The organism is Sphaerospermopsis sp. LEGE 08334 (genome assembly GCF_015207205.1).
GTDB lineage: Bacteria > Cyanobacteriota > Cyanobacteriia > Cyanobacteriales > Nostocaceae > Sphaerospermopsis.
In genome coordinates this window covers 1-57,671 of the sequence record NZ_JADEXH010000019.1, presented here as the reverse complement: position 1 = coordinate 57,671, position 57,671 = coordinate 1, and the positions used below count along the sequence as shown (strand labels likewise).

General features: G+C 37.2%; 51 protein-coding genes, 2 pseudogenes and 1 CRISPR repeat array (1 of these 54 running past the window's edge). Of the genes and pseudogenes, 31 read left to right on the top strand and 22 right to left on the bottom strand.

Annotated elements, in window-relative coordinates; all coding sequences use genetic code 11:
- A protein-coding gene (locus IQ237_RS12545; protein ID WP_194055570.1) for a DNA adenine methylase crosses the window boundary here: on the bottom strand, nucleotides 1–393 show its 5' end (the start). It extends 414 nt beyond the left edge of the window; the window shows 393 of its 807 coding nt (coding positions 1–393); the start codon lies at nucleotides 391–393; its stop codon lies beyond the left edge, outside the window.
- A 201-nt stretch (nucleotides 394–594) separates the two neighbouring features.
- On the opposite strand from IQ237_RS12545, the gene IQ237_RS12540 reads away from it, so the two are divergent.
- Together IQ237_RS12540 and IQ237_RS26290 are read left to right on the top strand one after the other, a co-directional pair.
- Nucleotides 595–1,320, top strand: coding sequence for a cytochrome b/b6 domain-containing protein (locus IQ237_RS12540; RefSeq protein ID WP_194055568.1), 726 nt, complete (start codon nucleotides 595–597; stop codon nucleotides 1,318–1,320).
- Between the two features lie 466 nt (nucleotides 1,321–1,786).
- Entirely contained in the window at nucleotides 1,787–1,990 is a 204-nt protein-coding gene (locus IQ237_RS26290; protein WP_228020161.1) for a hypothetical protein, read from the top strand.
- A 29-nt stretch (nucleotides 1,991–2,019) separates the two neighbouring features.
- Here the strand turns inward: IQ237_RS26290 and IQ237_RS12530 are convergent, their stop codons facing one another.
- From IQ237_RS12530 to IQ237_RS12500, 7 genes are all read right to left on the bottom strand, one after another.
- Complete coding sequence (locus IQ237_RS12530) at nucleotides 2,020–3,138, bottom strand: hypothetical protein (RefSeq protein WP_194055566.1); 1,119 nt, start codon at nucleotides 3,136–3,138, stop codon at nucleotides 2,020–2,022.
- Between the two features lie 184 nt (nucleotides 3,139–3,322).
- Nucleotides 3,323–6,739: a virulence factor SrfB gene (locus IQ237_RS12525; protein WP_194055564.1), complete on the bottom strand. Its 3,417-nt coding sequence runs from the start codon at nucleotides 6,737–6,739 to the stop codon at nucleotides 3,323–3,325.
- Between the two features lie 109 nt (nucleotides 6,740–6,848).
- On the bottom strand, nucleotides 6,849–9,407 hold the full coding sequence (locus tag IQ237_RS12520) for a dynamin family protein (protein WP_194055629.1): 2,559 nt from the start codon (nucleotides 9,405–9,407) through the stop codon (nucleotides 6,849–6,851).
- 924 nt (nucleotides 9,408–10,331) lie between these two features.
- Entirely contained in the window at nucleotides 10,332–10,775 is a 444-nt protein-coding gene (locus IQ237_RS12515) for a type II toxin-antitoxin system VapC family toxin (RefSeq protein WP_194055562.1), read from the bottom strand.
- Between the two features lie 9 nt (nucleotides 10,776–10,784).
- Nucleotides 10,785–11,189, bottom strand: coding sequence for a type II toxin-antitoxin system ParD family antitoxin (locus tag IQ237_RS12510; protein ID WP_228020159.1), 405 nt, complete (start codon nucleotides 11,187–11,189; stop codon nucleotides 10,785–10,787).
- The gene (locus IQ237_RS12505) at nucleotides 11,190–11,729 is read right to left on the bottom strand and encodes a hypothetical protein (RefSeq protein WP_194055561.1); all 540 of its coding nucleotides are present in this window, start codon (nucleotides 11,727–11,729) and stop codon (nucleotides 11,190–11,192) included.
- On the bottom strand, nucleotides 11,726–12,229 hold the full coding sequence (locus IQ237_RS12500; RefSeq protein WP_194055560.1) for a DUF4365 domain-containing protein: 504 nt from the start codon (nucleotides 12,227–12,229) through the stop codon (nucleotides 11,726–11,728). The genes IQ237_RS12505 and IQ237_RS12500 overlap by 4 nt, the downstream gene beginning before the upstream one ends.
- A 17-nt stretch (nucleotides 12,230–12,246) precedes the next feature.
- Nucleotides 12,247–12,726: a CRISPR direct-repeat array (repeat unit 36 nt; unit sequence GTTTCCATCCCCTTGCGGGGAAGTTGATTTGGAAAG).
- Nucleotides 12,727–13,331: 605 nt separating this feature from the next.
- On the opposite strand from IQ237_RS12500, the gene IQ237_RS12495 reads away from it, so the two are divergent.
- Both IQ237_RS12495 and IQ237_RS12490 read left to right on the top strand, forming a co-directional pair.
- Nucleotides 13,332–14,078 (top strand): cyclase family protein, encoded by a 747-nt coding sequence (locus IQ237_RS12495; RefSeq protein ID WP_309225755.1) that lies wholly within the window; start codon nucleotides 13,332–13,334, stop codon nucleotides 14,076–14,078.
- 66 nt (nucleotides 14,079–14,144) lie between these two features.
- Nucleotides 14,145–15,647: an aldehyde dehydrogenase family protein gene (locus IQ237_RS12490; RefSeq protein WP_194055559.1), complete on the top strand. Its 1,503-nt coding sequence runs from the start codon at nucleotides 14,145–14,147 to the stop codon at nucleotides 15,645–15,647.
- Nucleotides 15,648–15,702: 55 nt separating this feature from the next.
- On the opposite strand, the gene IQ237_RS12485 is transcribed toward IQ237_RS12490, so the two are convergent.
- The gene (locus IQ237_RS12485) at nucleotides 15,703–16,134 is read right to left on the bottom strand and encodes a hypothetical protein (protein ID WP_194055558.1); all 432 of its coding nucleotides are present in this window, start codon (nucleotides 16,132–16,134) and stop codon (nucleotides 15,703–15,705) included.
- Nucleotides 16,135–16,394: 260 nt separating this feature from the next.
- On the opposite strand from IQ237_RS12485, the gene IQ237_RS12480 reads away from it, so the two are divergent.
- The 5 genes from IQ237_RS12480 (at nucleotide 16,395) to IQ237_RS12460 (ending at nucleotide 20,363) form a co-directional block, all read left to right on the top strand.
- Nucleotides 16,395–16,577 (top strand): MerR family DNA-binding transcriptional regulator, encoded by a 183-nt coding sequence (locus IQ237_RS12480; RefSeq protein WP_375539906.1) that lies wholly within the window; start codon nucleotides 16,395–16,397, stop codon nucleotides 16,575–16,577.
- Nucleotides 16,578–16,693: 116 nt separating this feature from the next.
- Nucleotides 16,694–16,963 (top strand): transposase, encoded by a 270-nt coding sequence (locus IQ237_RS12475; RefSeq protein WP_228020157.1) that lies wholly within the window; start codon nucleotides 16,694–16,696, stop codon nucleotides 16,961–16,963.
- A 232-nt stretch (nucleotides 16,964–17,195) separates the two neighbouring features.
- Entirely contained in the window at nucleotides 17,196–17,540 is a 345-nt protein-coding gene (locus IQ237_RS12470) for a hypothetical protein (protein WP_194055557.1), read from the top strand.
- A 75-nt stretch (nucleotides 17,541–17,615) separates the two neighbouring features.
- On the top strand, nucleotides 17,616–19,736 hold the full coding sequence (locus tag IQ237_RS12465; protein WP_194055556.1) for a pentapeptide repeat-containing protein: 2,121 nt from the start codon (nucleotides 17,616–17,618) through the stop codon (nucleotides 19,734–19,736).
- Nucleotides 19,737–19,868: 132 nt separating this feature from the next.
- Nucleotides 19,869–20,363, top strand: coding sequence for a hypothetical protein (locus IQ237_RS12460; RefSeq protein ID WP_194055555.1), 495 nt, complete (start codon nucleotides 19,869–19,871; stop codon nucleotides 20,361–20,363).
- Nucleotides 20,364–20,766: 403 nt separating this feature from the next.
- Here IQ237_RS12460 and IQ237_RS12455 read toward each other — a convergent pair whose 3' ends face one another.
- Both IQ237_RS12455 and IQ237_RS12450 read right to left on the bottom strand, forming a co-directional pair.
- Complete coding sequence (locus IQ237_RS12455) at nucleotides 20,767–21,342, bottom strand: phycobiliprotein lyase (protein WP_194055553.1); 576 nt, start codon at nucleotides 21,340–21,342, stop codon at nucleotides 20,767–20,769.
- 192 nt (nucleotides 21,343–21,534) lie between these two features.
- Nucleotides 21,535–22,215: a HEAT repeat domain-containing protein gene (locus IQ237_RS12450; RefSeq protein WP_194055551.1), complete on the bottom strand. Its 681-nt coding sequence runs from the start codon at nucleotides 22,213–22,215 to the stop codon at nucleotides 21,535–21,537.
- Between the two features lie 202 nt (nucleotides 22,216–22,417).
- Between IQ237_RS12450 and IQ237_RS12445 the strand changes: the two genes are divergently transcribed.
- Nucleotides 22,418–22,969 (top strand): ferritin-like domain-containing protein, encoded by a 552-nt coding sequence (locus tag IQ237_RS12445; protein WP_194055549.1) that lies wholly within the window; start codon nucleotides 22,418–22,420, stop codon nucleotides 22,967–22,969.
- 414 nt (nucleotides 22,970–23,383) lie between these two features.
- On the opposite strand, the gene IQ237_RS12440 is transcribed toward IQ237_RS12445, so the two are convergent.
- Nucleotides 23,384–24,118 carry a fasciclin domain-containing protein gene (locus IQ237_RS12440; protein ID WP_194055547.1) on the bottom strand — a complete coding sequence of 245 codons (735 nt, stop codon included), beginning with the start codon at nucleotides 24,116–24,118 and terminating at the stop codon, nucleotides 23,384–23,386.
- A gap of 975 nt (nucleotides 24,119–25,093) precedes the next feature.
- Between IQ237_RS12440 and IQ237_RS12435 the strand changes: the two genes are divergently transcribed.
- The 4 genes from IQ237_RS12435 to IQ237_RS12420 all read left to right on the top strand — a co-directional run bounded on the left by IQ237_RS12435 (nucleotide 25,094) and on the right by IQ237_RS12420 (nucleotide 30,921).
- A complete protein-coding gene (locus tag IQ237_RS12435; RefSeq protein WP_194055545.1) occupies nucleotides 25,094–25,888 on the top strand; it encodes a glutathione S-transferase family protein in 795 nt (264 codons plus the stop codon).
- Between the two features lie 107 nt (nucleotides 25,889–25,995).
- Complete coding sequence (locus IQ237_RS12430; protein ID WP_194055625.1) at nucleotides 25,996–27,726, top strand: ATP-binding protein; 1,731 nt, start codon at nucleotides 25,996–25,998, stop codon at nucleotides 27,724–27,726.
- Between the two features lie 924 nt (nucleotides 27,727–28,650).
- Complete coding sequence (locus IQ237_RS12425; protein WP_194055544.1) at nucleotides 28,651–29,634, top strand: RNA polymerase sigma factor, RpoD/SigA family; 984 nt, start codon at nucleotides 28,651–28,653, stop codon at nucleotides 29,632–29,634.
- A gap of 576 nt (nucleotides 29,635–30,210) precedes the next feature.
- Nucleotides 30,211–30,921, top strand: coding sequence for a hypothetical protein (locus IQ237_RS12420; RefSeq protein WP_194055542.1), 711 nt, complete (start codon nucleotides 30,211–30,213; stop codon nucleotides 30,919–30,921).
- Nucleotides 30,922–31,041: 120 nt separating this feature from the next.
- Here IQ237_RS12420 and cobO read toward each other — a convergent pair whose 3' ends face one another.
- From cobO to IQ237_RS12400, 4 genes are all read right to left on the bottom strand, one after another.
- Nucleotides 31,042–31,728: a cob(I)yrinic acid a,c-diamide adenosyltransferase gene (cobO, locus tag IQ237_RS12415; protein ID WP_194055540.1), complete on the bottom strand. Its 687-nt coding sequence runs from the start codon at nucleotides 31,726–31,728 to the stop codon at nucleotides 31,042–31,044.
- Nucleotides 31,729–31,897: 169 nt separating this feature from the next.
- Nucleotides 31,898–32,260: a DUF5615 family PIN-like protein gene (locus IQ237_RS12410; RefSeq protein WP_194055538.1), complete on the bottom strand. Its 363-nt coding sequence runs from the start codon at nucleotides 32,258–32,260 to the stop codon at nucleotides 31,898–31,900.
- The gene (locus IQ237_RS12405; RefSeq protein WP_194055537.1) at nucleotides 32,257–32,550 is read right to left on the bottom strand and encodes a DUF433 domain-containing protein; all 294 of its coding nucleotides are present in this window, start codon (nucleotides 32,548–32,550) and stop codon (nucleotides 32,257–32,259) included. The genes IQ237_RS12410 and IQ237_RS12405 overlap by 4 nt, the downstream gene beginning before the upstream one ends.
- Before the next feature lie 91 nt (nucleotides 32,551–32,641).
- Entirely contained in the window at nucleotides 32,642–32,971 is a 330-nt protein-coding gene (locus IQ237_RS12400; RefSeq protein WP_194055535.1) for a hypothetical protein, read from the bottom strand.
- 130 nt (nucleotides 32,972–33,101) lie between these two features.
- On the opposite strand from IQ237_RS12400, the gene speY reads away from it, so the two are divergent.
- Nucleotides 33,102–34,250: a deoxyhypusine synthase gene (speY, locus tag IQ237_RS12395; RefSeq protein WP_194055533.1), complete on the top strand. Its 1,149-nt coding sequence runs from the start codon at nucleotides 33,102–33,104 to the stop codon at nucleotides 34,248–34,250.
- A gap of 137 nt (nucleotides 34,251–34,387) precedes the next feature.
- Here the strand turns inward: speY and IQ237_RS12390 are convergent, their stop codons facing one another.
- Nucleotides 34,388–34,621, bottom strand: coding sequence for a hypothetical protein (locus IQ237_RS12390; protein WP_194055531.1), 234 nt, complete (start codon nucleotides 34,619–34,621; stop codon nucleotides 34,388–34,390).
- Between the two features lie 21 nt (nucleotides 34,622–34,642).
- Between IQ237_RS12390 and IQ237_RS12385 the strand changes: the two genes are divergently transcribed.
- Both IQ237_RS12385 and IQ237_RS12380 read left to right on the top strand, forming a co-directional pair.
- The gene (locus tag IQ237_RS12385; RefSeq protein WP_228020154.1) at nucleotides 34,643–36,400 is read left to right on the top strand and encodes a reverse transcriptase domain-containing protein; all 1,758 of its coding nucleotides are present in this window, start codon (nucleotides 34,643–34,645) and stop codon (nucleotides 36,398–36,400) included.
- A 594-nt stretch (nucleotides 36,401–36,994) separates the two neighbouring features.
- Nucleotides 36,995–37,225, top strand: coding sequence for a type II toxin-antitoxin system HicB family antitoxin (locus tag IQ237_RS12380; protein WP_194055529.1), 231 nt, complete (start codon nucleotides 36,995–36,997; stop codon nucleotides 37,223–37,225).
- A 401-nt stretch (nucleotides 37,226–37,626) separates the two neighbouring features.
- On the opposite strand, the gene fabG is transcribed toward IQ237_RS12380, so the two are convergent.
- A complete protein-coding gene (fabG, locus tag IQ237_RS12375; protein WP_194055527.1) occupies nucleotides 37,627–38,322 on the bottom strand; it encodes a 3-oxoacyl-ACP reductase FabG in 696 nt (231 codons plus the stop codon).
- A gap of 89 nt (nucleotides 38,323–38,411) precedes the next feature.
- Nucleotides 38,412–38,954 carry a DUF2231 domain-containing protein gene (locus tag IQ237_RS12370; protein ID WP_194055525.1) on the bottom strand — a complete coding sequence of 181 codons (543 nt, stop codon included), beginning with the start codon at nucleotides 38,952–38,954 and terminating at the stop codon, nucleotides 38,412–38,414.
- A 637-nt stretch (nucleotides 38,955–39,591) separates the two neighbouring features.
- On the opposite strand from IQ237_RS12370, the gene IQ237_RS12365 reads away from it, so the two are divergent.
- Complete coding sequence (locus IQ237_RS12365; RefSeq protein ID WP_194055523.1) at nucleotides 39,592–40,650, top strand: hemerythrin domain-containing protein; 1,059 nt, start codon at nucleotides 39,592–39,594, stop codon at nucleotides 40,648–40,650.
- A gap of 69 nt (nucleotides 40,651–40,719) precedes the next feature.
- Here the strand turns inward: IQ237_RS12365 and IQ237_RS12360 are convergent, their stop codons facing one another.
- Nucleotides 40,720–41,034, bottom strand: coding sequence for a chromosome segregation ATPase (locus tag IQ237_RS12360; protein WP_187038976.1), 315 nt, complete (start codon nucleotides 41,032–41,034; stop codon nucleotides 40,720–40,722).
- A 367-nt stretch (nucleotides 41,035–41,401) separates the two neighbouring features.
- On the bottom strand, nucleotides 41,402–42,583 hold the full coding sequence (locus IQ237_RS12355) for a M20 family metallopeptidase (protein ID WP_194055515.1): 1,182 nt from the start codon (nucleotides 42,581–42,583) through the stop codon (nucleotides 41,402–41,404).
- A 473-nt stretch (nucleotides 42,584–43,056) separates the two neighbouring features.
- Here IQ237_RS12355 and IQ237_RS12350 point away from each other — a divergent pair, with 473 nt between their 5' ends.
- The 9 genes and pseudogenes from IQ237_RS12350 (at nucleotide 43,057) to IQ237_RS12315 (ending at nucleotide 50,926) form a co-directional block, all read left to right on the top strand.
- Nucleotides 43,057–43,887 carry a ParB/RepB/Spo0J family partition protein gene (locus IQ237_RS12350; RefSeq protein ID WP_228020141.1) on the top strand — a complete coding sequence of 277 codons (831 nt, stop codon included), beginning with the start codon at nucleotides 43,057–43,059 and terminating at the stop codon, nucleotides 43,885–43,887.
- Nucleotides 43,888–44,168: 281 nt separating this feature from the next.
- Nucleotides 44,169–46,634, top strand: a complete 2,466-nt coding sequence (locus IQ237_RS12345) for an ATP-binding protein (protein ID WP_194055513.1) — start codon at nucleotides 44,169–44,171, stop codon at nucleotides 46,632–46,634.
- A gap of 81 nt (nucleotides 46,635–46,715) precedes the next feature.
- On the top strand, nucleotides 46,716–47,261 hold the full coding sequence (locus tag IQ237_RS12340) for a TIR domain-containing protein (RefSeq protein ID WP_194055511.1): 546 nt from the start codon (nucleotides 46,716–46,718) through the stop codon (nucleotides 47,259–47,261).
- Nucleotides 47,262–47,270: 9 nt separating this feature from the next.
- Nucleotides 47,271–47,765, top strand: coding sequence for a hypothetical protein (locus IQ237_RS12335; RefSeq protein WP_194055509.1), 495 nt, complete (start codon nucleotides 47,271–47,273; stop codon nucleotides 47,763–47,765).
- A 75-nt stretch (nucleotides 47,766–47,840) separates the two neighbouring features.
- Complete coding sequence (locus IQ237_RS26695; RefSeq protein WP_255512656.1) at nucleotides 47,841–47,963, top strand: hypothetical protein; 123 nt, start codon at nucleotides 47,841–47,843, stop codon at nucleotides 47,961–47,963.
- Nucleotides 47,964–48,020: 57 nt separating this feature from the next.
- A pseudogene (locus IQ237_RS12330) lies at nucleotides 48,021–48,626 on the top strand (hypothetical protein); the annotation flags it as partial.
- Between the two features lie 464 nt (nucleotides 48,627–49,090).
- Nucleotides 49,091–49,672, top strand: a pseudogene (locus IQ237_RS12325) (hypothetical protein); the annotation flags it as partial.
- Nucleotides 49,673–49,799: 127 nt separating this feature from the next.
- Complete coding sequence (locus IQ237_RS12320) at nucleotides 49,800–50,348, top strand: helix-turn-helix domain-containing protein (RefSeq protein ID WP_228020138.1); 549 nt, start codon at nucleotides 49,800–49,802, stop codon at nucleotides 50,346–50,348.
- Complete coding sequence (locus tag IQ237_RS12315; protein ID WP_194055507.1) at nucleotides 50,345–50,926, top strand: Uma2 family endonuclease; 582 nt, start codon at nucleotides 50,345–50,347, stop codon at nucleotides 50,924–50,926. Before IQ237_RS12320 ends, IQ237_RS12315 begins: the two co-directional genes overlap by 4 nt.
- A 761-nt stretch (nucleotides 50,927–51,687) precedes the next feature.
- Here the strand turns inward: IQ237_RS12315 and IQ237_RS12310 are convergent.
- The gene (locus IQ237_RS12310) at nucleotides 51,688–53,403 is read right to left on the bottom strand and encodes a protein kinase (protein ID WP_194055505.1); all 1,716 of its coding nucleotides are present in this window, start codon (nucleotides 53,401–53,403) and stop codon (nucleotides 51,688–51,690) included.
- 322 nt (nucleotides 53,404–53,725) lie between these two features.
- Here IQ237_RS12310 and ffh point away from each other — a divergent pair, with 322 nt between their 5' ends.
- From ffh to IQ237_RS12290, 4 genes are all read left to right on the top strand, one after another.
- Nucleotides 53,726–55,180: a signal recognition particle protein gene (ffh, locus tag IQ237_RS12305; RefSeq protein ID WP_194055503.1), complete on the top strand. Its 1,455-nt coding sequence runs from the start codon at nucleotides 53,726–53,728 to the stop codon at nucleotides 55,178–55,180.
- A gap of 183 nt (nucleotides 55,181–55,363) precedes the next feature.
- Complete coding sequence (gene rpsP / locus IQ237_RS12300; RefSeq protein ID WP_096566147.1) at nucleotides 55,364–55,624, top strand: 30S ribosomal protein S16; 261 nt, start codon at nucleotides 55,364–55,366, stop codon at nucleotides 55,622–55,624.
- Nucleotides 55,587–56,024: a KH domain-containing protein gene (locus tag IQ237_RS12295; protein WP_194055501.1), complete on the top strand. Its 438-nt coding sequence runs from the start codon at nucleotides 55,587–55,589 to the stop codon at nucleotides 56,022–56,024. Before rpsP ends, IQ237_RS12295 begins: the two co-directional genes overlap by 38 nt.
- Before the next feature lie 386 nt (nucleotides 56,025–56,410).
- The gene (locus tag IQ237_RS12290) at nucleotides 56,411–57,364 is read left to right on the top strand and encodes a PhoH family protein (RefSeq protein WP_194055500.1); all 954 of its coding nucleotides are present in this window, start codon (nucleotides 56,411–56,413) and stop codon (nucleotides 57,362–57,364) included.
- The last annotated feature ends 307 nt before the right edge of the window (nucleotides 57,365–57,671 follow it).

Genomic DNA, 57,671 nt, shown 5'->3' with positions numbered 1-57,671 from the left:
TCCACCTGATTCTATTGTACCTGAAAAGGTAATTCTGTTAAGTACGAAAAAACGGACTGATCTTTCTAAATCTGTTAATTTATTAATATCATCTATAGTGGTTAATTCTGTAAATAGCTTTTTTCCGTCTTTTTGGGTTTCTTTAATATAACGCACTTCAGCAACTAATTTAGATAAATCATTTTGGGCGATATGCCAAAATAAAAATACTTCTTTGTTTAAATCGTTGATCCAAATTTTTAAGTTAGGAAAGGTTTGTTTAAGATAAATAAAAACAGAACCACCACCAACTAATGGTTCTCTAAATTCGGTAAAGTTTGCTGGTAAATGTTGTGCTATTTGTTTAATTGCTCTTGATTTACCACCGGGATAACGGAGAGGACTTTTAATCATAAAATATATACAATTTGCTAACTGCTAACTTTTGAATTTTGATTTACTTGAAAATTTCTTATCTTCTTCTTTTTTTCTTCCTTTGTGTCCTTTGCGTTCTTTGCGGTTCGTTCATCAAAAAATATTCATCCATCAGATTAGATTGCGATTAGCACTAGAATATTTTAAAATTATACATTATGAAAATTAAAAATTGTTACCATGACTCGTTCAGCACCCTATCAACCTCTTTTGTTACGGATTTTACATAGTATTAATGGAATTTTAGTCATTGCAGCTATTATCACCGGATTCTTAGTTTACAACACTTTTGACAAAAGATTGGGTAGTATTCCTATTCCTAAAATCGACCCAATTCAGGGTATTCACGGAACTGCGGGTTTATTCTTTTTACTGTTATTACCTGCTTTCGCACTCTATAGTTTTCATGCTGGTGAAAGGCGGTTATTACAAGCAGATTCTATAGAGAAACTCTCACAATTTAATAAACCAATTTGGTGGGTGAGTCTGCAACGTTTAGCAAATACTTTGATGCTAATTGCCTCAGTTTGGGCGGTGGTATCTGGCAGAATGATGAAGGAAGAATGGCTACCAATAGGAGAACTTGATCATATTTGGTATTATTTCCATTTAATAGCTTGGGTAATAATGGTTTCTTGTTTAGCCATTCATCTTTTAATGTCTGCTAAGGTGGGTGGTGCGCCTTTGTTATTATCAATGTTTTCATGGAATTTAAGAACACAAGATAGTCCGAAAAATTGGGTGAGTCGGTTGCGTGGTTGGTGGGGTAATTTTCCTCATAATTTGAGTGAGAAATTTAATCAGTTAATGCAAAGTAATTTGATTTTGCGAATTATTGAGGTGTTTGTTTTCTTGGGAATTATTGCTGCTTTTGTGTTACCTTTGTTTTTCTCTGGTGGTGAATAAGCGTAGAAATTAGTAAGGAGTCAGGAGTCAGAATGTTTAAGAAATTTGTTAATCATCAAATAGATATTTCTGGCGTAAACCTCAAAAGCTGACTGCTGACGACTGATAGCTGAATGCTTACAGAAATTGAATAATCAATTTTATCTTTTCCAACTTTTGAAATTAGTATATTACAGCAGTTTCGAGGTAAATGAGGTACAAGGTTAACAGGCAGGATGCCTGTTCCACAAGGGTTTTATGATTTGAGTTTGTACCTCACTGGTATGAAATATGCTGTATCTTGTGGTTGCATAGATCCATAGATGTAAAATTATTTTTTACATCTTCCTGAAACAGCAAATTTAGAACTTTTTGAAAATGTGTTTTTCTACCTAAAGAAACATCAGTAAGGCTACCTATAGCAAGATATAGAGAAGTTGATAATTTTTCAAAATAGAATGGCATAAGTCTTTACAGGAATCACAATATGAGACACTTAGCACCCTTAGCTTTATTAGCATTTTTGGGAACTGCTGCGGTGATTGCAATACCCAAACAGTTTCAAGCTGCAAACACACAACAAACTCTATTAGCCCAACAAACCCCTTCTCCTTCCACTCCTAAACCTGATCGCACTCCTACAACTCCTACTCCTACTCCCTCACCCACTCCTACACCTGATATGCAGTAAACAGAAGTAATTATATGGTATTGCGGTTTTCATCGTAAGGATCGAAATAGCACCCGCCCCGGATGTTCTTCTTGATTGATTCGTGTGTATAATCGCAAACAAGTTAATACTTCTCCAGGTGTTCCACCATAGTCTAGTTGTACATCATCTTTGGAATACGCGCAAATATCAGCATAAAGTCCTGATAATTGTCTAATTTTCACATCATGACCGGCTTTTATGGCTTTATTAGCTACTTTTTTCAATATACGTCTTGATTCTTGTTGTAACTTTCCCCACCAGGAATAACGTTCTGCTGGGGGAACAAACACTAGGGAATGTATGGCTTCATCCATGTCAATCCAAGCACGTAGATTTAAGATGGAGTCAGTATTTCCCTCAGTTTTTTGGGTGCGTTGTAGGCGATCGCTTAATACTTCTAGATACAGTTGTTTTTGTTCATGTTGGGATTTTAAGGAAACAACATCAAAGCTAAACACACTCTTTAAAGCATGATGTAAATCAGGTTCTATTTCCATAAATTTAATATATAAACTTAAAAATCCTGATAATAATTGCAATTCTTCTGAATTATATAACGGGGCAATTTTTGATTTTAAAAACGCTTTTTTTGACAAACATAACCCTTTAGCTTGAACAGTACCATTTAAACCCGGATAAATAATTTCATCCCGCACAAAAGGTAAGTGTTCTAGATTGACATAATCTAAATTTGCACCATTTTTTTCTGCTATTTCTAAAGCACGTTTTTTCCAATTTGTTGCTAAATCTTCAGGAACTCGTAATAATTTACGGTGAATTTCATTCCATAAATCTGTGTCATTTTGACTTTGCAGTGGTGCATCTCCTAAATAAAAATTTAATTCTAAATCTGTATTAAAAATGTCTCTGAGTTCATTAAATAATTCTTCTGGGTGAGATTCATCAATAATTACAGTTTCTACATTTTCTGTATTTTCTGTAATTACTTCAGGTTGTAAAAGATTGTGAATTTCTAGAATGACATTTTCACATAAATCATCACCTGGATCATTTGGGTATTCGATCCTGGCTTGTTTTAATGTTGCTTCTAATCCGTATAAACTCAATTTTAACAATTGAGCTATTTGAGAATTTTCTGTTGCTAATAATTGTTGTAGATGTTGCATCATGGTAAGAAGATATTAGAGGATTCAGGAGGAAATTCAATAATTGACAATCGACAATTATATTTAATTCCAAGGCAGAAAATTGAAAAGTTTTTTCTTTCTTATTCCCATTAAAAGAAGAGTTTTCAACCTTAAATCAAACAATTATCAATTATCAATTATCAATTGTCAATTATCAATTGATTTAATGTATTCCACAGAAAGGATCGCGTTCTTTATCTATCTCATTAGGTTGTAATTCTAATTCTGCACGATAAACACATCCTTCTTCTTTTAAACATTCTTGATTATTTGATGTCCAATAAGGTACTTCTCCTGCGTGCATTCTTAATATACCTTGATGATCAAGTGTTACATGATATTGACAAGGGTAATCTGTGGTGATGTCTGGTTTACTCAATGAACCAATACGTATCCATTTTTTGGTGTTGGTTTCGCTATCTGTTTGATATATATAAAAGGTGTGTTGACCATTTTGGGGGAAGGGTGGTAAAGGATTACTAATTAACCCTTTTCCTGGTTCATTAACACCATCTTGCAAATAGTGAAATGTTTCCAGTTTGGGATTTTGATTGTTATCAACTGCAAATACTAAATGATAAGCATTGGGTTGATCTACGGTAGCTGATTCTAATACGTTTACCGCAATATCACCATCTTTTAAATCTTCATGGGGTTGTTCAATAGCGATATTCCATTTTAATTGTCCATTGGTAAATAAATCTGCTGTTTCTGATTCTTGGTAAATGACAGAATTGATATTTATTCCCTTCTCATCTATTAAATAATGGGGATTACCTTGACAGAGTAAAACGCTAAATTGCAAAGTTTGATCTATTTCAAATTGGACTTTAATTTTTTTGAGAAATTCTGGTTCTTCCATTTCTAATTTCTCCATTAAATTTTTACCGTCAAAGCTACCCCATAAACGCAATTCTCCATCTTCATAGTCTTGACGATAGATAATATTTGTTAATTGGATACCTTGCCAATTTGTCCGCACTTTAGCTACACTTTCCCCTGCTGCAAGTTGATATAATTCTTGTCCAGCGTTGAATATTCCTAAGAGTTCATTACTTTGGGTTTTGCGTTTAAAGTTGCAAGGTAGATAATAAAATAGATTTTTTACATCTATTTCTAGTTGGTTTGCACCTTTAGCTAGTAGGTGTTTTGATTCTTCGGGATCAAATCTTAATCTTCTTAATTTTTCCGCGTAACAAGCACCTGCGGAAGTTGCTAATTTGGTAAATTCTAAAACAAATGTAATCCGTTCTGGATTCCAAACAAAATAAGGAGATTTACTAAATTCTTGGTAAATTTGTCTTTGCACTAAATCTAAATTGCAAGTTTTACCAGAAAGAATTAACCAATCTACTTTTTGTTTATTGTCTGCATTTAAACGGCTTTCCATTAAACCTTTTGCAATACCTATTGCTTCTTTAATTGCAGAAATTGCTGCCCGTTCAAATTGTTGACTATCTATGTTTATAGAGATAGCATCAGGGATAATAATTTGAAATTTAACTGCACTTTGGGCGAGGAGTTCACTAATTTGTTGTTCGGAAAGAGTGAAGGTTAATAAAGAACCATCTCCTGGTAATTTTTGCCCTAATTTGAGTTTGGCAGCTTCGGCATAATCCCAAAGAGTGTAAAATGTTTGTAGACGTTGGGGTGCTTGTTGCCATCGGGTTGGTAGAACTTTTTCGGCTGTATCTAAAGCATCTTTGAAAGCAACGTCACCTTCGGGATTTTCTTTGTCTACACACTTTAATAAACTACCGCTTTTAAATTTGCCATCTTCTAAAAAGCGTTCGTTTAATTCTGAGTTGATTAAATCTTCTAGTTTGTCGCTTTCTATGTCTCCGTTAGTTATTGCTGTTAAGAGAAAATCAGCTATGGCAACTTTTAAAAGTCTAAAAATGCGTAAGGTAATTAATTCACCACCTAATTGTAAATGTCCTGAAGAACCTAATAATTTCGGGGTAAGTTTATAATAACGTCCACCTAAACCCCGATCTTCATGATCGGCAAAAAATGGGGTTTTATCTTCTAATGTGAGTTCAATTAATGCTAAGTCTGTTGTACCTCCACCAATATCTAAAACTAAAACATTTTGTGACCATTTATTTTTTTCTTGACGACAGCGAGTTTTAAAAGATTCAATACCAATATTTAAATTACCTCCAAATTCTCGCCATAGGAAAAAGATAGCTACAGAAACCGCTTCATCATAAGCAGTTTGCACATCATCTATTCCTAATTCTTCGACTAATGCTTTAATTTCTTTTCTCACTACTGGAGGTGCAACGGTGGGATAGGTGAAAACTCCTGTTAATAAATCTCCTTCAGAAAATCTCTTTCTCGCACGTTGACGATAATCTTCTGTTAACTCTATTAAATGCGCCCATGCTGCTTGAATTAATTGGTTAACTTGGATGTTATGTTCTGAGTCATTTAAAATAACTGGGAATGTTCTATTTTGTCCAAAGTAACGTTTGGGTGAATGATGAAATCTGCTGATTATATCGTGAACTGAAGTAATTGTACCTTGGGCAATGGCTTTTTTTCTGTTGTCTCTTGCTTCTCTCCCCATTTGCAATTTTAATGGTTCAACTTGGGATACTTCCATTTCACTGGGAATTTCTGTTTCCCGTCTGTCAATATCTAAAACTACAGGAATCAAATTTTGTGATTCTAAAGTGGGAACTCGGAAAACTTCATGATATATTTGATAAAGTTTTTTGCTAACAGCACGGCGAAATCTGTCACTATTTCCTAAACATAATTCAATTTGGCGAATAGCTTCTAAAAATTGTTCTTTGTTATCATTTTCAAAAACTTCACTTAGTTCTTCCGGTTCAATTTCTAAGTTTTTACTAATATTAGCAATGAACTTTTCCCACTCGTTCACACCGATATCTGGTAAAGCTAAATTAGCAGGAGAATTTAACCACTCTGCTAATCTTTGACGCAATCTTAATTCTTGTTCTCTGGGTAAAACTTCCGCAATGGGTACTTCAATGGGATCAAAAAGTGTAACTGTAGAATTAGAAGTCCCAAAATCTACCGCAAACCAACCAGGAAATCTTTTTTTGGGTTTTTCGTTGAGTTTTTCACTCAATTGTTGACTTAATTTATTGAGATAGGTATCTAATTCAAAAGGATTCATAGTTTTATGGTTAGTTATTGTTTCGTGTGTTATTGTTTGCAAATCAGGTGTAAACCAAAGATTACAGGAAACACCCATATTTTTCTTAATAGATAATATCGGTTTTCCGGTAGCATCAGAATCAAAATACTCAACAATCACCTGTAAATCACAGTTGACTGTTTCGGTTAAAGGTTTCTCTAACTGATAAGGATATTGTCCTAATTGACACAAGTTAGAGATTTTTTGAGGTGTAGCAGAGTTAAAGTGTTTATAAGTTTGTTGAATTTCCTCTGCTAATTCTGTGGGTGTTCCTTTGACGCTACAAGTAATGCGAGATATATGGGGAATATTACTATTTGTAGCAACAATTTGGATAGCAGGTAAATCCAAACTTTGATTTTCTTTAACTCGTAGTTGATGTTTGGGTGGAAGTATAATTTCCACAGGCATAATAGGTGACAGTGAACAGGTGACAGTGAACAGGTGATAGGTGACAGGGAAGAAACTCACCACTGACTAACCACTAATGACTAATGACCAATGACTAATGACTATTGTGTTAAAAATACTCATAAATATCACTCTCATTAATTGATGCAATATCCGCAAGAATTTCTAACCAATTGGGTATTGCTAATTCTGGGGTGGAATCTCCCGCAGCAATATATCTGAGAAGTTCATCTTTTTTAGATAGGTTTTGCAAACTGGGAATTATTTGATCTAAAATTCCTTCTAGTTCTGCGTTCACTTGTTGATTAACTTCGCTGACATATTGAACGAGATGTAAACTAGCACTAGCTGTAATTTCATCACGCAATCTTAATACAAAAAGTTGATGATTTGCATTGCGAGATGAGGTTTGATTTCTTTCTGGGGACCAATCAAAGATTTGTCCAATACTGTGTTTTTCATCCCGTCGCGCTAGGGGAAACATGATATCAGGAGAAATGGATTTATCTTGATTATTAATTTCTCCAATAATCGCTTCTTTCCATTGATTAGGATCACATCCTAAAAACAGTTTATAAAATAAATCTGCGGCTTCGACTCCAAAGTTATCTTCTATCAATTCTTCCATTTCTGGATTAAGAATTGTTTGAATTTTCTCCCGTTCTAATACTACTTGATGGGCTAATTTATTCAACAAGTCTACCACAGCTTGACGAATGCGATCGCGTGCAAATTCTTCCAGTTCTTTCACGCTTTTTTCAAACTCTGGATAAAAGTCATCACTTTTGCTAGGAATAGAATTATTAACTCTATTTCCCCGTTCAAATAATTTGCCCGCTGCACCTTTAGATTCTGCTAAAGCAATTGTCCCATTTTGACATTTATTAAATAATAATGTCCACTGATTCCAATTGAGAATCCTATAGGTTAATTCATCTTTGATCACATCACTAACCACAACTCCCCGTCTATCTTTGAGTGGTTCTTTACCCAAGTCTTTTTGAAAGTTTCTGTAGGTTTTATCTAAACTTTCAATTGCTAAACGTAACTCCATTAAAGCAGGACTATCTGCTGTAGGTATACCTTGTTCATGAATTTCTGCCAGGATATATTTCAGTTGTTCTTGTTGTTGATGAATCACATCCGCCGCCCTGCGAGTATCTTCATTTAATTGTTTTAAACCATGAGTATTCACATGATTTTGAATCAATTCCCGCAGTTTACTAACACCCCCATCTTGAGCAAAATAACCTAATTGTCTACCTAACGCATTACGCGGTTCACTTTCTAAAAGTTTATCACTGAGTTTACCCCATTTTTCTTGTAATTTCCTAGAACGTTCCAAATAATCAGGATAATCTAAATTAGCTAAAAATTCTTCTGAACCTGCTTTCACTTTTGTAGAACGTTTGGCTAATTCTGCTAAACCTAACAATGGGGATAATAAAACAATCCTATCTTTTTGGCTAGTAAAAGCCTCTGCACCATCAATAATAGTTTGCAGAACTTTCAATTTTTGAAAAACTACCTCTGTTTGTAAAGGTTGGGAATTAGGATGATCTTCAATTAAAAAATCTAAAATTCTTTCACCACCTTCATTTTCTAAAGGTAATTGATCAAAACGCCCCACACCTACAAGAATTAAATCTTTTAAATCCTGTCCTGGGCGTTGTTGCTGCATCATGGTAAATATTTTGTTAGCGCGATCGCTTCCCGGTGATTTACCATTTAATAAAACTAAAATTGTTTGCACCTGTGCCAATTCTCGCAATGATAAAAAAGTATCTCGCGCACCAGAATTAGCCGCACCTAAACCCGGAAAATCTAATAAAACAAATTCTTCCGCACCAGATAAATCCCAAATTTCCCTTGATATTTTGACCTCAATATCAACTCTACGAATCAGGTAAAAACTATTTTGTAATAATTGAGTTCGCAGAACTTGGGGCGCATTAGGTAAACGAATATGTGCAGGTGGTAGATCATCAAATTTTAAAGTTTGAATCGCCATCGGCAAATCAATTAATTGTAAACCGTCTTTTGCTGTTTCTGCATCAATATGATAATGCTTACCACATAAAGCTTCACCATAAGCTTGATAAGCCCGCAAAAATAACACCAACTCACGCAATAAATAGCGTAATTCTAAATTATTGGAACTCTTCCAAGCTTCCTCACACCAAAGAGAAATATCCTTACCAGTTTTAATTTTAGAAACTTGTAAAGGTGGTAAACCAGCAGCCACAGCGCGACGATTTGCTTCTGATAACATGAAGTGTAAACACTCATTTACCCCTTCATGAGATAAATACTCAACGGTGTAATTATCTATTTTTGTTGTAGCAAAACCTTCCTGTGGTTTAATATGAATTGCAGTCACATTTCCCGTAGTGGGATTTTCGCTGACAGGTAAAGCATCAGCAAAACCAATTAAACTTCCTAACAGCAAACTTTTACCACTGCTAAATTCACCCATCACACCAATTTTCACAGGTGAAGTTGCCATTTCCACAGTCTTCTGTGCAGCTTCTCGCAAGCGCATTAGACAGTCATCCAGGCTAGTAGGAACCCAATCTTCTTGCTGGGAGGGATGTTGCGGTACAGAGTCAATTTTGCGGAGAATAAACTCACCGTACTCTTTAAACCTGGTTAGTTTGTCTAGTTCCATATAGTCGTTACTTTTTAATTTCATTTTCTGTGTGGGTTATAGCACAAAAAATGAAAACCTCCACTTTTTATGCAACTAGGGGAGAGGTGACAGGTGACAGGTGACAGGTGACAGAGAGAGAAAGCAGGGGTAGGAGGTAACAGTAATGATTTTTATTTTAAATAAACACGCATTTTAGGGATAAAGCAAAAGCTTAATTATGTCAACTTAACGTAAAACCCATCACCCGACTGGGAATGAATTCCCAGTCTCATAGCAGAAGTCATCTAAAGATGACTAAAAATACCGAAAAATCTATAGTTTACTTGAGTAAACTTTGACTATTAGCCATGAAATATGGCTTACGCCACACTACGCTATCATTTCATGACGGGTGTGGAAGCGAACAGAGAAAACATTTTGCGGTTAAGTTGACACCATCAAGCTTTTGCTTTACCCCTACAAATTTTACCTTGATTTTAGTCATCTTTAGATGACTTTTGTTATTAGACTGGGAATTCATTCCCAGTCGGGTTATTGGTTTTACATTAATTCCCCTTGCGGGGAAGTTGATTTGGAAAGAAATATGTTCAACTCCTTCCGAGGAGAGAAGACAGAAGGTTTCCATCCCCTTGCGGGGAAGTTGGTTTGGAAAGAGTTCACCTCTAGAAGCCTTACAGAGCAAGGGTTTTAGAGCCTTATTTCCACACCACATTTTTTATTTTCAATAAGTGCCAAAATATTCTCAATAAATAAGGCATTGTGAAACCGGAAACGCTGATCCTGTAAGCTATCCACACCAGTCAACGAAATTATGCGGTTTTCAAGGTTCGGGCTTGTAGTGTGGAAAAATTTTTACCACTTCTATTAATGTAACATATCCGACCTAAATTTTCAACCTTATTCTTCTTTTTGTAAATTGATATCCATTATTATAGGAAACTTTTACACTGAATTTGGATTAACAGCTATAATTCCCTCAGAGTGATAACGGTTAAAATCACCTGTATTAACTGTTAAAATATACGTAATATTATTAGCCTTCATTGTCGCTGCAAGACGCGCATCATGTACTTGAACACCTGATACACCAAATTTCACAACTAATCTTCGCCACTCTGGGTAAACTGTAGGTATATCAGATAATAAGGGAAAAATCCGTTCAATTAATTTTAACTGTCTATCGGCATCTTTGGGTGTTAAACCAAATCCATTTTTTGTAGCTGGTCTTGTAGAAACATTCCAAAACTCAGCACAATTTTGAGGAGTAATTAACAATATATTCCCGTTATTTCTTAGTTTTCTGACTGCATTTCTTATCACGGGATTTAATGAATCATTTCGTTGCAAAAGACGTAATAAAATATTGGTATCTACTAAATATTCCATTTTCTATTTTTAATAATGGTCTTCATAAATACTTTCACGACTAACAGCATAATCAGATAAAATAGGCGCGTTTGCACCAACACACGCTGCAAAATCATCAGCTAATTCATCTAAAGCATTTTCCAATTCTTGATACTTTATTCCAAAATCTTCTAAACTTCCTTTACTTTTCCGTCTTGCTTCTTGAATAATTAATTGTTGTAAATATTCACTCGCTGAATTATAATTACCTGCGGCAATTTCTTGATCAATAAAACTTTTTAGTGATTCAGGTAGAGTGATATTAATATTAGTCATGGTGTTGAAGTTAGGTTGAACTAGGTTACTCTTAATCTTAGCATTTTCCGGTTGTAATAATAGGTAGTTTAGCAGTGTTTCCATCCACTTGCGGGGAAGTTGGTTGGGCAGGAGCATTCAAATATTATCAATTTGAAAATTGTGGGGATTTTGTAAAATAAACTGGTCATTTTCCTTAAACAAATCACCTGTACAACGAATTGGTAAACGTTCTTGATAGGCTTTGATAGCTAAAATATAATCATGATTTTCCAGTATAGTTTTTATTTGTCGCAGTTTATCAAATACCACGCCAAATAACTGAATTTCTCCTTTTAATTCTGTGGTGCTTGGTGTTTGAATTTGACTAACCACAGCTTGAATAGTTAAATTAGGTGCATCAGTAATAATTTCGCCTAAAATGTCGAATTGTGAACGTTTTTCGGCTTTTGATAAAGTTTCAATCACATCATATATACGCTGGGAATAATCATCAAAGTTTTGGTCTACAGGTAATTGAATTTTGAGTTTATTCTCTGGGTAGTTATCCTGTATCCAAATAGAAACTTTGTTAGGAATAACACTTTGTTCATGCCAACCTTTAGATTTTAAATATTTGTCTATTTGTTGAGGTTGTAAATGATTGAGAATTTCTACATCATTAATAATTGCTTTCATAATTTCCCACCTGTTTGAATTGTTTGCATTAAGTTTTTTAAAGCATCAACTGTAAATACATTTTTGCAAGGAATATAAACAGTAACGGTTTCGGTGTTTTGTGTTTGGGGTTGTCCACGTAATGAAACCCAGTAAGCACAGCGACGTAAACACAGTTCTGTTTCTGACTGTTTAATCCATTCTTGCAGATTTTCGGGGATGAGAACAACTACTAATATTCGAGGTGCAACGGTTCTTTCTTTTCTGAGTTCGTTGTAGTTTTTGATTTTTAAAGGATAGCGAATAGTTTCTCCACTGAGGATATCTAGTGAGGTAGATTTTACCTGTAAATCTAGTTGTGGTTCATAAAGGGTATCGTCTGTTACTGTACCTGTAATTGTGGCATCAATTCCGCCTACATCTAAAATTCTTGATGACTTTTGAAAGGAATATCCTGCTGCTGTGGTAATAGCATAAATGTAAGCATAGCTAAATTCTTCTTTTTGTAAATTAATATCCATTATTATTTAGATTTTTCCTTTCCATCCCCTTGCGGGGAAGTTGATTTGGAAAGACTCCACCGGCGGAACCGGTATCGGTGGTCAAGGAGGAAAGTTTCCATCCCCTTGCGGGGAAGTTGATTTGGAAAGTTTGTAAATTATTTCCAGCTCCCCAAAGGAGCGGAGGTAAGTTTCCATCCCCTTGCGGGGAAGTTGATTTGGAAAGAAGAAGGAGGCCTACTGTAAGCTCCGTCTGGAGCAATCGTTTCCATCCCCTTGCGGGGAAGTTGATTTGGAAAGCATGACTGAGGAGCTCCCTGAATCAGTTATAGATGGAGTTTCCATCCCCTTGCGGGGAAGTTGATTTGGAAAGGATGGAGTTTTCTTGGTTGGTGTAGAGGTTACAGAGGTTTCCATCCCCTTGCGGGGAAGTTGATTTGGAAAGTATCATCGTCGAGGTGACTCGCGACAGGGAAGTTATAGTTTCCATCCCCTTGCGGGGAAGTTGATTTGGAAAGAGTTTACCTCTGGAAGCCTTACACAGCAAGGGTTTCAGACACCCATTTCCACACCACATTTTTAATTCTCAATAAGTGCCAAAAAATTCTCAATAACTAAGACATTATAAAACCGGAAACACTGATCCTGTAAACAATCCACACCAGTCAAGGAAGTTATGCGGTTTTCAAGGTTCGGGCTTGTGGTGTCGAAAAATCTTTACCACTTCTATTAATGTAACCTATCTAACCTAGATTTTCAACCTTTAGTTATAATTTCTTAAACATTCACTGCTTAAACACCAAAAAATCCCACTTTCCATCCTGAATATAGCATTTCCTAGTCTAAAGAAGTACAAAATTATCTGCGTTTATCTGCGTCCATCTGCGTTTAATTATTACTGCTTGGGGGGGTTTTAAACCTGGAATGAAACAATTGTCAATTGTCAATTGTCAATTATCAATTCTGACAGTTTACCTAAACTTAATCTTATGTTTGCACAACATTAACCTTTTAGGTGTTCACTAAGGTTAAATTCACTTTTTGCTGCAACATTTTAAACTTGTAGTTAACCCCCAACCGACCTGGTATTTACAGGAATTGGGGGATTATTTTATGATGATAGATAATAGCCGAATCACAAAGGAATATTACTATACAACCCCAACAGCCAAAAAATATCACCTATTCCCGTGTTATCCACCTGAGTCATATAATTGACACAGGTATACCACAATGGCCTGGTGATCCTCCCGTAAAATTTACCACTATAGCAGAACTACAAGACGATGGTTATTATCTGCGACGGTTTGCTATGGGTGAACATAGTGCTACTCATATCAATGCCCCTAATAGTTTTCACGGTGGTGGTATCAGCATTGATGAATACTCAGCCCAGTCTCTTGTAGTACCTGCGGTGGTTATAGATATATGTCAACAAGCAACAGAAAACCCTGATTATCTTTTAACTGTAGCTGACATTTTGACATGGGAAGCGGAATTTGGCACTATTAAACCTGGTTGTGTAGTGTTACTTTATACGGGTTGGCAACATAAATGGCTAGATAAAAACGCCTTCTTCAACCAGGATGCAGATGGAAATATGCACTTTCCTGGCTTTAGCCGTGAAGCTACCGAGTTTTTAATTACTGAAAGAAAAATTGCCGGGGTGGGAATTGATACCCACGGTGTAGACTCAGGGCAAGATAATAATTTTACAACTAATAGTTTGATACTAGAAAAACCACGTATTGTCCTAGAAAACCTCACTAATTTAGATCAACTGCCACCCCAAGGCGCTACCTTAGTAATTGGTATTCTCAGGCTGCGTGGTGGTTCTGGTTCTCCGGCTGGGGTAATGGCTTTTTTTTGAGTGCTAATTTGTAGGTTAATCTACAAGATACCAACTTTATAAATTTTGAATTTGGACTGAAGCGACATGACAACTCCACTCATCTGCCAAAATTATATTAACGGTCAATGGTTGCATAAACCCAGTTTAGAAAGTCACAGTTTAGAAAGTCGCAACCCAGCTAATAAAAATGAAGTTATAGCTATTTTCCCTCGGTCACGAATTGAAGATATTAATGCAGCAGTAGCCGCAGCCTCTCAAGCTTATCATAGTTGGCGTAAAGTTCCCGCACCTGCCAGGGCAGAATATATTTTTCGAGTGGGAGAATTATTACTTGAAAATAAAGAAGAACTTGCCCAGTTAATGAGTCGAGAAATGGGTAAACCCCTGACAGAAGCTAGGGGAGATGTGCAGGAAGGTATTGACTGTGCTTTTTACAGTGCAGGAGAAGGAAGAAGATTATTTGGACAAACGACACCTTCAGAAATGTCTAATAAATTCGCTATGACGGTGAGAATGCCTATAGGAGTTTGTGCGTTAATTACTCCTTGGAATTTCCCCGTAGCTATTCCTTGTTGGAAAGCAATGCCGGCTTTAGTTTGCGGTAATACTGTCATTCTTAAACCAGCGGAAGATACCCCAGCTTGTGCAACTAAATTAATAGAAATTTTTGCATCTGCCGGTTTACCACCAGGGGTAATTAATTTGGTTCACGGTGTAGGAGAAGAAGCAGGAAAAGCTTTAGTTGAACATCCAAATATTGATTTAGTTTCCTTTACAGGTTCTTCCGAAACTGGGGCTTTTGTGGGTGCAACTTGTGGACGCACTCATAAAAGAGTTTGTTTAGAAATGGGTGGTAAAAATGCCCAAGTGGTGATGGAAGATGCAGATTTAGAATTAGCACTTGATGGGGCTGTTTGGGGTGCTTTTGGGACAACTGGCCAACGCTGTACAGCTACAAGTCGATTAATTTTGCATCGGGATATCAAAGAGAAATTTACTAATATGTTATTGGAACGTACCCAGAATTTACGCTTGGGTGCTGGTACTGATTCTAATATAGATATTGGTCCGATAATTAATGAAAAACAACTGCAAAGAGTTAAGCAATATATAGATATTGCCCGTGAGGAAGGTGCAAAAATTTTAATTGGTGGAGAAATTGCTACAGATGGAGAATTAGCAAATGGTTATTTCTTTGAACCAACAATTTTAGATCAAGTTACACCTAAGATGCGAGTAGCCCAAGAAGAGATATTTGGACCTGTGGTGGCATTAATTGAGGTTAGCAGTTTTGAAGAGGCGATCGCTATTCTCAATGACACTAATTATGGTCTTTCTTCTTCAGTTTACACCCGCGATATCAACCGGGCATTTACAGCCATGCGTGATATCGAAGCTGGTATCACCTATATTAATGGTCCTACCATTGGTGCAGAAGTACATTTACCTTTTGGGGGAGTAAAACAAACAGGTAACGGACACCGGGAAGCAGGAACTACTGCTTTAGATATATTCACAGAATGGAAAAGTGTTTATGTTGACTTTTCTGGTAGTTTGCAACGCGCCCAAATAGATAACCGGGGATAGGGTGTAGGGGAAGCAGGGGAAGAAAAATTAATTCTTGATCCTGCCTCCTGAATTTTTATTTCTTTTGCTGAGAAATAGAAAGAGTATAATTATACTTTCCTGCTGATAAATTGCCTATATATACCAAGTAGTTACCGGTTGCCCAAAAACCAGCCAGTTCGGGTTTATTTGCAGAGTAATTATCTGCCAAGACACAAAAGCGCCCCCCTGGTCCATCAATCAACATTGTAGGCTGTCCCTGTCCCTCAACAGTTAAGCGTAAATAAGGTAAAGATTCTTGTACCTGAAGAACTTGACTAGGTTGAGTGGTAATATTCCCGCAATTACTCTGAACTTTTCCCTCAGATGTGCCATTAACAACCAAAGGATCTGTTGGAAGTTGCTTGTTAATTTGGATAAATGGAGTCTGTGCTAAAACAGCTTGGTTAAATACCAAACTCATTGCCAAAGTTGCGGGAACAAAAGTCAGTAGTTTTAATGTCTTCATTTTTATTCATGCTCCCGACTATTGATAGAATAGATTAATATAGTGATATATATTCTGGCCTATTAGACTCAAGACAATGGTTTGTTGTTCCCAAGGTTCAAGTATAAATTTTTATTGAGTTGTTATTGAAATAATTGGGTCTTTGATTTGGGAATTGGGTGAATTTGTAACTCAGCATAAAAATATCCTGAATTGATACGAGAGAGCTTGTCCTAAGTTGACAATTTAATAGACAAACCTGTACACTCATAAACAAACCTATGAGTGACTTTATGTTTAAACCTCATGAATTTGCTAAAAAAATCGGAGTTTCAGTCAAGACCTTGCAAAGATGGGATGTTGAAGGAAGACTTCCAGCCAAAAGAACATTGTCGGGGCATCGTTTTTATACTGAAGATTATTTACTGATTATCCAGGGATTAAAACCTGTAGACTCAAATTGACAACCCTGTACAAGATATGTCAGATTTAGAAAGCAAAGAAATACAGTGTTGAGGTCGAGCAATGCTTTTATCTATCAAAACAAAACTCAAGTTAAACAAAACCCAGGAAATATTAATTGCTATCAAACCATAAATTAGCTCAAGCAGTAGCTGATTGTGGGTTTCATGAGTTTAAGCGTCAGCTAGAATATAAAGCTAAAAAGTTTGGTTGTGAAATTATAATTGCTGATAGATTTTATCCATCAAGTAAAACCTGTTCTCACTGTGGACATAGAAAAGATAGTCTTTCTTTATCTGAAAGAATTTATCACTGCGATAACTGTAGTTTTGAGATGGATAGGGATCTGAATGCTGCAATTAATTTATCGCGTTTGGCTAAAGCGTGAAAGTCTACCGAGGGATAACTGCTCCCATGCTCCCGTTGAAGTAGAAAGTAAAGTCTAGTTTTGTCTAGGTTTTATATAGCAGGTAGAAAATTCTGGCTAGAGGCAAGATACATTAATTTCCGTACCTACAGAGGTTTTGTACATATAGATATTAGCTAAAATCTCTAACACAACCCCCAAATATGGATATACTTGGTCGGTTGTAGAATCCATAACAGAGGCAACAAAAATTATGAATCCTCAACCAGAAGAAGAATTGCAGCGTCGTTTAGAACAACTAGAAGCTCAAATAAATTCATTTTCCACCCAACCTAACCCACAAAAGACGCAAAAACAGACAAATCAAACTATGTTTGCTAAATTAAACCGATATTTTGAGCGATCGCAAATTTGGTTTCAAGGTTTATCAGGGATCAAAAAGCTGGCTGTTGTTGGTATAGGAATACTCTTGGGCTTCATGGTACTGCAAACAGTCTTTAGATTGGTAGCATCTGTGATCAGTCTGGCACTATTGGCGGGGTTAGTGTATCTTGGATACAAATTTTTGGTGTCTAATAGCTTGCAACGTAAGCAATAGCCTATTTTAACCGCGCCGCCAAAAATTTGTTTTGTATAGATTGGCGTAAACATAGAATCAAAGGGAAATTATGCAATGACTACCCCAACTGTGAGGACAAATATTGATCAATCTAATCAGTCCCAAAAACCGGAAAAAGTTAAATCCCTGCCCTTAGCAACAAGGCGTTTAGGCGCTTGGGCAGCAGAAATTACATTAGTGGTAGCCAGTGGGTTAATTCCCTTTGGCATTGGTGTTTATGCCAATTCTCGCAGCGATCTGCAAAGAGTACCTTTAAATCCGGTGTTGGTACTCACAGAAAGAGCGATCGCCCGGCCTTTAGCCCTACCAATTAGTTATGGTATTCGTAATGTTGCCAGCCCCACTAATTTTTTATGGACTATCGCCCTCTTAACACCTCTAGTCCTCTCAGGATGGCAGTTGTATTTACTGGGTAAAACCGGCAGCACCATTCCCAAACGTTGGTTTGGGGTGCGGGTTGTTAATGATGAGGGTAAAGTTCCTGGTTTAAGAACTGTTGTAATTCGTGAAGGGCTAGGACGCTGGACTAGTCCAGTTTCTATTGCTTATATCCTTTGGCGCTACAGCTTTGCATTTCCCAATTTAGGCTTATTTACATTTTTAGCTATTGTTTTAGTGCTGGGTGAAGGCATGGGTTGGACTTCCCAAAAACGTCGTCGCGCCTTCCATGATCAGTTAGCTGGTACATACACCATAGATGTTAAAGACATCAACAAACCAATCAAAACACCTGTAGAAAATACCAGCGAGCCGCCACAGCCTGAAAATGAAGAACCAGCAGATAAATCTATTAAGGAGTCTATCCCTAAGCTAAAAATAGCCCGCAGTCCTAATTTTACCTTGTTTGTGGTGGGTGTAACCAGCATGATTGCTGTGTTGTCAACTTTAGTAGGCACACAAATTTACATCCAAACCCAAGAAAACCAGCGGAAAACCCAGTTGGTTAACACTCAAAAGTTTCTCGAACTCGTAAAACAAATTAATCCTAACTTTGGTCTCAGCGACGAAGAGCGTCAAAGGGCTATTCTCGCCTTGGGTGGTATTAATGATACACAGTCCATCAAATTTTTGGTGGATTTACTGGTGCAGGAAACTGACCCCAACATCCTCGATACTATTCAACAGGCGCTGGCAAATATTGGAACCCAAGCTTTACCAGAATTAAAACGCATGAATCTGTTTCTTGCCAGGGAACTGGAATCAGGCGGCAACTTCCGAAATATCAGACAACAACAATTAAATCTTAACCAACAGGCAATCAACAAAATTTTGTCTGTCTATAGTGGCAAAATTAATGACATTGATTTAAGTAGCATCCAATTGGGTGCAAAAAGCTTTGAAGAAAGTTCTGTATTTAACTTGGTACTAGAAAATGCTGATTTATCGGGAGTTGTGTTTAAATCTGCCAATCTTAACCAAGCTCAATTAAAAGGTAGTCGCTTTCGTAGTGCAGGTGAAGATGGACGTTGGGATACTTATGATGATGTCATTGCTGATTTGACTAAAACTCAACTCCAACAAGCCAATCTCACCGAAGCTAACCTCAGTCGTGTGTTAATGAAACGCAGTGATTTAAGCCGCGCTACCCTGAATAAAGCTAACTTATCTCATGCTCGGTTAGTGGGTGCAAACCTCAGCAGTACCCAACTTATTAGTAGCGATTTGCAAAAGGCAATTTTGGAAGATGCGATTTTCACAGGGGCAGATATCAGCGACGCAAAATTAATGGAAGCAGATATGTATGCTGCTCAGTTAGGTCGTGTTTCTGCTATAGGTACACAATTATCTTATGCCAATTTAACTAACACCAATTGGCAAGGTGCAGATTTATCTGAAGCCTATTTAGATCATGCTAATCTTACCAATGCTAATTTCAGTGCAGCTCGTCTTGCTGGTGCTGTTTTACGCTCTGCCAACCTGAAAAATGCCAACCTGCGAAATGCTGATATCAGTCGTGCAGATTTACGGGGTACAAATTTAGACGGTGCTGATTTTCAAGGCACTATACTTTTTCCTGGTAAACAAGATCCCGGAGATAGGTTTGTAGAAACTTCCGATCTCGGTTCACAAGCTGCCATAGTCCAAGGTGTCGATTTTAGCAATGCTAAAAATTTAGATGCCCAGCAACTCGCTTTCATTTGTACCAAGGGCGGTATTCATTCCCGTTGTCCATAGTATTGGTGATTGGTGATTGGTGATTGGTGATTGGTGATTGGGAAAAATATAATTAATTACCCATTACCCATTACCAATTACCAATTACCCATTAGTTAGCAGTAATATTGATAACATAGTTATTGAGATAATATGAAGTCTTTTAAATCTTTAGTTGCAGTTTTAGGTACTGGTGTGGTTCTGAATCTGCTAATCAATCATCAACCTGCACAAGCTCAAGTAGCTTATGGTAGTTATGTGGGTATTGGTCCTGTTGTTGGGTTAACTGAGGATACCCAACTGGGTGGAGTTTTGGCTGTTCGCTACAAATTACTAGAAACACCCGTATCTTTCCGCGCTCAAGCTTTAATTGGTCAAGGTACAGCAATTGTACCTACAGTTTCTTATGATGTTCCCCTCAATTGGCAAACTGATGTTTATTTAGGTGCGGGAATGGTTTTAACTAGTGGTGATACTGCTTCCCCTGTAGGTAATAAAATTAGTTTTGCTTTGCAACCAGGTATTGATTATGTTGTCCCTAATAGTAATACTGTGATTTTTGGTAATGCTATTATTGCTTTTGATGCTTACCGCAATGGTGGAGGTACGGCTTTATCTTTACAGGGTGGTGTGGGTTTAAGATTTTAGATTAATAAAACCTAATACATTCATTCAGGTGCATTTTTTCAAGATGGCGATAATTGTCAAACCTGGAAAACCTTAAATGAAACAACTATCAATTGTCAATTGTCAATTATCAATTGCTAAAAGCGCGATCGCTCTCCCACACCCCAACCCTGAATCCTTTGTTATTCATTGTTAATACAATGAGTTTTTTACTATAAAAACACAGAGCATCCCAATTTTGAAAAAATAAACGCTGCTACACCAAAAACTCTCGGAAAACCTCTTACCTTTGTGTACTTTGCGTCCTTTGCGGTTCAATCAAAAAAAATCAACTTACACATTTGGGATGCTCCCTTACATTGTGAGTTCAGGTAAGGTAAGGATTTAGCAATGCTAAACCCCTACTTTGTCAATCAAAAATTTGTTAACCGGCGCTGGCGTTAACTGTATTAGCTGCTTCCATCGCTTTTTTAGATGCTTCCGTCGCACCCATGCGAATCTCAGAAGTGAAAGAAGCCATACTAAAACCACCAAAACGCTTGAGGACACTTACCCGCATCCGCAGATTAGGACTAGCAAACCATAGTCTTTCCTCAGACCACATGGTTTCATACTCAGTAATTAAAGTTAAAGCACCATCTTCACCCATTTTGTAAGTTCCTGCTACGGGTGCTTTTTCTGCATAACCCATTTCTCGCAGTAACTTACCTTCTCCGGGTTTATCTGCATCAGGTACAGTAACTAAAACCGTAGAACCTTCGTGTTTTTCTTCATCCCATTCCATTGTTCCCTTCCAGGTAACTCTCGCACCACAGGAAGCTGTACTGGGATGAACTTCATACTGTTCACAGAGTTTGATTACTTCTGGATGATCTGCGGCCAGCATTTCAATCACGATGTCTGATTTACCATCTTCTGATTGCTTAAAGGCCAAATGGTGACTTGTACGGTGAGAGAACCATTTCCCAGCACTTAACTCAAAAAACTCTTCAATATTCATGAATCAAATTATCCTGGCGCAAAATACAAAGTAAGTAAGGAGTCAGGAGTCAGGAGTCAGGAGTCAGAATGTTTAAGAAATTTGTTGGTTATCAAATAGGTATTTTGGGTGTAAGCCTCAAAAGCTGACTGCTGACGACTGATAGCTGAATGCTTACCACTTTTATTATTAAACGTTAACAGGAAGCGTTGCCTAAACTTGATTTTCTATTTCTTGGAGTCTCTTGAGAGAAATCGTTGCAGCTTGGGCAACATGAGGATGACTGTCTTTTTCTAAGTATTTCAAAGCTGAAACACTCTTGGGAGTAGGGAGATTACCCAAAGCTTCTGCTAGACGCTGACGCACTAACCAATCTTCGGCTTGAGCAAAGCGCAGGATATAATCTACAGAGTCAATAGATTTAATTTCTCCCAAAGCTGAAATAGCAGCTTGTTGGATCACTACTTCTTGGCTATCCAGTGCTTGAATTAAAATATCATGGGCGCGGGAGTCTTTAATATTACCTAACGCCACAGCGGCACTAAATCTAACTAACCAATCTGTATCTTCATAAAATGCCCGTGATAGTGCCTCAACTGCTCTGTTATCACCCAAATATCCCAAAGCACCGGCAGCGTCAGCACGGATACCATAATCTGGGTCAGTTTCCAAAATCCTCACCAGAATAGGATAACATTCTGGGGTTTGTTTGATACCTAAAGCAAATACTGCCATTGATCGCAGTTGCAAAGATTCATCATTCAATACCTTTTTAATCAAAGGTACAGCATCTTCTGATGGTATATTCCGCAGGTTAGCAAGGGCTACCATGCGATCGCGCAAATTTGGACTTTCTAACTGAGTAGAAATTATCTCTAAGTTGGGAGCAGTCATTTATATGAAATCACTATCTTTACCTATCTTTACTTTAACTTAATCAACCAAATCTACCCCAAGTCTTATGTTTAGCTGCACAAATAGCCGTTAAATGTAACATATAAACTGTATCTTAGGTATGAAGAGAAGACTCAAGGCTAAACGTAGGGTTATAAGGAACGACTGTTGGAAACAGCGTTTAACCTTCAGGAGAAAAACAATGGTTCAACTGAGCGAACGTCCTGGCGTAAAAAAAATCTCTAGCTCACAAGATAAATTCATTTACGAAATTGGTGCGATGTATGATGCTGAACATCGCTTTTTAGAAGCTCAACAGATGATGTGGCAATGTTGTCAAAACAATCAATTGAAGTCTTTAATTGAAACCCACATCCGCGAAACTGAGCAACAAATTAGAAATTTAGAGCAGGTTTTTACCACTCTGGGACAACAACCACAACGAGTTACTTGTGATGCTGCTGCTGGTGTGATCAGTGACGGTCAAAAATTCATGCTTTTGGCTGCTGAAAGTCAAAAAATTCTCGAACAGGGAATAGCAGGTGGACAGTTAGTAGTCGAACATTTGGAAATTGCTTGTTATCGGTGCTTGATCAAAGGTGCTGAACAGATGGGACAAAACCAAGTGGTACAGTTGCTACAACAAAATTTGCAGCAAGAAGAACAAACAGCGCAAAAACTAGAGCAGTTACTACCACAGTTACTTCAACAAGCTCAGTCTGGTGACGGAAAAACTACGGCTAAATCTCGCTAATTTACCAATTGATAATTGATAATTGACAATTGATAATTACCCCATTCTTCAAGTCTCCCTTTTTTCAGCGGAAAAAGATCACAGTTTTCCATTTGACAAGTCAATCTTTTTTCTTTCAAGTATAGGTAATTTTCAATTGCACATTATTAATTTTCAGTTTTTGCAAGCGGTTAGCTTTGAAATAAGCTAATTAATTTGTAGGGACGTTGCAGGTAGCGTCTCTACATTTTTTATTAATTGGTAATTAATTGGTAATTGGTAATTGGTAATTGGGGACTGGGGAGAAAAATTTTAGATTTTAGATTTTAGATTGGAGATAACAAAAACAATCCAAAATCCAAAATCCAAAATCCAAAATCCAAAATAAAAAAACTCCTGACTCCTGAATTCTGCTGTATTTGCAAGGGGTTGATTTTACAGACTTGGTGGCAAAATCAAATTATCAATTTGATGAATTACACCGTTACTTGCGGGAATATCTGCTTTTGTTACTTGAGCATCATTCACAAATACTCCCCTAGAAGGATTGACTAGAACCTTAATGGGGTCTCCTTGTAAGCTGGTGACTTCTCCAGATTTTAAATCACTAGAAAGAACTCTACCTGGTATGACGTGATAAGTTAAAATTTTCACCAAAATCTCTTTGTTTTCTGGCTTTAACAAATCCTGCACCGCGTCCTGTGGTAGTTTAGCAAAGGCTTCATCTGTGGGCGCTAAAATTGTAAATGGTCCAGCACCTTGCAAAGTTTCTTTAAGTCCACCCGCTTCTAAAGCTTTGATGAGGGTTTTAAAATTACCCGCTGATTCAGCAACTTCTACAACGTTTTTGGTTTCTGTGGTTTCGGTTGGTTTAGTGCTGGGAGTAGCTGGTGTTGAAGTTCCAGGTCTGTTTCTGACTGGTGGTGGTGTGACTTTTGGAGTTTCGCTAGGTGCAGTACCACGGTTGTAGGGAGGTTCGTTGAAAATACTTGGTCTAGGATTCAGCACTCCATCGCCGCTAGACTGGGCTATCTGTGTTTTACTTTTTATGTTGGCATCATGATTTGGCACTACTTCTGCTCTAGATGGTAAAGTAATCAGGAGACTAACTCCTGTTACTCCCAATATTCCAGCGATATTGGTCAATAATTTGCTGTAATTAGCCTTCATAAATTTTTTTTGTCTTCATTTTTAACAAGCTACATAAAAACTTATAACATTTCGTTCAACCAAAATCTAACCGAGAGCGGTTTTCCAGTTTTTGCCAAAAATTAGGTAATGCTGTTAAGATAAGTTTTGACATATTCATTCACCTGAATTGTCATCAGCAGGATTTAGCTATCAACTGATGGCAATTTTAGCATTTTGGGAATGATGGTTTATTTTGCGCTTATATGCCCAAATCACCCAATCTTCGCCAGTTGTCAGTAACTCAACCTTAAAAAACGTAATATCCATATCCCCGACTTCTTAAAGAAGTTGGGTATCTATCCAGTTCCTATTTCAATACTTTTCGGTTAAGCCCAAAAAATAAAATTATTTAGGTTGGGTTGAGGAACTAAACCCAACATTTATAAGCTTTTGTTGGGTTGCGCTATCGCTTAACCCAACCTACAAAAACTTACTTGAGAAAAACCGAATTTGGAAAAGACTTCCAATTTTTTTTAGATGTTCTTCATTAGATGTTCGTTAAACGATAAATAAATCAAATGAATTATAATTTTTGCAAAATTATCAATTAGATTTTTTGTTGATTTGTTTGCCCATAATTCTATAAATAGAAGCATAGTTTTGAGGGCTTGATAATTGACAATACGTTGATTGTTCAATCAAAATATATTCTGAAAAGAATTAAAGAAATTTTTAAGGTTAATCGGAAATTAAGCATTCAGCAGTCAGTAAGAAAAAAGAAAACCATCAATAATAGGCTTTAAATTGCTCTCATTAACACTGGTGTAATTTGATAAAATGAGAGCATCCTGATTATTAAATCAGTCTCTCTCTAGAGAATAGCTGATTACTGATAGCTGAATACTTACATCGGACATTAAATCAACAATAAACTGTTCGCTTACTAGAAAAATTACTTAAACTCAAGATAGAATTGTAAAATAGATAAATAAGTTAGTTAGCACGGAATAGAATATGCTGGAATTATATCAGTGGGAACTCTCTCAATATTCAGAAAAAGTCCGTCTATGCCTTGATTATAAAGGCTTAGAGTATCACAAAATTGAAGTCACTCCCGGAATTGGACAAGTAGAATTGTTTCGTTTGACTGGTCAAAAACAAGTACCAGTATTAAAAGATGGTCATAGATATATTGTAGACTCGACGGAAATTGCTAAGTATTTAGACTCGGAATACCCAGATCGTCCACTGATACCAACAGATAAGAAAAAACGCGCTCAGGCTTTATTATTAGAAGATTGGGCAGATGAGACAATGGGAATTAAGGGTAGAAAAGCTTTGTTTGCTGCGATCAGTCAAGATCAAAGTTTCCGCAAATCTTTATTACCAGTCTCCACACCAGATATTTTGAAATCTGTGGTTGAAGGTGTACCAGGTGATTTTCTCAATGTTTTGGGTTTTGGGGTGGGTTTTACTCCTGATGTGATCAATTCTGCGATCGCTAGTTTAAAACAAGATTTAGAAATCCTCACAGAACTATTATCAGATAGTCCTTATCTGTTGGGAGATGAACCCACTATAGCTGATTTGGCAGTTGCGGGATTATCAATATTATTGAAGTTTCCAGCAGGTCCTTATTTGGATTTACCAGAATCTCTCAGAGGTAAAGGATTACCAATCTTAGCAGATAATCCTGATTATGAACCATTTTTCACCTGGCGCGATCGCCTCTATGAACAATTCAGAAAACCCTTAACAGGTAAACCCCCCGCTACCGGAAGCGCACCTACTTCGATACAAATTGATTAATTAATTTAGGTGACAGGTGACAGGTGACAGGTGACAGAAAGAAATTTCCCAATCACCAATCACCAATCACCAATCACCAATTACCAATTACCAATTACCTATTTAAAATGAATTTAGGACAACCATTAGGTTCAGTTATTGAAGGTTCTCTCACTGGAGGTTTAGAAGTGAGATTACACCCGGATATTTCTGTGGAAGATATGCGGGTGGGTAAATTTCTTGTAGTTCAAGGGGTGCGATCGCGTTTTTTCTGTATGCTGACAGATGTATCTTTAGGAACAGCAAATGCGCGAATTATTGCTAACCCCCCTGGTTGGGAAGATACTTTTTTACGGGAGATTTTAGCGGGAAGCGGTACTTATGGGATGATCAACCTCGCACCCATGTTAATGTTTACCCCGGAAACCAATGAATCTTTTTCCTCTATTAACGGTAAATCTTTCAATCCCTTTGTACCATCTGCTACAGGTTTAGCTTCTTTCCAACCTCAAACCAGCACCACAATGGAATTGCTACCTGTAAAAACTATACCTAGTCATTTTAGCCAAGTTTATGAAGCTAATGAAGAGGATTTTCGGCGGGTGTTTGGTTGGGAAGATGACCCCCACAGAAACAACTTCTCTATCGGTAAACCCTTAGATATGGATGTACCGATTTGTATTGATTTAAACCGTTTTGTGGAACGAAGTAACGGCGTTTTTGGTAAATCTGGGACTGGTAAATCTTTTCTGACACGCTTACTTTTAGCCGGTGTGATTCGTAAAAATGCCGCTGTTAACTTAATTTTTGATATGCACTCAGAATATGGCTGGGAAGCAGTAGCAGAAGGTAAAGAAGTTAACACAGTTAAAGGTTTAAAACAGTTATTTCCCGGTAAAGTCGAAGTTTATACTCTTGATCCAGAATCAACAAAACGCAGAGGTGTCAGAGATGCACAAGAACTATATTTAAGTTATGAACAAATAGAAGTAGAAGATATCAAATTATGTGCTAGAGAGTTAGGTATTACCGAAGCAGCTTTAGATAATGCCAATATCTTATGTAATGAGTTAGGTAAATCTTGGATTCCTCAATTGTTCAACATGACCAGTGAGGATATTAAAATGTTTTGTGAAGACAAGCCAGGACATCCAGGCTCAATCACTTCTTTGCAGCGTAAATTATTGCGTTTAGATAGTTTAAAATATATGCGGGCAGTTTGTCCCCACAACTATATTAAAAAAATAGTACAATCTTTGGAAGCTGGCAAAAATGTAGTGATAGAATTTGGTTCACAATCGAATATGCTCTCTTATATGTTGGTGACAAATATGATCACCAGACGTATACATGAGCATTATGTCAAAAGAGCAGATAAATTTCTCCAAAGTAAAAATCCCTTGGATCGGCCAACACCATTAATGATTACAATAGAAGAAGCCCATCGTTTTCTTGATCCCGCAGTGGTACAAAGTACCATCTTTGGGACTATAGCCAGGGAACTGAGGAAATATTTTGTAACACTTTTGGTAGTTGATCAGCGTCCGTCTGGGATAGATAATGAAGTTATGTCCCAAATTGGTACTCGCATAACTGCTCTGCTTAACGACGAAAAAGATATTGATGCGATTTTTACAGGTGTATCGGGTGGTGGTGCTTTGCGTTCAGTATTAGCCAAGTTAGACTCTAAACAACAAGCTTTAATTTTAGGTCATGCCGTACCCATGCCAGTAGTAGTGCGTACTAGACCATATGATACGGTGTTTTATGGGGAAATTGGGGATCAAGTTTGGGAAGAAAAGTCAGATGCAGAAGTTTTCGCGGCCGCAGAACTCGCTAAAGCTGACTTAGGTTTTTAGTAATTTTAGGGTGATAGGTGATAGGTGATAGGTGATTGGTGATTGGTGATTGGTGATTGGTGATTGGTGATAGGTGATTGGTGATTGGTGATTGGTGATTGGTGATTGGTGATTGGTGATTGGTGATTGGTGATTGGTGATTGGGGAGAAGAAAATACTTTATCCTGACTCCTGAATCCTGACTCCGGTTGGTGAGCGACTTGTACTGAGAGCAGTCGAAGTAAGTCGAACCACTGAATCCTGACTCCTGACTCCTGACTCCGGTTGGTGAGCGAAGTCGAACCACTGAATCCTGAATCCTGAATCCTGAATCCTGACTCCTGAATTATTATAAGATCGTGACATCCCTCCATCGGGGTAGCTTGATAAGTTCGGTTATCCAGCCACTTGTAAGCAACAGCAGAGGGGTTTTTAACGTCACTATAGATATATAGCCGTAGACAGAGTAGTGAGGAAATCAATTAATCATGAAACTCTTACTACAAAAGGGTTTTGCTCCTGACTCCTGACACCTGACTCCTGCTATAGTTAGGGTTTTAAGGAAGTTGAAAATAAAATTTAGCAGTCAGTCCATTTTACTTTATAATAGAAAGATTTAGCTGCTGCTCTTTACTATCTGCCAAATTTGCCGTACCATAAGAAAAGTAAAACTCATACTGACTTCGTGTTTGACAAATGCTGTCATCCACACAAGAAAGGAAGAATTCTTGAAAACCAACCAGTGTGCTTCTAAGATATTCCAAAATTAAAGGAGGGTTGGGGGGAACCCATGCCAGGGTAGCACCGTCGTGACAACGGCTATATAAATAAATATATTGCTTATAGTAGCTTTGATGATGTCTATGGATGTGTATGCCGCCCTTATTAATTCACCCTAGTTGAGAAAAGATTGATTTTGTATAGGGAGTAGAGGACAACGCACCAATGCCTACTGTTAACAACGAAACTGAAAACCTGAATGCCAAATTTACGGCTGATATGGTGCGAACCTATCTGCGGGAAATTGGCCGTGTGCCACTACTAACCCGTGAGCAAGAGATTGTTTATGGGAAGCAAGTGCAGCAAATGATGACGCTGCTTGAAGGTAAAGAAGCTTTAGCGAAAAAACTAGACCATGAACCTAGTTTAGCAGAATGGGCTGCCCATGTTAACCAATCAGAAAATGAAGTTAAACATACGGTGGCGTTAGGTAAGCGAGCCAAGCAAAAAATGATTGAAGCGAATTTGCGCTTGGTTGTGGCGATCGCCAAAAAATACCAGAAACGAAACATGGAATTTCTGGATTTGATCCAGGAAGGAACATTAGGTTTAGAACGGGGGGTAGAGAAATTTGATCCCATGCGGGGTTATAAATTCTCGACTTATGCTTACTGGTGGATTCGGCAAGCGATTACACGAGCGATCGCTCAACAAGGTCGCACTATCCGCTTACCTATCCATATTACCGAAAAGCTGAACAAAATTAAAAAGGTGCAACGGGAGTTGGCGCAAAAGTTGGGCAGGTCTCCAACACCAACAGAAATCGCCAAAGAACTGGAATTAGAACCTGCTCAGATTCGTGAATATCTGAATATGGCACGTCAACCAGTTTCTTTAGATGTGCGGGTTGGTGATAACCAAGACACCGAACTGCAAGAAATGTTGGAAGATGAAGGTCCATCTCCAGAGTATTACACCACTCAGGAATTTTTGCGCCAAGACTTAAATAACCTGTTGGCAGAACTCACACCCCAACAACGGGAAGTTTTAGCTTTACGGTTTGGTTTAGAAGATGGTAATGAAATGTCCTTGGCGAAAGTTGGTGAACGGTTGAACCTTAGCCGTGAGCGAGTCCGTCAACTAGAACATCAAGCACTTGCACATTTACGCCGTCGTCGCGCCAATGTTAAAGAATACGTTGCCAGCTAAAAGCGTAGACAAGCACCTGCTTGTTAGAAAATATGACTTTTGGCGGTTCGCCTCCTAATATTTAGGAGGCAATTTTTTTAGGGAATAGGGGTTTGGTTAGTATTTCACTTACCCAGGAATTTTTACTGAATTTTTTTTTGCTCTGATCCGAAATCCCCAGGTTTGCTGTTGTAGTTAATCTTTAGACCCATGATCATCAAGATGTCAGTTAATGGTTTATATCAAACTTTGATATCCAATCAAGTGATCAGGATCAATACTTTATCTGTTTTCACCCATTGAGGAATTGACAATACAAATGTCAAACTTAAGATATCTCAATTAAATATTAAATCAAAGTTGGTAAAAAGATTTTTGTCATCTCCCACAAGAATGACTCTCTAATGCGAAGCATTACACTTTTCAACAATGATATTTTGAGATTATCAACTAAAATCTATAAAAACTTCATCTTTTGATGGTTTTTTATTCCAGATAATATAGATAAAACTTTTGCAGGAATCTTTAAGTATTGGTGTTTGGTTATTATTTAGGTAAGTAGATAACAGTAGTTATTTTAGTTACAGGAGATGTCGGGTGCTTAACAAAAATTGTCAGTTCATTCCCCAAGGTAAATTCAAACTTCCCGTTGTTGGCTTACTAATTACATTTGGAATTTTAGGTTTAGGTGTAATTAGTGAACAGGTGAAAATTAACCTGAAATCTACAGCCACAGCAGCGAATTTACCAAGTTATACAAATCAAATTCACAGTAACAATGAAAACTCTCTTTTGTCAAGACTGCGAGATATTAGAGATCAAAGAAGTCAACTTCAGTTAAATACTGTTGAACCACAAAATGTAGAATCTGAAGCTTTAAATAGAACGTTACACAATATACCCACAACTACAAAACAAAGAGGAGGAAAATCACCTGTTAATTTTCCTGAAAAAGATGGAATTTATCTTTATGGACAGTCCTCAACACCAAACGAGTTAGGACAAGGTTATATTGTGTTTCAAAAACAGCAAGGAAAGGTAATTGGTGCTTTGTATATGCCCAGTTCTGAGTTTAGCTGTTTTCAAGGTACAATTGCTCAATCTGGTGAGTTAGCAATGACGGTAACTAGCTCTCCTGGTGAAACTGGTGTTACTCAAGTTTCAACTACTAGCAGAATACCCACCTTCACCGATGAAGATACTGCTACCTATGCTTATTCTATAGAACTGCAAGACTATCATCAATTAAATTCTGTTAGTGCTAATGATAGAAAAATTTTACAAGCTTGTAGTCAACATTTCAGGTAAGCATTTTGCTATTAGCAGTCAGCGTTCAGCTTGTTAACAGTTACGCCCAAAATCAATATTTGAAATATTCTGACTCCTGTACGGGTTTAGCAGTGCTAAACCCCTACTGACTTCTTGATTTTAATACTCTATTCCCGCTTGCGCTTTAATTCCTTGATCTTTAAAAGGATGCTTAATTAAAGTCATTTCTGTAACTAGATCCGCTTTTTCAATTAAAGCCGGTGGTGCGCCTCTACCTGTAAGAATTATGTGTTTATCTCGTGGTTTTTCGGCTAAACCTGCTAAGATTTGTTCAACTTGTAAATAACCAAGTTTGAGAGCAATATTAATTTCATCCAAGAGTACAAGTTTAAACTCTGGGTTGCGGATAAATTCTAAAGATTTTTCCCAAGCAGCGTTAGCTTTCTCCAAGTCTCTATCACGGTCCTGGGTTTCCCAGGTGAAACCTTCACCCATTGCATGAAACTCTAGTTGATCTGGCCAATGACTAAAAACCCGCTTTTCTGAAGGTTCCCAAGCACCTTTAATAAATTGGACGATCGCTACTTTATATCCATGACCAAGCGATCGCATGACCATACCCAAAGCAGCAGTAGTCTTACCCTTGCCATTACCTGTATTAACAATAATTAAACCTTTTTCTGGTATGGCTTTAGCTATACGTTGATCTTGTATCTCCTTGCGACGCTGCATTTTTTTGCGGTACTGTTCATCATTCAGGGATGCAGTTGAAGATGACATGACCTCATCTATTAAACGGGAAATTTCCTGATCAGAATTTAATTCTTCTGGTGTGTCGTTTTTCATAAACCCTGTTGATAAATAACTGTTAAGTCTACGAGAATGAAGTATAATTGTTTTGTCTTGAGTAAAGTTACAGGAGAAATGAGATAAATTCTGTTAGCTGTAATCTTAATAATTCAAAATTGTCACAACATTATAATAAAACCATAATCATTTATTTTGTTGGTGATTTTTAAACATAAGCACTAAGAAATACCAATTCGTTAACCATGTCTTGGGCTGACTTTTCAGCAGCCAGTTTCAATAATCCTCGTAGTTGTTGACCAACCGAATATTGCTGTTGTGAAGCTAAAATGATTCCAGTATGACTTTTATTCTCAGCCATAAAATCACGATGTAATCTACAAAAATCACCGATATTGAAACTATAAATGAGTCGCTTTTGCTCTGTTGCCCAAATTAGTTGTTCTTCATCGGTATAACCCAATCTCTTAACATCGGCAACTGTCACAACATCTAAATCAGCATTTTTCAATGCTTGTATCAGTGCAGTTTTGATAGTATCTTCATCTAAATAGAAGCAAATACGATTCATGATAGATGTCTTGCTTTATATTCTAATTCAAGTCGCTGACATTCTTCTTGATATCTAGCAAATTCAATATCTAGTAATTCCTTATTAGCATAATAATAAGCCAACGCAGTATAAATACCTGCAATTGTCAAAAAAGGCTTATCTTCAATGATTTCTTCTGGGGTCATACCAGATTTAATCTCATTGACAATATACTGTACAGTAATACGAGTGTCAGCGATTCGCGGACGACCACCACAAGTACCTGGTGTCCTAACAATCAAAGTGGAAATGTCTGTGAGGGTTGGCATCGGTTTGTGAATAAATCCTCTGGGATGACTTTATTGTAAACCGAAAAGAGCAATAGCTTTAATCATTCAAAATAGTTAAAAATTAGCTTATCTAATCTCTTAATTTTATATCAGCATGGTTGTAGAGGCTTGAAGACGCTATACCAATGATAGAACTCAAATAGACTGACAAGTCAGCCACAAAAGCATATAGTCCTGAAGTACCCTCAGATGTAAATTTTTTAGTAACGTAAAAACCAGATTCAATTATGAGTACACCTGAAATACCACAATTTTCACCAGTTGAATCCAGTTTTTCAATAAGTGTATCAATATTTTTTGCTCCTTTGTAAGCAACTACATAAATTGGAATGTCTGCATTTATTATGGCCATCAAACAGGATTGTATGGACTGCAAACGCTTTTCAATAATTGGGTTCACTATACACTCCGAAGTATTCTCTCGAGCATTGCCGATAATTGATATCGCTACAATACATTTTAGCAACTTCCGTAAATTTGAATGCTATAGCATTATATTCAGTGTATCTACTCTTCAGGAGTTTTCAAAAATGTCAAAAAAACAAGGTAAAAAAATTGCACCCATACCCATGTCAGCCGACATTAGTGTGGTTGATTTAATTAACAATTACTTCACTGCTTACAATTCAGCCCGGTTACGCGAAGCTTGTCAATTACTGAGTCAGGATATCTTTCAACCCGGTGTCACCGTCGGGGTAAGTCTTTCCGGTGCTTTAACACCAGCAGGTTTTGGAGTTTCCGCCTTAGCGCCTTTAATTCGTCATGGTTGCATTGACTGGATGATTAGCACTGGTGCGAATTTGTACCATGATATGCACTATGGTTTAGGTTTTGAATTGTTTGCGGGTAGTCCATTTTTAGATGATGTCAAATTACGGGAACAAGGAACAATCCGTATTTATGACATTATTTTTGGCTATGATGTTTTATTAGAAACCGACGCTTTTATCCGTAAAATTCTCCAAGCTGAACCTTTTCAGAAGCGCATGGGAACGGCTGAATTTCATTATTTACTGGGTAAATATGTGCGGGAAGTAGAAAAACAATTAGGTGTACAGCATTCCTGTTTGTTAGCTACAGCTTATGAATATAGCGTGCCGATTTATACTTCTTCTCCTGGTGATAGTTCTATAGGGATGAATGTGGCAGCTTTAGCTTTAGAGGGTTCTAAGTTGGTGTTAGATCCAGCTATTGACGTGAATGAAACTGCGGCGATCGCCTATGCTGCACGGGAAACCGACGGTAAAAGCGCGGCTGTAATTCTTGGTGGAGGCAGTCCTAAGAACTTTTTATTACAAACCCAACCGCAAATTCACGAGGTTTTAGGATTAGAAGAAAGAGGACATGATTTCTTTGTCCAGTTTACCGATGCACGTCCAGATACAGGCGGTTTATCGGGTGCGACTCCAGCAGAAGCGGTGAGTTGGGGTAAAATTGACCCGGATGAGTTACCCAGCGCGATCGTTTGTTATACCGATAGTACAATTGCGCTGCCTTTGGTGACGGCTTATGTGTTAAATCAGTGTGAACCTCGTCCTTTAAAGCGTTTGTATGATAGACGGGGAGAGTTGTTAGATACTTTGCAAAAAGATTATTTAGCAGCGAAGGATAACCCGGTAGTTAAGGAAGGTAGGGAGGAAGTAGCGACTTATCCCTGTGGTACGCCGGTGAAGCGTTAGGTAAAACCCATGATCCGACTGGGAATGAATTCCCAGTCTCATAGCAAAAGTCATCTAAAGATGACTAAAAATACCCATCAATCTATAGTTTACTTTAGTAAACTTTGACTATTGCCCCTATATTTCACTTCGATATCTCACTCAAGTATACGCGCAATTTGTTCTACATTTAGTCCCTCATTCAACAGTCTAGGAATGGTTTTTAACTTAGTTTCTAATTCTGTTTCTTCTTTGACTTCTTGATAAAATCGGGTTTTTTGCCATTCTGTTAATACAAAGATTGCTTCTAACTCCTGACGGCTATAGGATGAGAATTTGTAAATTAGCATTCTTTCTACTAATACTAAAAGATAATTTTCCAAAATATTCAACTAATTGAATTTACCAAAAATATGGACTTTAATGAAATTCTCAATAGAGGTATTGACCTCTACAAATCACAAAAATATATTGAAGCTATTGATTGTTTCAATCAAATAATTTCTCAATATCCAAATAGTTATCAGGCTTATCACTACCGGGGTTTAAGTCGCAGGAAACAAAGAGATGATCAAGGTGCAATCGCTGATTTACAAACAGCTAATACACTCATTAATGATCAAGAATATACAAATATTTTTCATAAAATGCAGGATTTAATCGGTAAAGATTATCCTCATAAATCACATCAAAATCCTGAAAAATTTGATTATATTGAATATGAAGATAACTGGTATGCTGATGATAATGAACTAGCAGCATTTGTACATGATTATATACCAGATTCAGAACTGAGAATTTTAGAAGATGAATTTTATGGATATGTAGCTGAAGATTTAAAAAAATTAGAAATTTTCCTTTCTAAAAGATTAGAAAAAATTGATTTATTGAGGAAAAAGCATAGCCAAAATTCCCAGTTTAATCAGCAGAAATTAGAAAATAACAACTTACCCATATATAATACACACGAAGAAATTGCTCAAGCTATAGGAATTAGTGTTAAAGGTTTACGTTTTCTGGCTTTTTCTCGCAAACATTATCATTATAATCGGTTTCAAATACCTAAAAAACCTAGTGGATATAGGCAAATTTCTGCCCCAAAAAAATTATTAAAAAAAGCTCAAAATTGGATATTGCATAATATTTTAGAAAAAATAGAATTACATGATGCTGCTCACGGGTTCTGTTTACAACGTTCAATAGTGACAAATGCACAGACTCATGTAGGTAAAGAAGTCATTATTAATATGGATCTCAAAGATTTTTTTCCTTCAATTTCTTATCAACGAGTTAAGGGACTTTTTAAATCATTTGGATATTCAGAAACAGCCTCAACAATTTTTGCTTTAATTTGCACTGAACCGAAAATTAAAGAAGTGGAAATAAACGGATTAAATAATTATATATTATCATGGACAGATCGTTATTTACCCCAAGGCGCACCAAGTAGTCCAGCAATTACCAATATTCTTTGTCGCAGGTTGGATAGAAGATTAACTTTTATGGCTAAAGAATATGGTTTTGATTATACTCGCTATGCTGATGATTTAACTTTTTCTGCTGCTGGTGAGAGTCTTGTGAATATCAATAATATTATCAAACTTACCCATTTGATTGTTAAAAAAGAAGACTTGGAAATTAATGAAAATAAAACTAGGGTAGTTCGCAATTATCGCAGACAGGAAGTAACAGGTATCATCGTTAATGAAAAACTGAATATTTCTAGAGAGAAACTTAAAACTTTTCGTGCTGTTCTTTATAAAATTGAAAAAGATGGACTGCAAAATTATACTTGGGGACAATCTCAGGATATTATAGCAGCTATTGAAGGGTTTGCTAATTTTGTGTTCATGGTAAATCCAGAAAAAGGTGCTAAATTTATAGAGCAGATCAACCGAATTAAAGAAAAATATTTACGTAAACGAGAAAAATCTGTATTGGTTAATCAAGAGTTTATGACTCAATCTCATATTGTCAAACAGATAAATTATAAACTCAAAGAATTGAAATTTAATACCACTAAAAAACGCCAACATTTACAGGAAAATTATCATAAAGATTCTCTGCAACAATTAACAGCAGCAGAACTATTAGAATTTTTGCATTACTTAACAAATTGGCAACCAGAAAAATTGGATTTTAGTGGCACAGATGATCCTGTTCCTTTCTAAAAAACTTGCTTTTTATACCTTCAATGTTTTATACTTTAATAATCACGCGCCATTGTCAACAGGTAAAACAGCCTTGCATTTGGGCGGTGGATCGCCGCTCTTTGTGTTTAAGCTAATTCTTATTCACCTGGCTGTCGCCTACGGTGAGTAAGTATGTACTTTAGGATCATCTATTTTACCATGATCAAAACTTACGGTTTAGGAAAGTCTAAACTATTATGGTTTTTTATGGGCGCTACCCGCTATAGTTTAGTTTGCCTTCGGGTTTGGCGATAGATATTGCGAAGGGGCAACCTAATAACAATGTCGCGTGATATTTTTTATATATTCTCCTCCCACCAGAAGAAGACTTATTGAATGAACCACGAAGGAGCGAAGAACGCGAAGAAAGTATAATTGAGTTAACTAGCAGTAAAATCTGTAGATTTCTGTACAGAAGGCAATTGAAAAAATAAAAAAGTGTTTTGCCCTATTAATAAAAAATACCAACACCCTAAAAATTAGTATATCCTTTTGATTTTTTTAATAAAATTACTGGAAAATGGGAAAGTGATTATTATAATAATAAAAGACATTCAGGAGTTTACATAGTCAATGCCAACTATCAAACAGAGATTTACTGTCATTATTGAAAAAGAAGATAATGGGTATGTTTCCCTCTGTCCAGAATTAGATATTGCTAGTCAGGGAGACAGCATTGAGGAAGCAAAAGATAATTTAAAAGAAGCAATTGAATTATTTTTAGAGTTTGCTTCACCCTCAGAAATAAAAAATCGTCTGAAAAGCGAAGTTTTCATTACTAATTTGGAGGTTTCTGTTGGGTAAATTACGAGTATTATCAGGGAAAGAAATCTGTAAAATTTTAGAGGATAACGGGTTTATAGAAGTTAAACAAAAAGAAATATAAGACTCTACTCTGACTGCTATTGTACCTAATCACTCAACTGTTAAAGTTGGTACATTAATGTCAATTATTCGTCAATCTCAATTACCTCGTTCTTTATTTGAATAATAACCCAAGTCGCTAATCATCTAGTTGAAGCTGGTAATTGTTGATAAATACCTAGTTTTCATCCTGTTAATCCTTAAATCCTGTACTTCGACTTCGCTCAGTAACCAGATATCCTGATTTATTTTCTTAACCATACAAAAAACACCCATCCAGTTATTTTCCTGAATGGGTATTAATCACAAAAAATATACAAAAAAAATCTACAATTCAATTATCAAACATTCCCATAAACCGGAATAGCAGCGCCTCTGACATCCTTAGCAGCTTCCGAAGCTAAAAAACAAATTACCTCAGCAATAGATTCCGGTTTTACCCATTTATCCGCGTTTTCTGCACCCATCGCTTGGCGGTTAGTAGGGGTATCAATAACGCTGGGAAGGACAGTATTTGCAGTGATATTAGTTCCTTTGGTTTCATCAGCTATAGCTTTAGTTAATGCTATCACACCAGCTTTTGTCGCAGAATAAGCCGCTAAATTTCCCGCAGGTTCTACACCAGCGCGAGAACTAACAGTAACAATGCGCCCATAGCCATTTTCTAACATTCTTTTCAGGCTATATTTACAAGTCAAAAAAGTAGTATTGAGATTTAATTCAAATTCATTTTTCCAACTATCAAAGCTGTATTCGTGGGTTTTTCCCATCGAAAAACCACCCACCAAATGAATTAAAACATCTACTCGCATCATGCTATTAATGACTTGTTTTACAGATGCTTCATCTTGTAAATTAGCCGGAATAAATTTAATTCTGGCAATATCCGCCGGTGATAAAATTCCTTTGAGTCTTTCCACATCTTTAAGACTACGATAAGGAATAGTAACATCAGCACCTTGGGCTAAAACTGCGGGTGTGACTCCTAAACCTAGTCCACCAGTACCACCTGTGAGTAAAACTTGTTTTCCTTTCATGAAAGATGCACTTTTTTAACCTTCATGAATTAACATAGCGCAATTGCTGATTTATACCAATCCAAAATCTAAAATCCAAAATTGAATGACTAGGGATATCTTTTACTTCCCGCACCCACCACACCAATTTTATGGCGATAGGAAAGTTCTGCACCAAACCACCCGGTAATACTGGTTAAAGTTCCCACAATTAATGATAGCAATAAACCCCAAGGTAGTAAATTTGATTCCGCATCACCCCAACGGATAATAAAATTCAAAGTTGTGAAAACCAAGATAGAAATATTCAGAATTAAATGCGCCCAACCAGCGGCACGTTTGCGGACTCTTTCTATTTGTAAAAAGTCACTCATGCCAATAACTGAAGCGATCATACCAGTAACTAAACCTAATCCAATTAACCACACAGAAGCCCTAGCCCAAAAATAATCTCGCGTTAACCAATAACCAAAATCACTACCTAAAGCTGCGGCTAAAAAAGCGATAGGGAAAATTATACTCAAAGGATGTAAAGGATGTCCAGCTATGGATACGGTGCTGGGTACACCACTATCTAAATATTCTCGATCATCGCTTTCAATAATTGGTGGTACATTGGGAAATGGTGTAGAATTTTGTTCTGTAGTTGTCATGATTTCATATCCTTTTATTCAGCAGTAGGAATTTTATTAACATCAGCTTCCGCTTGTAAGGTTAATTTGCCTTTTCTCCCAAGCCTGGATTTTCTGACATAATCACTTAATTTATTCATTAACTATCTTTGAGCAAATCTATAAAATTGACAATGAAAATTTATCTATCTGCGGATATAACAGAAAATAAAAAGTTATATAACTTTTAGTAGAAGTAAACATCATTAACAGATATTTGTGGCGATTATTTCTGTTTCAATAGCAACATTCAAAGGGTTTATAATAGCAATTAGTCTCTGGCTCAAATAAAGTTTTAATCCTGGGAGCATCCCAAAAGTGTAAATTTATTTTTATCTAACGAAATAAAATGCTTCAAGGTTTGATATGATTGAACCGCAAAGGGCGCAAAGGACACAAAGGTAAGAAAGTTTTAGAGAGTTTTTGGTGTGGTTGCGTTGATTTTTGCAAAATTGGGATGCTTCCTGACTCCTGACTCCTGCTATATATCCAGTTTTTCTATCCAGAGTTAATAATGTAATCGCTCAAAAGAAAGATGGAAAATGTCTAGTGATTATGCGAACCTGGGATTGGTAATAAATACGATTACTTGCGATTACTTTAGCTAGGAGAACTCAACATGGTAGCCACTTTAGATGATACCAAACGAAATGCTATTGCAGTAAAATTGGCAGATATGAAGTTACTGCAACAGTTAATTATTGATAATGAAGAAAGATTTTTAAGAGAATGTAGTGATGGTGAAATTGCTAATAATCTCCGCAAAATGCTAGATGATGACCGCAAAAATCAAGGCATTCTTGATACTGTGGTAGTTCAATATGGCATTCAAAAAAATGCAGAATCTACAGTACAAGAAATGGTGGCAAAAGTTCGCAAATTAATGCAGGGTAATGAATTAAGTTTCTTTGAAAAAGTATTTCAACATGAGTTATTGAAGCATCAACAAGTCATGAATGGAATTACAATTCATAAAGCTGCCCAGAAAGTTGGTGCTGATGTGATGGCAGCAATTGGAACTTTAAATACTATCAATTTTGAAAACCGCGCACATCAAGAACAACTGAAAGGAAGTTTAGAAATTTTAGGAGTGCGGGAACTAACAGGACAAGATGCAGATCAAGGAATTTGGGCAAGAGTTCAAGATGCGATCGCCGCTATTAGTGGTGCTGTGGGTAGTGCTGTCACCCAAACTTCTGATAAGCAAGATATGAATATCCAAGATGTTCTGCGTATGGATCACAATAAGGTAAATATCTTGTTTACAGAATTAATGCAAAGCAATGATCCACAAAAAATTCAAGAATATTTTGGACAAATTTATAAAGATTTGAGCGCCCATGCAGGTGCGGAAGAAGAAGTAGTTTATCCGCGAGTTCGTCCTTTTTATGGTGAAGCTAACACCCAAGAATTATATGATGAACAAGCTCGCTGGGGTCCTTGGTTTGAAGAATTAAGAGGTATTAGCCCTGCTACACCACAATTTAAAGACAGACTCAGACAAATTTGGGATCAAATTGGCGATCATATTCGTCAAGAAGAAAGCACAATGTTTGCCGCTATTCGTAATAACATGAGCAGCAGAGAAAGTGAGGAATTAGCTACACAATTCAAAGCTGCTAAAACTAGAATTCAAGAAAGAATGGGCAGAGAAACTAGAACAGGAGCCGCTGTCTAGAGTTGCTTACTGCTTCATATTGTAAGGGTTTAGCATTGCTAAACCCCTACTCCTCAATTCTGTACTAATTCATCTCATTCCTAACATTCGATTCACTTGTGCAGACTGTAAAGGTTTGCGTTCTATATTCTGGAAAAATTCAACTTCCTTCAAAAAAGAATAGGCTGTTTTAAAATTACTTAAATTCAGTAAAACAATATCTTCATATACTGTATCTTCGGGAACTTTTATATCTACAAATAATTCTTGTAGGTTATTTTGCGCTATTGCCAGATTCAAAAATTTTAAAAATGATTGCCGTTTTTTAGAACGAACATTCAACAAGTACCAGTTATTACTAATAGGTTGAGACGATGAAGATTCTAAAGATTCTATTGGTGGCATAGTATAGATGAAGTTGATGTGAAAATTGAAAGCTCTGAGCTATCTTAGAACTTGAGTTAATGAATAGTAGCCAAAACCAGATTTTTTAACTTACTACTACTCCCTTCTTGCTAAAATCTCTAACAGATTACTCCTTTTCTTCCTTTGTGTACTTTGCGTACTTTGCGGTTAATTCATCAAAAAATTTGCGAACTACACCGGAACAAGAGTAATCAAAATAGTATAGCAGGAATTTTCTCTAACTTCACCTGTAGCAATAGATTTATTCATGAGATTTATTCATGACAAATATTCATAAAAAACTACTCCCCAGATGGGGAGATATGCAGTAGATTAACATCTAAAAAATAATCACTATCGCTGTAATTTATTTAGACTTCCAATATTTATAAGCTGCATAAGCTAATGTCACCACTCCAGTAATAATTGCAGATTCATCAACTTCAAATTGAGGATGATGTAAAGGATGATTGATGATTCTATCTTTATAGCCTACACCTAAACGAAACATCGAACCAGGGGCGTAATCTAAATAAACAGAAAAATCTTCCGCACCCAGGGAAGGTTCGGGTAAAACTTGCACGCGATCGCTACTCCAAGCTTCTTCTGCTGATGATTGCAATAATTGTGTCAAAGCATAATCATTTTGTACACTGGGTACACCTTGACGATAATTAACTTGATATTTTGCATCATAGGAATTACAAACATTAGCAACTATATTTTCGATCCAGTTTGGTAACTGAGCGCGAGTTTCAGGATGGAGCGATCGCACTGTACCCAATAACTGTACTTTATCCGCAATCACATTCGCTGCTCTACCACCATTAATCTTACCAATACTCAACACCACAGGACGCAAAGGATTTTGAGTACGGCTAATAGCTTGTTGTAATGCGGTAATTACCTGTGAAGCAATCCAAATCGCATCCACGGCTTCATGCGGACGCGCCCCATGTCCAGATTCACCCAAAATCATAATTTCTAAATCGTCTGCTGCTGCTGTCAATGCTCCGTAACGAATACCCACAGAACCAGCCGGAATAGAAGGGAAAACATGAACACCTAAAATAGCAGCAACATTATTCATTGCTCCATCTTCTACCATCCAGTTTGCACCTTGGGCAATTTCTTCTGCGGGTTGAAATAAAAACCTGATTTTACCACCCAACTCATCAGCTATTTGGGATAGTACCATTGCTGTACCTAAACCTACCGTAGTATGTACATCATGTCCACAAGCGTGCATCACTCCTTCTATTCGTGAAGCATATTCTAAGCCACTTCGCTCTTGTATGGGTAAAGCATCCATATCAGTACGAATTGCCAACACCCTATCATCCGGATGAGTGCTGTGTAATTCGCCGATCACACCAGTTTTACCCACCCCTTCTACCACGTGCAAACCACTGGAAGACAAAACACCAGCCACAAACGCAGCAGTTTGATATTCTTGGCCGCTGAGTTCTGGGTGTGAATGAATATGACGACGAATTTCTACTAAGCGGGGTGCAAGGTTGTTTGCTATCTTTTTAATCCGGGTTAGCATTGAATTGAATGTAATTTACAGCGTTGTTCTTATCATAAATAAGTGTCAACTAGGAAAATGCTTTCATCTGACAAGATATTTAAGAAGTTGTACAGAGTTAAGGGTATAAAGTCGAAAATTTTTGTATCAGCATATACAAAATTAGCAACTACTTCTCAAGGCTTAGGTAATTGTAAAAATAATATAAAATTTTGTTAAATCATCGTTCTAGGGGTAGGCAAAATGAAATATATTGGATATATTTGACTTAATTGCCTATACCGAAAGATTTATAGTCTACGCAATATGTGATCCCCCTAGTTCGGACAAAAAAGCCGCTAGGGGGATCTTGTTTTAACTGTTTTCAGTTAATATTTTTATTGTTTAACCACATTGAAATATATAAAACTGTATAGTTACAGCCGTTTTGCGCTATCAGCACTGCACTCCGCGCGATCGCTGTTTCAATAAACAAATTAAATCTGTGCTAACTTATGACTACCCGTAAATCTCCTGACCTGACCAATTATTTTTCAGGCGCAAAGCAATCCCAACAGTTATCAGAAGCTGAGGCAGAAATTCAACGCCTAAAAGCCGAAATCGAAGAACTCCGCTCTCAAGGGTCAAGTGAGTTAGAAGCACAGTTACAAACACTCAGAGCGCAACTTCAATCACAATCAGGTATCCAATATATTCCCTTAGACAAAATTCAAGCCAACCCAGAACAACCGAGACAGACATTTTTATCAGAAAGTATTGAGTCTATGTCTCGTTCCCTGGTGTCAGATGAACAACTAGAGCCAATCATTTTAATTCAACGGGAACACTTAGTTATATTTGATGGTGAACGACGTTGGCGTAGTGCTAAAAACTTGGGTTGGCAAAATCTGCAAGCTGTAATTATTCCTGAACCTGATGCTTTACACCGCAAAGCTTTAATTACTTCATTACACCGGGAAGACCTCAATCCTCTGGATAAAGCTGAAGCTATTGTCCGGGAGTTGGCAACTAATACTGGTTTAGAACCCCAGGATATTCCCCGCATTCTCTCAACAGTAGTGCGAAGGTTGAATGCACAAAAACGAATGAACTCTGTTGTTGAACTGCTGACTGTAACACCAGAGGAACAGCAACAAGGTTTAGCTACTTTGGACTTAGATGAGCGAGAAGTGGCAGTGTTGACGATACTTTTAGATTTACAACTTAATCCCGCTTCTATTGATGCCAATATTTTTCCCATGCTTTCTTTAGCTGAAGACTTGAAAGCTGCTATTCGGTCTTCTGGACTTAAAGCAGGGCTGTTTCATTCCCCAAAAGGTTCATAATGTCAAGATTCGATTTTGGCGATCGCTCTGAAATAAGGTTTAAAATGTTCACTTGAATTTGAAATTAAGGCTACAAAGCTCAAGGATTGCAGTTTGAAAGAGCGATTGTCTTACAAAACCTGAGCAATGTAATTGTGCTTTTGTATCCTATGCCCGTAGTGGCACGGGTAGGTACAACAAATGGAAAACAAATGTTACAAATGTCTAAATGGGAATTGACAGATGTTAGATTTTTTGGTACTTAAATATCATGCGTAAATTAAATATAAAAGGATAATTTAATGTCTCGTCATAATTTTGAAACAAATATACCTGAGTTAATTCGCAAGTTAGGCATAAACCTTTACAACGATCCAATGGTTGTAATCAGAGAACTGGTACAAAATGCTAATGATGCTTGTATTATTGCCGAAGGAGATGGGTTCTTATCAGAATGGAGAATTGATATTCAGATTGATTCAGATTGTCATGAGTTAATTGTGACTGACAATGGAATTGGTATGACTGAAGATGATCTCAAAAAATTTCTCAGTACAATTGCTTCAAGCAATAAAGCGGTAAAGAGAAAAGAACTTGATGAAAGAAATTTTAAAGCTGCACGTGGTATCGCTGGACAATTTGGAATTGGCTTTTTATCCACATTTATAATTGCCGAGAGAATTGAAATAAAAACTCGCCATCAAAATGAGAAAAGTCAAGGCACAATCTGGGTTTCAAGCGGCGATGGACATTATGAACTTGAGAAGAGTAAAAGTCAATTACCAAAAGGCACAACTATAAAAGTAATCATAAAGCAAGGTTATCAAGATAAAATAAACCCGATCAAAATCACAGAAGCTCTAAATAAGTATTGTCCGTATATACGTACTCCATATTATTTCAATAACTCGCATACTGCCATAAATAATGAACTTCCACCATGGAACAATCCTAATATTCAAGGAATAGGTGAATTATATTTACGCTCAACTTATCAAAAACGACCTTTAATAGAATTTTACATTAAGTATGAAGGAGATGTTGTAGTTGAGGAAGAAGCTAAGAAAGAAGTAGTTAACATCAGAATTTATGGCTACTTGGCCATTCCTGATAAGGAACTTTGGAATGAGTATCCTCATGTTTATACATCGGGTCTTTATGTTGGTGATTTTCGAGATGGGCTTCCTCTATGGGCTAAATTCTTAATAGGCGGAATTGAATGTCCCGACCTTGATCTCACTCTTGGGCGTGATAACGTCATGAGCAATACAACTTGGAAGGCTGTTAAACAAATTGTCGAAACTCAACTAAAAGATCAAATAATAAGCAATTTGTCTAACAATAGATCAAGGATACGACAAAAATGGAGAAATGTATTTGGTATTCATGGGGAAAAGATATTCCGTGCAGCCGGAGATGATTACAATAATACTAAAACACGGGATTTTTATAAGGCAGTTAAAGACATAGTTCTTTTTTCTGTCGGACAAGAAAAACTTTCCATCACAGAATGTATAAGTACGAATAAATGCTTACAAGAGCCGGGGCAGATACCAAAATTATTTTATCACTCAGTAGGTACCAGAAATCATGAAAGTTCTGGCATCCAAGAAACTATTCTTTTTGATGAAATGGGACTTCATTTTATAGATGCAAAAAATTTTTATGAAAGAGATTTTTTAGAGATATATAAAAAAGAGGAAAAATCTATATCCTTAATACCTGTGAACGAGGGGGTAGAATACATTTTAAATCGGTACAACCAAGACAATGAAACTATTAAAGCAAACGACAAGGAAATTATTAAAGAAATATTTCGTGTATTAAGTTTGTCGGCTCAATTGAGCAAATTTGAACCTGATTATCTCACTGGTGTTATCATAGTAGACTACCGATATGAATATACTAATTACAGGAATGATGATATAAGAAACATTATCGAATTAATCTCCCAATATTCTGAGACTTCTGATATCTCTCGTCCTTATACTCTATTTGTTAATGCAAATAATATTGTTGTACAAGAATTACTAAAATATGCACATAAACATGGTGTTGACCAATACATAAGATCATCCTTTCATCAAATTTATTTGATGTCAGAATTAGTATTTGGTGATACAAATACTCAAACTATAGCGCAAATGGTTCCCGGACTATCAAATCTTATGTTAACTTCTATTCAAGCTTATACAAAACAGGAGGAAAAGATTATAGACTTAAGCGAAAGGGTGAAACAAGAGCAAAACGAAAAAGAAAATCTTGTCACTAAGTTATCGAAGGAGTCATCACAGAAACCTATGAATAGTAATGAACCAAAAAGTGTATTTTTATCATATGGATATGATGAGGAAACAAAGAAAATAGTAAAACATTTCAAAAGAATGTTAGAAGAACGTGGTATTAAAATAATTGATGGTATGGTTGATCAAGTCGGTTCCTTATCTAAACAAATTATTTCTCGTATTCGTGAATGCTCGATGTTTGTTGGGGTACTTACACCTCGATCTGAAATAAAAGATCAAGAAACCTCATTAACGTCAATATGGGTTATTGAAGAAAAAGGTGTTGCTGCAGCTTTCGGACTGCCGGTTCTATTGATTGTAGACAAAAATGTTTCCAAGGAGTTTTTTAATAATATTGAAGGTGATGCGTTTAGGCTTGTAGTCAAAGATTCCTATGAGTGGACTGATAAATTTATGGACGCAACTAATATGATAGAAAAAGAGCTTAATAAGAATTCAGAAGAAAAATCTGGTAGTTTTTGATTTTTTTGTTGAACTGCATTTTTTAATGCTAAATTAATTACTGTACTTTTAGCATTGATTTATTATTTATGGAAAATAAAAATGAACTCAATTACTCGCCGAAAAGTATTCATTTCTTATCATCATGTAGACCAAGCAGAAGTGCAAGAATTTATTAATACGTTTGATCATGAGCGTAATGTATTTATACGGCGTGCTTTAGGCGTAGACATGGCTGACGATATCATTAACAGCACTGATACTGATTACGTCATGCGTCGTATTAGAGAAAATTATCTAAATGACTCGACTGTAACAATTTGTCTAATTGGTCAATGTACATGGGCGCGGCGTTATGTAGATTGGGAAATTCAGGCATCATTACGACACAATAAAAACACATTACCCAATGGTTTGTTAGGCATTATTCTTCCTTCTGCCAGTAAAAATTTCACCATTCCAGAGCGTTTAGCAAAAAATATACTTGGTGAAAATAATGATGAGGGTTATGCTTGTTGCTATCATTACCCCCAAAGAAAAGATTCTTTAGCAAACCTAATTGAAAAAGCTTATCAAGCACGTTTTACTAAAACTCATTTAATTAATAATCCACCAGTAAAGTTTCTCTATAATAGAACTTGTCCATAACAAAATAGTATGGTTAAACGAGATCCTGCTAAATTGAAAAAAGTATCTGTAACCATTCCATTTGGAATTGGTTCTGCTGAGTGGGAAGCAGACCCAGCAGAGCGAAAGGCAGCGTGGTCGCTTTACGTCGAACTCGTTACCCGTATTGCTGTTCAGCCTTTAGAAATAGATCAAGGACTTCTAAGAGAAGCCTTAACATCTCTATACAACTTATTTGGTACAACAAGACAAATTTTAAAGGAAGCCGGTCCAGATGTAGGTATATCTCATAACTCGGTTGGAGGTATTGCTATAACTGTATTGAATAAAGGTTTACGCCCTTTACTTGCAAAATGGCATCCCTTATTGCAAACCTGGGAATCTCAACGTCCTCCTCATCTAAGTCCAAAAGCACACGAACAGAATTGGAGTGAAGAGAAGAATTTAAGGAATGAATTAGAATCACTAAGAAAAGATTTAGAGCAATATGCTAATGCCTTAGCAGTTATTGCAGGTGTTCAGTAAATTCTGTTTTAAATTTTATATGTATAGTGATTCACTAAACTTGAGATAAAACTATTGCAGCTAGACACTACCTAAATGCTTGGTAGCCTAGTGGGAGAATCTGAAGGTAATGTCCGCCGCGCACTAAGTACAGCCGAAGCGATGGCTTCGATAAACTTAGCTAACACGCAAAAAGATTTTGGGAACAAATTTGTGTAGCTATCAATTTAAAGCTAACGCTTTTCTGGGAGTAAAAAAATTAACTTCCAAAACAATATGCTACAAGCAGTGCTTCCCAACTCAAATGAAACCTTCCTCCAAAATGCTGTTGTTGAAAAATACAACTTCTCCAAACTAAACAAAACACGCATCCGGTTCAAAATTCAGTTAAAGAAAACCACCAAAAGTAATGCTCCAAAATGGGCAGATGTTCTCAAATCTTCTCAAAATGAACAAGAATCAGACTTAGTAAAAGTCACAAGTTCAGAAGTTGGTTTAAAAGGCATCAAAGTTTTCAAAGCTCTAGATGAAGCAGCAAACAAACTTAGACAAGAAATTTCTTCAGTCCAAGAATGGATGAATTATGACAATGGTGATTGGATTTGTTCCATAGACCTAGCACCCATAGTTTGGAGTCAATTAATTGAAATTCGAGATCATATTGCTCCTACTTTACGAACCCAACTCAGAGAAGAATATGAGGAAGGTTTTGCAGATTACCAAGAACGGATTGATAAATTCCTCTCACTCAATGCTTGGCAGTTATCTGGAGAACAACAACAAGAAGTTAAGCAAAACTTAGTAAAAGCTTTTCCCTGTTTAGAGGAACTAGAAGACTACTTACAAGTAATAATTGGTCGTCCTGTGATTATTCCCGCTCTTAGAGGATGTTTGAAAAGTTTTTAATGTATAAATAAACCCCTCTCCAAACCTCTCCCCGCATCGGGGAGAGGCTTTGAAACCCCCATTCCCTTGTAGGGAAGGGGGGAAGGGGGGTTAGGTTTCTAGAGATTATCGGTTTCATCTAATACTTTTCAAACAACCTCTTAGTGAGCAATTGTCAGAATAACAAGCTGAATGTTTAGAACAAATCACCAGATTTATCGAACATAATGACAGAAATCTAGAACAAACACTCAGAGAATCAGCGATCGCCGGTCATTGGTGACAAGTTAAGGAAAAAGAGAAATTGTCAAGGGTAGTATTTGCTCCAGATCAAAAAGATGGGAAACTCAATCTAGACAAGTAATTGAGCCATTGAGTCCAGCCATGACCAACAACAAAAAAACCAACAGAGACCACGCCAAAAAGAAACAACGACCAATGGTCGAAGATGAAGTAATTGCAGAGTATTTAAAGATTTATTACCGAGTTTGAGAACAGCTTGGCATAGTAGAAATAAACGTCCATTACCAGAAAGTATTCAATTTACCCTATCAAAGTTTGAAAAGATTTGGATAGTAGATGGTTCTACATTAGAGGCGATATTTAGGAAATTACAAAGTTTAGAAGAAGCTCAAAAAGGACAATTAGCCGGAAAGATGAGTACAGTCATTGATTTAATGACCAGTTCAATCAATGGTATTCAATTACAAATTTGGGCAACGTGGTTATTTTATGCAGTTTTAGTAGATTTAGGTGATGCTGTAGCTGACGAAGTTTCTCTCCCTTTTGATGATATTTCATTAGAAATGATTTATGGTTCGACTTCGCTCACCAACCATCGCGGTCTTTATCATTTTACTATGGCTCATCAAAAAGGTAAGGACACAGATCCTGTTAAGTATTTTGCTGACCCTCAAAATCGAGATTTAGGTATTATCAAACAGAAGCGAAAACCAAACGTTAAGTTAATTGTTGCCCCTTTTCCTGAGCTTCAACGTGGGACTGACCAGTTTTTTTTCAGCAATTTTCTCAAAGCCTCTTGACACAAGAGCTTGTCCTAAGTTGACAATTTACTAGACAAACCTATATAAGTACATACAAAACTACAAGTATTTGAAGTATACATGGAATAAGTTGACTAAAAAATTAAGCAAAATGTGTCAGAATTAAATGATAAAGTATAGTGTTGAAAATGGCTATCGCCACGCAAGCTATCAGCAAATGCTTTTATCTATCAAAACAAAACTCAAGTTAAACAAAACCCAGGAAATATTAATGGCTAAACACGCTGGTATAGCAAGGTTTACCTATAATTGGGGTTTAGCTACTTGGCAGGATTTGTATAAAGATGGATTAAAGCCAAACAAATACATCCTCAAGAAATTCTTTAATAATCATGTAAAACCTGAATTGGCATGGATTAAAGAAAAGGGTATTTGCCAGAAAATCACTCAATACGCTTTTGATAGTTTAGGTGAAGCTTTTCAAAGATTCTTTAAAGGACAGTCAAAATATCCCAACTTCAAAAAGAAAGGGAAAAATGATAGTTTTACAATTGATAATGGTGGTAAACCAATTCCTGTAGGTGGTACATCAATAAAACTACCGACAATTGGATGGGTAAAAACTTATGAAGGATTACCTCACACCACCTGTAAAAGTATTATTATTTCCAGGACTGCTGATAGTTGGTATATAGCCTTTGGTAACAAAAAATGATTGCTGTAAAAGATAAGTTTCCTAAGTTAACACCCGAAGAATATTTTGTCTGGGAAGAAAAACAACTGCTTCGCCATGAGTATATTAATGGTGAAGTTTACGCTATGAGTGGGGGAACTCAAAATCATGGCCGAATTGCTAGTAATATTATTTTCATTGTTAAAGGTCATTTACGGGGTAGTGGTTGTCAGGTTGGTAATTCCGATTGTCGTGTAAATATTTCGGAAACGAAGGATTATGTTTATCCTGATGTGAGCGTTACTTGCGACGAGCGCGATCGCACTGCAATCCAAGCAATTCAATATCCCTGTCTAATTGTTGAGGTTTTATCTCCCAGTACAGCCAGTTATGACCGAGGGGATAAATTTAGATTGTATCGTCGCAATCCTAGTTTGCAAGATTATGTTTTGGTTGATGCTGAGAAAATAGCGATTGATTTATACCGCAAAAATGATCGCGGTAATTGGGAAATTTTTAACTATCAGCCGGGGGATAATATCGAGTTACAAAGTATTGATTTAAGTTTTCCCATTGAGTCGGTTTATGAGGATATTGTTTTTGAGCTTGTCCTAAGTTGACAATTTCATAGACAAAACTATACTTATATTGACAAAAATCAATATATTTTCCGGAAAAAATCAACTACTTGATATATAATAAGGTGATATCAAGTATTGAATTGAGACTATTGCCGACGCGAAAACCAAGCAATGATGGTGGTAGTCTTTTTCAGAAACTTAATTGGAACACAATCGCGTTGGGCTACAGCGTGAAGGTCTACAGAGGGATAACTGCTCCCATGCTCCCGTTGAAGTAGAAAGTAAAGTCTAGTTTTGTCTAGGTTTTATATAGCAGGAATTAGTTTGATAACAATTACAACCTACCTTCCGCACCCTAAACTGTCACACAACGAAAATTGGTCGTTTGGAGATTTGGTTTTAGCGAACTGCTTGCAGCAACGCTTCGCTATCGCCTACCAATATTTCTTGGTTTTGGTACAAAATACAACCTTAAATGGGGATAAAACCCACATTCCGCAGATCAAATTCACTTCTGAATAATTATCACGGAGGATTCAGGGTTGTACAAACTTTTCTCCAAAAATGTTCTCAATAAATGAGATAAATTCTTAATAGGCTCTTTGTAGTTCTTTTGAACTAATATCCTTAAAAACCTTACCAATAATGGCTTTTGGGGATAATTATTTTTTTACTCTACGCTTCTGCGGAATGTGGGATAAAAATCAGAAAAAACCGATTGTGACACCAGGGGGTGCGGAATGTAGGTTATAAACATTTTACCAATCACCAATCACCAATCACCAATCACCAATTATCAATTATCTCCATCCTAACCAACGCAAACAAGGAACAATCATGTAATAACTCAACCCTAAACAAAGACTAATTAAAACACCAATAAAACCAAAAAAAGCTATATGCTGTAATAACTCTACCCAATTTGGTGGATCGGAAAAATGGAACAATGAAATTTTTATCCCTAAATGAATTAAACCTGCAACAATATTAGCACTACCAAAGGCAGCTATAAAAGCATAAGCTAGGTAATGGGTACGCAGACCTAAACCCAAAGTTAGCAGAGAAATTGATACTAACATCCAAGCAATTAATCCTTCGGGACTATTCTCTGGTTTAATAAATTGCCAAGTTATCCACCCTGAACTATAGCCTATTAAACCCATCAGAGCTGATACTAAAAAACGTCGTTTTTGTCCAAAACTTCCAGATAAAGTAATTCCCCAAGCAGTACCTAAACCAGCAACAGCATAGATGATAATTTCTTTGGGATTTGTAGGTGTAAAATTGGGGATTAATTGGGGTAATTGACGTAATATAAATTCGGCAAAAAAAGCGCCTGATTTAGTTTGATAAGCCAACAAAAAACCACTAATAGTCCCCAAACTAGCACCAATAAAACTTAAAATTATCGCCCAAATTGTCGCTAAACAAGCTTTCAAAAAGTTGAAAATTGCTTGCACTGTAAATAAAGTTGTATTACCTACAGCTTGGGTAATTTCTGTGATAGTTTGGACGATAGTATTTTTAATTTGGGTAAAAAAGCCTAGTTGTGATTTTTGTGGTTTTGGAGATTTTGCAGAATTAATTGCTAATAAACGTTTTTGAATAATAGCTGCATGGGCTGGACGCGATCGCACATCCGCCTGTATCATTTCATCTAATAAATCTGCTAGTTGAATATTAACATTACACCACTTACGCCAGCTTAATTCCCCAGTAATTGGATCTTCCAACTCTTGTGGATATTTACCTGTAAGTAATTCAATCATTGTTCGTCCCAAAGCATAAAAATCAGCCGCAGGACCAACATTACCTCCTGTAATTTGTTCTGGTGGACTGTAACCAGAAGAAAATAAACGAGTAGAAGGAGAAGGCGATCGCAATATTCCCCCACTAAATTGTTTAGCCCCGCCAAAATCAATTAACACCAATTGTTCTGTTTTTAAAGGTGCGTTAGGTGCAGGAGTACGCAACATTAAATTAGAAGGTTTAATATCCCGATGAATAATTTTCCGGTTGTGTAATTCCTGTAAAATTTTTACAGCTTGGGAAAACAAATTTAACACCAAATCCTCTGGACATCCTTGAGGATAATTTTTACGCACTTCCTCCAAAGTATAACCATCAATCTTTTCCATCACCAGACAAGCTAACTGGTGTGGTTTAGGATGAGTCAAACTGATTTGAAAATACCCATCAGCATCAACTTGAGGCACACCAGAATTGCGGAAATTACTTAAAACTTCCGCTTCTAGTATAAATAAATCCAAAGCCTTGGGAGAATTTTCCACCAAGACTTTAAGTACCTTTTCAGTTTGATTTTTGATATCCCAAACCGTATAAATTTGGGCAAAACCGCCCGAACCTAAAGGTTGAAGTGGGTAATAACGGTCTACCAACTGTAACGGACTGCCACAGCTGTTACAAAATTTGTTGCCCCAAGGTTGGGGATAAGGACGTTGACAGTGAGGATTTATGCAGTGAACCGCACTCTGATTTATTTGGGACAAAACCACGAAAATACAAAGGCTGGATCGATTTTAACGCCTATGATAGCTTTGTTTACTCAAGCAGTTCAAAGTTTAACAATAGGCCAATAGCAGCAGTCATGTATTTTTACCACAATTTTATTTTTTTATTTTTTTTATTTTTCTCTTCCTTTCTTTGCGTCTTTGCGTCTTTGCGTGAGACATAAAATCAAGTTGCCACACTTGGGATAAAACCTACTAAGCTGGTATTATAACAGGTTAAAACTTTACCTTCTGCCTGGAGCGCAAAACCAGCGGTTTAAACTTGGTTTAAACTTTCTCACTGACTCACGTACATTGTAATTACATTATGTTTGATGCACTATCTGACCGTTTAGAAGCCGCCTGGAAAAAACTGCGGGGACAAGATAAAATCTCTCAATCCAACATTCAAGACGCATTGCGCGAAGTGCGTCGGGCTTTGTTGGAAGCAGATGTTAACCTCCAGGTAGTTAAAGATTTTATAGCTGAAGTCGAAACTAAAGCCCAGGGATCTGAGGTCATAGCTGGTGTACGTCCTGACCAACAGTTTATCAAAATTGTTTATGATGAACTGGTACAGGTGATGGGGGAAGAAAATGTTCCCCTGGTGGAAGTTAAGGATAAAACCACCGTTGTCTTGATGGCGGGTTTACAAGGTACTGGTAAAACCACCGCTACTGCTAAACTAGCTTTACATTTAAGAAAATTAGATCGTAGTTGTTTGTTAGTCGCCACAGACGTATATCGTCCCGCAGCTATTGATCAGTTAATTACACTGGGTAAGCAAATTAACGTACCCGTGTTTGAGATGGGCAGTGATGCTGACCCCGTAGAAATCGCCCGTCAAGGGGTAGAACGTGCCAGGGCAGAAGGTATTAACACAGTAATTGTTGATACTGCTGGACGCTTGCAAATTGACCAAGACATGATGGCGGAACTAGCCCGCATCAAGTCAACTATTGAACCAGACGAAACTCTGTTAGTCGTGGATGCGATGACGGGGCAAGAAGCAGCAAATTTGACCCGTACTTTCCATGAACAAATTGGTATAACTGGAGCTATTCTCACCAAAATGGACGGTGATAGCCGGGGTGGTGCGGCTTTGTCAGTGCGGCAAATTTCCGGTGCGCCGATTAAGTTTGTCGGTGTGGGTGAAAAAGTCGAGGCGCTGCAACCTTTTTATCCTGACCGCATGGCCTCCCGGATTTTGGGCATGGGTGATGTTCTTACCTTGGTGGAAAAAGCCCAGGAAGAAATCGACATCGCCGACGCTGAGAAAATGCAGGAGAAAATGCTGTCAGCGAAGTTTGATTTTACAGACTTCTTAAAACAGCTACGCCTAATGAAAAATATGGGTTCATTAGGTGGCATCATGAAGTTGATTCCCGGTATGGGCAAACTTTCAGATGACCAGTTGAAGCAAGGGGAAACCCAGCTAAAACGCTGTGAAGCCATGATTAATTCCATGACTAAGCAAGAAAGAAAAGATCCAGAACTATTAGCTAGTTCTCCCAGTCGTCGGCGACGCATTGCTTCTGGTTCAGGTTATAAAGAATCAGACGTGAGTAAGTTGGTAGCAGATTTCCAAAAAATGCGATCGCTCATGCAACAAATGGGACAAGGAAATTTCCCCGGAATGCCAGGAATGTTTGGCGGTGGTATGGGCAACTCCCTAGCCGCAGGAAACCGTCCCGCACCCGGTTGGCGTGGTTATCCCGGTGGCGCACCACCAGCGAAAAAGAAAAAGAAAGAGAAAAAGAAAAAAGGTTTTGGCACGCTTTAGGTGACAGGTGACAGAGAAGAAAGCAGGGGTGCAGGCGGCAGGGTGCAGGGGGAGAATATTCACTTTTGCCTTTTGCCTTCTGTTCCCTGTTCCCTGTTACCTGTTCCCTGACTCCTAACCGTGCTACAATTATCATTTCATTCACAAAATCACTACCTACCAACAGGACAACGATTTTTCAACATGATCAAACTGCGCTTGAAGCGATTTGGTAAAAAGCGGGAAGCAAGTTACCGCATTATTGCTATTAACGATCTGTCTCGTCGTGATGGTCGTCCCCTAGAAGAACTAGGATTTTACAACCCCAGAACTGATGAAGTGCGTCTGGATGTTCCCGGTATTGTTAAGCGTCTTCAACAAGGCGCTCAACCTACTGACACCGTTCGCCGCATCCTCGTAAAAGCTAATGTTTTTGAACAAGTCAGTGCAAACGCCGCATCATAAACTTGAGCCGAAGTTACCAGCAGCCAGTCCTAACTATGTGGGACTGGTGAAGTTTCTAGTACAACCATTTTTAGAGTCTCCAGAGTCTTTAAGTGTCGATTGTGAAATGTCTTACACCCTTAAACGGGCTTGGATTCGCATCGCTTTTGACCCTACAGACAAAGGAAAAGTCTTTGGTAGGGGGGGACGCAATATTCAGGCAATTCGCACGGTAATTGCCGCAGCAGCAGAATTGGCTGGCCAGTCAGTATACCTGGACATCTACGGCAGCAATACCCAAAATCGGGATGGTATGTCTTTTGATGAAGAACAGGAAGAAAGAATACCCCCACCAAGATCACGAGAAAGAAGTGGAGACATCCCCAGACCTATTGCTAAACCCCGCTTTCGGTCGGTCTAAACTGGTAATTTTGAGGTGACTCAGCCAGTCAGTAGTTCTGGTAAAGATGAAGATAGTCCGCAAAAAGATTGTTATAGCAGGAGTCAGGAGTCGTAGGAGCAACGCATTCGGGCAATCAATTATCAATTTTTATTGACAGCTATTTTCCTAATGCTTCGCCCGTAAAGGAGTCAGGAGTAAAACCCTATTGGGGTGACAGTTTCATGATTCATTGATGTCCTAACTGCTCTGTCTAAGACTATAAAACCAAGATTTTTGCAGTCTTTTGTTGCTAAGTCAATACGACTGAAAAAAACGCAATACCTAGATCCTCGACTTCTTCCAGAAGTTGGGGGTCTATCTTCTGAGAAATTCTGAGAATTTTTTGATAAATTTTGATAAAAACTATGGCAGGTGCAGTTACAATTGGGCTACCTAATATTCCCAGTGCGATCGCTCTGTCCGGATATGGGGAAGCAAATCTCAAGTTTCTGTCTCAACAAACAGGAGCTAGTTTAGTTTTGCGGGGTCAAGAACTGCTCATTTCTGGTCAAGAAAAGCAGGTTGATCTAGCTGTGAAAATAGTGCGATCGCTGGAAAATCTCTGGAGTAAAGGTAATAATATTGCTACTGCGGATATTTTAACAGCCCGTCAAGCAATAGAGGGCGATCGCCAAGGTGAATTACAAGACCTACAGCGGGATGTCCTCGCTAAAAGTCGTCGTGGTCAAGAAGTCCGCGCTAAAACTTTCCGTCAACGACAATATATTGAAGCTATTCGCAAACGCGACCTCACCTTTGGTATTGGTCCTGCGGGAACTGGTAAAACCTATCTCGCTGTTGTCGTCGCTGTCCAAGAACTTCTAGCTAATCAATTTGAAAAATTAATTTTAACTCGTCCTGCTGTGGAAGCTGGGGAAAAACTGGGATTTTTACCAGGAGATTTACAACAAAAAGTTAACCCCTATCTGCGTCCGCTTTATGATGCTATTAATGAATTTATTGATCCTGAAAAAGTCCCCAATTTAATGGAACGGGGGATAATAGAAGTTGCGCCTTTAGCTTATATGCGCGGGCGGACTTTAAATAATGCTTTTGTAATTGTTGATGAAGCTCAGAACACCACACCAGCACAAATGAAAATGGTGCTGACTCGTTTGGGTTTTGGTTCTCGCATGGTTATTACAGGTGACATCACGCAAACTGATTTACCTCTACATCAACAGTCAGGTTTAACCGTTGCTTTGCAAATTTTGCAGCACGTTGAAGGTATCGCTTTTTGTGAATTTACTCAAAAAGATGTTGTTCGTCATCCTTTAGTACAAAGGATCGTTTCTGCTTATGAACAGTATGAAAAATAGGTGATTGGTGATTGGTGATTGGTGAGAAAAATTTTAGATTTTAGATTTTAGATTTTAGATTGGAGTTGACAAAAACAATCAATCCAAAATCCAAAATCCAAAATCCAAAATCCAAAATTAATAACTCCTGACTCCTTCTGTATTTTTTGTGTGATGTGTGTTAGGATAGTTTTATTAGAACCCACATTCCGCACCCTCAACTGTCACAAGGTAAAAAAGCCATTAAAGTAGTACATAATAACTAAAGATAATTCAAAGATTAAGAGACTTAATGAGAAGAAATAGCATTAAGAGGGAGATGGTGTGA

Coding starts and splice junctions, on each gene's coding strand:
- IQ237_RS12540 (WP_194055568.1), top strand. CDS start 595: ATGACTCGTTCAGCACCCTATCAACCTCTTTTGTTACGGATTTTACAT.
- IQ237_RS26290 (WP_228020161.1), top strand. CDS start 1,787: ATGAGACACTTAGCACCCTTAGCTTTATTAGCATTTTTGGGAACTGCT.
- IQ237_RS12530 (WP_194055566.1), bottom strand. CDS start 3,138: ATGCAACATCTACAACAATTATTAGCAACAGAAAATTCTCAAATAGCT.
- IQ237_RS12525 (WP_194055564.1), bottom strand. CDS start 6,739: ATGCCTGTGGAAATTATACTTCCACCCAAACATCAACTACGAGTTAAA.
- IQ237_RS12520 (WP_194055629.1), bottom strand. CDS start 9,407: ATGGAACTAGACAAACTAACCAGGTTTAAAGAGTACGGTGAGTTTATT.
- IQ237_RS12515 (WP_194055562.1), bottom strand. CDS start 10,775: ATGGAATATTTAGTAGATACCAATATTTTATTACGTCTTTTGCAACGA.
- IQ237_RS12510 (WP_228020159.1), bottom strand. CDS start 11,189: ATGCTCCTGCCCAACCAACTTCCCCGCAAGTGGATGGAAACACTGCTA.
- IQ237_RS12505 (WP_194055561.1), bottom strand. CDS start 11,729: ATGAAAGCAATTATTAATGATGTAGAAATTCTCAATCATTTACAACCT.
- IQ237_RS12500 (WP_194055560.1), bottom strand. CDS start 12,229: ATGGATATTAATTTACAAAAAGAAGAATTTAGCTATGCTTACATTTAT.
- IQ237_RS12490 (WP_194055559.1), top strand. CDS start 14,145: ATGACAACTCCACTCATCTGCCAAAATTATATTAACGGTCAATGGTTG.
- IQ237_RS12485 (WP_194055558.1), bottom strand. CDS start 16,134: ATGAAGACATTAAAACTACTGACTTTTGTTCCCGCAACTTTGGCAATG.
- IQ237_RS12480 (WP_375539906.1), top strand. CDS start 16,395: ATGAGTGACTTTATGTTTAAACCTCATGAATTTGCTAAAAAAATCGGA.
- IQ237_RS12470 (WP_194055557.1), top strand. CDS start 17,196: ATGAATCCTCAACCAGAAGAAGAATTGCAGCGTCGTTTAGAACAACTA.
- IQ237_RS12465 (WP_194055556.1), top strand. CDS start 17,616: ATGACTACCCCAACTGTGAGGACAAATATTGATCAATCTAATCAGTCC.
- IQ237_RS12460 (WP_194055555.1), top strand. CDS start 19,869: ATGAAGTCTTTTAAATCTTTAGTTGCAGTTTTAGGTACTGGTGTGGTT.
- IQ237_RS12455 (WP_194055553.1), bottom strand. CDS start 21,342: ATGAATATTGAAGAGTTTTTTGAGTTAAGTGCTGGGAAATGGTTCTCT.
- IQ237_RS12450 (WP_194055551.1), bottom strand. CDS start 22,215: ATGACTGCTCCCAACTTAGAGATAATTTCTACTCAGTTAGAAAGTCCA.
- IQ237_RS12445 (WP_194055549.1), top strand. CDS start 22,418: ATGGTTCAACTGAGCGAACGTCCTGGCGTAAAAAAAATCTCTAGCTCA.
- IQ237_RS12440 (WP_194055547.1), bottom strand. CDS start 24,118: ATGAAGGCTAATTACAGCAAATTATTGACCAATATCGCTGGAATATTG.
- IQ237_RS12435 (WP_194055545.1), top strand. CDS start 25,094: ATGCTGGAATTATATCAGTGGGAACTCTCTCAATATTCAGAAAAAGTC.
- IQ237_RS12430 (WP_194055625.1), top strand. CDS start 25,996: ATGAATTTAGGACAACCATTAGGTTCAGTTATTGAAGGTTCTCTCACT.
- IQ237_RS12425 (WP_194055544.1), top strand. CDS start 28,651: ATGCCTACTGTTAACAACGAAACTGAAAACCTGAATGCCAAATTTACG.
- cobO (WP_194055540.1), bottom strand. CDS start 31,728: ATGAAAAACGACACACCAGAAGAATTAAATTCTGATCAGGAAATTTCC.
- IQ237_RS12410 (WP_194055538.1), bottom strand. CDS start 32,260: ATGAATCGTATTTGCTTCTATTTAGATGAAGATACTATCAAAACTGCA.
- IQ237_RS12405 (WP_194055537.1), bottom strand. CDS start 32,550: ATGCCAACCCTCACAGACATTTCCACTTTGATTGTTAGGACACCAGGT.
- speY (WP_194055533.1), top strand. CDS start 33,102: ATGTCAAAAAAACAAGGTAAAAAAATTGCACCCATACCCATGTCAGCC.
- IQ237_RS12385 (WP_228020154.1), top strand. CDS start 34,643: ATGGACTTTAATGAAATTCTCAATAGAGGTATTGACCTCTACAAATCA.
- IQ237_RS12380 (WP_194055529.1), top strand. CDS start 36,995: ATGCCAACTATCAAACAGAGATTTACTGTCATTATTGAAAAAGAAGAT.
- fabG (WP_194055527.1), bottom strand. CDS start 38,322: ATGAAAGGAAAACAAGTTTTACTCACAGGTGGTACTGGTGGACTAGGT.
- IQ237_RS12370 (WP_194055525.1), bottom strand. CDS start 38,954: ATGACAACTACAGAACAAAATTCTACACCATTTCCCAATGTACCACCA.
- IQ237_RS12365 (WP_194055523.1), top strand. CDS start 39,592: ATGGTAGCCACTTTAGATGATACCAAACGAAATGCTATTGCAGTAAAA.
- IQ237_RS12360 (WP_187038976.1), bottom strand. CDS start 41,034: ATGCCACCAATAGAATCTTTAGAATCTTCATCGTCTCAACCTATTAGT.
- IQ237_RS12355 (WP_194055515.1), bottom strand. CDS start 42,583: ATGCTAACCCGGATTAAAAAGATAGCAAACAACCTTGCACCCCGCTTA.
- IQ237_RS12350 (WP_228020141.1), top strand. CDS start 43,057: ATGACTACCCGTAAATCTCCTGACCTGACCAATTATTTTTCAGGCGCA.
- IQ237_RS12345 (WP_194055513.1), top strand. CDS start 44,169: ATGTCTCGTCATAATTTTGAAACAAATATACCTGAGTTAATTCGCAAG.
- IQ237_RS12340 (WP_194055511.1), top strand. CDS start 46,716: ATGAACTCAATTACTCGCCGAAAAGTATTCATTTCTTATCATCATGTA.
- IQ237_RS12335 (WP_194055509.1), top strand. CDS start 47,271: ATGGTTAAACGAGATCCTGCTAAATTGAAAAAAGTATCTGTAACCATT.
- IQ237_RS26695 (WP_255512656.1), top strand. CDS start 47,841: ATGCTTGGTAGCCTAGTGGGAGAATCTGAAGGTAATGTCCGCCGCGCA.
- IQ237_RS12320 (WP_228020138.1), top strand. CDS start 49,800: ATGATAAAGTATAGTGTTGAAAATGGCTATCGCCACGCAAGCTATCAG.
- IQ237_RS12315 (WP_194055507.1), top strand. CDS start 50,345: ATGATTGCTGTAAAAGATAAGTTTCCTAAGTTAACACCCGAAGAATAT.
- ffh (WP_194055503.1), top strand. CDS start 53,726: ATGTTTGATGCACTATCTGACCGTTTAGAAGCCGCCTGGAAAAAACTG.
- rpsP (WP_096566147.1), top strand. CDS start 55,364: ATGATCAAACTGCGCTTGAAGCGATTTGGTAAAAAGCGGGAAGCAAGT.
- IQ237_RS12295 (WP_194055501.1), top strand. CDS start 55,587: ATGTTTTTGAACAAGTCAGTGCAAACGCCGCATCATAAACTTGAGCCG.
- IQ237_RS12290 (WP_194055500.1), top strand. CDS start 56,411: ATGGCAGGTGCAGTTACAATTGGGCTACCTAATATTCCCAGTGCGATC.